The 55,715-nt window shown below is 70.4% G+C and carries 53 protein-coding genes and 1 tRNA gene (2 of these 54 cut by a window edge); 21 read left to right on the top strand and 33 right to left on the bottom strand.

Annotated elements, in window-relative coordinates:
• From ACFQ6X_RS13605 to ACFQ6X_RS13590, 4 genes are all read left to right on the top strand, one after another.
• On the top strand, nucleotides 1–912 hold the 3' portion of the coding sequence (locus ACFQ6X_RS13605) for a dolichyl-phosphate-mannose--protein mannosyltransferase (RefSeq protein ID WP_383180626.1). Its footprint begins 855 nt before the window's first position; the window shows 912 of its 1,767 coding nt (coding positions 856–1,767); its start codon lies off the left edge, out of view; it ends in the stop codon at nucleotides 910–912.
• A gap of 135 nt (nucleotides 913–1,047) precedes the next feature.
• On the top strand, nucleotides 1,048–2,682 hold the full coding sequence (locus ACFQ6X_RS13600) for a penicillin-binding transpeptidase domain-containing protein (protein ID WP_383180623.1): 1,635 nt from the start codon (nucleotides 1,048–1,050) through the stop codon (nucleotides 2,680–2,682).
• A gap of 91 nt (nucleotides 2,683–2,773) precedes the next feature.
• Nucleotides 2,774–3,283, top strand: coding sequence for a YbaK/EbsC family protein (locus tag ACFQ6X_RS13595; protein ID WP_383180620.1), 510 nt, complete (start codon nucleotides 2,774–2,776; stop codon nucleotides 3,281–3,283).
• The gene (locus ACFQ6X_RS13590; protein WP_383180617.1) at nucleotides 3,280–4,131 is read left to right on the top strand and encodes an EamA family transporter; all 852 of its coding nucleotides are present in this window, start codon (nucleotides 3,280–3,282) and stop codon (nucleotides 4,129–4,131) included. Before ACFQ6X_RS13595 ends, ACFQ6X_RS13590 begins: the two co-directional genes overlap by 4 nt.
• 36 nt (nucleotides 4,132–4,167) lie before the next feature.
• Here the strand turns inward: ACFQ6X_RS13590 and ACFQ6X_RS13585 are convergent, their stop codons facing one another.
• From ACFQ6X_RS13585 to ACFQ6X_RS13555, 7 genes are all read right to left on the bottom strand, one after another.
• Nucleotides 4,168–4,764 carry a hypothetical protein gene (locus ACFQ6X_RS13585; RefSeq protein WP_383180614.1) on the bottom strand — a complete coding sequence of 199 codons (597 nt, stop codon included), beginning with the start codon at nucleotides 4,762–4,764 and terminating at the stop codon, nucleotides 4,168–4,170.
• A 51-nt stretch (nucleotides 4,765–4,815) separates the two neighbouring features.
• Nucleotides 4,816–5,310, bottom strand: a complete 495-nt coding sequence (locus ACFQ6X_RS13580; protein ID WP_383180611.1) for a GNAT family N-acetyltransferase — start codon at nucleotides 5,308–5,310, stop codon at nucleotides 4,816–4,818.
• A 33-nt stretch (nucleotides 5,311–5,343) separates the two neighbouring features.
• Nucleotides 5,344–6,177, bottom strand: coding sequence for an SDR family NAD(P)-dependent oxidoreductase (locus tag ACFQ6X_RS13575; RefSeq protein ID WP_383180608.1), 834 nt, complete (start codon nucleotides 6,175–6,177; stop codon nucleotides 5,344–5,346).
• Nucleotides 6,174–7,337: a serine hydrolase domain-containing protein gene (locus tag ACFQ6X_RS13570; protein ID WP_383180836.1), complete on the bottom strand. Its 1,164-nt coding sequence runs from the start codon at nucleotides 7,335–7,337 to the stop codon at nucleotides 6,174–6,176. Before ACFQ6X_RS13570 ends, ACFQ6X_RS13575 begins: the two co-directional genes overlap by 4 nt.
• Nucleotides 7,338–7,414: 77 nt before the next feature.
• Nucleotides 7,415–8,182: an energy-coupling factor ABC transporter ATP-binding protein gene (locus ACFQ6X_RS13565; protein ID WP_383180605.1), complete on the bottom strand. Its 768-nt coding sequence runs from the start codon at nucleotides 8,180–8,182 to the stop codon at nucleotides 7,415–7,417.
• Nucleotides 8,179–8,940 (bottom strand): cobalt ECF transporter T component CbiQ, encoded by a 762-nt coding sequence (gene cbiQ, locus ACFQ6X_RS13560; RefSeq protein ID WP_383180602.1) that lies wholly within the window; start codon nucleotides 8,938–8,940, stop codon nucleotides 8,179–8,181. Before cbiQ ends, ACFQ6X_RS13565 begins: the two co-directional genes overlap by 4 nt.
• Before the next feature lies 1 nt (nucleotide 8,941).
• The gene (locus ACFQ6X_RS13555) at nucleotides 8,942–10,033 is read right to left on the bottom strand and encodes an energy-coupling factor ABC transporter permease (RefSeq protein WP_383180599.1); all 1,092 of its coding nucleotides are present in this window, start codon (nucleotides 10,031–10,033) and stop codon (nucleotides 8,942–8,944) included.
• A gap of 181 nt (nucleotides 10,034–10,214) precedes the next feature.
• On the opposite strand from ACFQ6X_RS13555, the gene ACFQ6X_RS13550 reads away from it, so the two are divergent.
• A complete protein-coding gene (locus ACFQ6X_RS13550) occupies nucleotides 10,215–10,619 on the top strand; it encodes an SsgA family sporulation/cell division regulator (protein ID WP_383180596.1) in 405 nt (134 codons plus the stop codon).
• 161 nt (nucleotides 10,620–10,780) lie between these two features.
• Here the strand turns inward: ACFQ6X_RS13550 and ACFQ6X_RS13545 are convergent, their stop codons facing one another.
• Entirely contained in the window at nucleotides 10,781–12,991 is a 2,211-nt protein-coding gene (locus tag ACFQ6X_RS13545; RefSeq protein ID WP_383180593.1) for an MMPL family transporter, read from the bottom strand.
• Nucleotides 12,992–13,119: 128 nt separating this feature from the next.
• Entirely contained in the window at nucleotides 13,120–13,692 is a 573-nt protein-coding gene (locus ACFQ6X_RS13540; RefSeq protein WP_383180590.1) for a TetR/AcrR family transcriptional regulator, read from the bottom strand.
• A 191-nt stretch (nucleotides 13,693–13,883) separates the two neighbouring features.
• On the opposite strand from ACFQ6X_RS13540, the gene ACFQ6X_RS13535 reads away from it, so the two are divergent.
• Complete coding sequence (locus ACFQ6X_RS13535; protein WP_383180587.1) at nucleotides 13,884–17,231, top strand: S41 family peptidase; 3,348 nt, start codon at nucleotides 13,884–13,886, stop codon at nucleotides 17,229–17,231.
• 509 nt (nucleotides 17,232–17,740) lie between these two features.
• Here the strand turns inward: ACFQ6X_RS13535 and ACFQ6X_RS13530 are convergent.
• The 4 genes from ACFQ6X_RS13530 to ACFQ6X_RS13515 form a co-directional block, all read right to left on the bottom strand.
• Nucleotides 17,741–17,962, bottom strand: coding sequence for a hypothetical protein (locus ACFQ6X_RS13530; protein WP_383180584.1), 222 nt, complete (start codon nucleotides 17,960–17,962; stop codon nucleotides 17,741–17,743).
• An 86-nt stretch (nucleotides 17,963–18,048) separates the two neighbouring features.
• On the bottom strand, nucleotides 18,049–18,933 hold the full coding sequence (locus ACFQ6X_RS13525; protein WP_383180581.1) for an SDR family oxidoreductase: 885 nt from the start codon (nucleotides 18,931–18,933) through the stop codon (nucleotides 18,049–18,051).
• On the bottom strand, nucleotides 18,930–19,871 hold the full coding sequence (locus ACFQ6X_RS13520) for an alpha/beta fold hydrolase (RefSeq protein WP_383180579.1): 942 nt from the start codon (nucleotides 19,869–19,871) through the stop codon (nucleotides 18,930–18,932). Before ACFQ6X_RS13520 ends, ACFQ6X_RS13525 begins: the two co-directional genes overlap by 4 nt.
• A complete protein-coding gene (locus ACFQ6X_RS13515) occupies nucleotides 19,868–21,388 on the bottom strand; it encodes a flavin-containing monooxygenase (protein ID WP_383180576.1) in 1,521 nt (506 codons plus the stop codon). Before ACFQ6X_RS13515 ends, ACFQ6X_RS13520 begins: the two co-directional genes overlap by 4 nt.
• 169 nt (nucleotides 21,389–21,557) lie before the next feature.
• Here ACFQ6X_RS13515 and ACFQ6X_RS13510 point away from each other — a divergent pair, with 169 nt between their 5' ends.
• The gene (locus ACFQ6X_RS13510; RefSeq protein ID WP_383180833.1) at nucleotides 21,558–22,199 is read left to right on the top strand and encodes a MerR family transcriptional regulator; all 642 of its coding nucleotides are present in this window, start codon (nucleotides 21,558–21,560) and stop codon (nucleotides 22,197–22,199) included.
• 4 nt (nucleotides 22,200–22,203) lie between these two features.
• Here the strand turns inward: ACFQ6X_RS13510 and ACFQ6X_RS13505 are convergent, their stop codons facing one another.
• Nucleotides 22,204–23,019 (bottom strand): exodeoxyribonuclease III, encoded by an 816-nt coding sequence (locus ACFQ6X_RS13505; RefSeq protein ID WP_383180573.1) that lies wholly within the window; start codon nucleotides 23,017–23,019, stop codon nucleotides 22,204–22,206.
• Nucleotides 23,020–23,068: 49 nt separating this feature from the next.
• Between ACFQ6X_RS13505 and ACFQ6X_RS13500 the strand changes: the two genes are divergently transcribed.
• On the top strand, nucleotides 23,069–23,557 hold the full coding sequence (locus ACFQ6X_RS13500; RefSeq protein ID WP_383180569.1) for a GNAT family N-acetyltransferase: 489 nt from the start codon (nucleotides 23,069–23,071) through the stop codon (nucleotides 23,555–23,557).
• Here the strand turns inward: ACFQ6X_RS13500 and ACFQ6X_RS13495 are convergent.
• On the bottom strand, nucleotides 23,554–24,339 hold the full coding sequence (locus tag ACFQ6X_RS13495) for an SAM-dependent methyltransferase (RefSeq protein WP_383180566.1): 786 nt from the start codon (nucleotides 24,337–24,339) through the stop codon (nucleotides 23,554–23,556). The two genes, ACFQ6X_RS13500 and ACFQ6X_RS13495, sit on opposite strands and share 4 nt — an antisense overlap.
• Before the next feature lie 576 nt (nucleotides 24,340–24,915).
• Here ACFQ6X_RS13495 and ACFQ6X_RS13490 point away from each other — a divergent pair.
• The gene (locus tag ACFQ6X_RS13490; protein WP_383180563.1) at nucleotides 24,916–26,148 is read left to right on the top strand and encodes a hypothetical protein; all 1,233 of its coding nucleotides are present in this window, start codon (nucleotides 24,916–24,918) and stop codon (nucleotides 26,146–26,148) included.
• A gap of 85 nt (nucleotides 26,149–26,233) precedes the next feature.
• Here ACFQ6X_RS13490 and ACFQ6X_RS13485 read toward each other — a convergent pair.
• The 7 genes from ACFQ6X_RS13485 to galU form a co-directional block, all read right to left on the bottom strand.
• Nucleotides 26,234–26,307 (bottom strand) — tRNA-Ala (locus tag ACFQ6X_RS13485).
• Between the two features lie 87 nt (nucleotides 26,308–26,394).
• Nucleotides 26,395–27,555, bottom strand: coding sequence for a gephyrin-like molybdotransferase receptor GlpR (glpR, locus tag ACFQ6X_RS13480; RefSeq protein WP_383180560.1), 1,161 nt, complete (start codon nucleotides 27,553–27,555; stop codon nucleotides 26,395–26,397).
• A 124-nt stretch (nucleotides 27,556–27,679) separates the two neighbouring features.
• Nucleotides 27,680–28,300, bottom strand: coding sequence for a GNAT family N-acetyltransferase (locus tag ACFQ6X_RS13475; RefSeq protein WP_383180558.1), 621 nt, complete (start codon nucleotides 28,298–28,300; stop codon nucleotides 27,680–27,682).
• A gap of 17 nt (nucleotides 28,301–28,317) precedes the next feature.
• Entirely contained in the window at nucleotides 28,318–28,872 is a 555-nt protein-coding gene (locus ACFQ6X_RS13470) for a molybdenum cofactor biosynthesis protein B (protein ID WP_383180554.1), read from the bottom strand.
• Entirely contained in the window at nucleotides 28,869–29,369 is a 501-nt protein-coding gene (gene moaC, locus ACFQ6X_RS13465) for a cyclic pyranopterin monophosphate synthase MoaC (protein WP_383180551.1), read from the bottom strand. The genes ACFQ6X_RS13470 and moaC overlap by 4 nt, the downstream gene beginning before the upstream one ends.
• A 131-nt stretch (nucleotides 29,370–29,500) precedes the next feature.
• Nucleotides 29,501–30,811: a gephyrin-like molybdotransferase Glp gene (gene glp, locus ACFQ6X_RS13460; RefSeq protein ID WP_383180548.1), complete on the bottom strand. Its 1,311-nt coding sequence runs from the start codon at nucleotides 30,809–30,811 to the stop codon at nucleotides 29,501–29,503.
• Between the two features lie 5 nt (nucleotides 30,812–30,816).
• Entirely contained in the window at nucleotides 30,817–31,719 is a 903-nt protein-coding gene (galU, locus tag ACFQ6X_RS13455) for a UTP--glucose-1-phosphate uridylyltransferase GalU (RefSeq protein WP_383180545.1), read from the bottom strand.
• A 92-nt stretch (nucleotides 31,720–31,811) separates the two neighbouring features.
• On the opposite strand from galU, the gene ACFQ6X_RS13450 reads away from it, so the two are divergent.
• On the top strand, nucleotides 31,812–32,405 hold the full coding sequence (locus tag ACFQ6X_RS13450; protein WP_383180542.1) for a 5-formyltetrahydrofolate cyclo-ligase: 594 nt from the start codon (nucleotides 31,812–31,814) through the stop codon (nucleotides 32,403–32,405).
• Between the two features lie 38 nt (nucleotides 32,406–32,443).
• Here the strand turns inward: ACFQ6X_RS13450 and ACFQ6X_RS13445 are convergent, their stop codons facing one another.
• The gene (locus ACFQ6X_RS13445) at nucleotides 32,444–35,188 is read right to left on the bottom strand and encodes a penicillin acylase family protein (RefSeq protein ID WP_383180539.1); all 2,745 of its coding nucleotides are present in this window, start codon (nucleotides 35,186–35,188) and stop codon (nucleotides 32,444–32,446) included.
• Nucleotides 35,189–35,403: 215 nt separating this feature from the next.
• Here ACFQ6X_RS13445 and ACFQ6X_RS13440 point away from each other — a divergent pair, with 215 nt between their 5' ends.
• From ACFQ6X_RS13440 to ACFQ6X_RS13415, 6 genes are all read left to right on the top strand, one after another.
• The gene (locus ACFQ6X_RS13440; RefSeq protein ID WP_383180830.1) at nucleotides 35,404–36,999 is read left to right on the top strand and encodes a potassium/proton antiporter; all 1,596 of its coding nucleotides are present in this window, start codon (nucleotides 35,404–35,406) and stop codon (nucleotides 36,997–36,999) included.
• Between the two features lie 340 nt (nucleotides 37,000–37,339).
• On the top strand, nucleotides 37,340–38,620 hold the full coding sequence (locus tag ACFQ6X_RS13435; protein ID WP_383180536.1) for an MFS transporter: 1,281 nt from the start codon (nucleotides 37,340–37,342) through the stop codon (nucleotides 38,618–38,620).
• Nucleotides 38,621–38,686: 66 nt separating this feature from the next.
• Nucleotides 38,687–39,031 (top strand): FmdB family zinc ribbon protein, encoded by a 345-nt coding sequence (locus ACFQ6X_RS13430; RefSeq protein ID WP_383180534.1) that lies wholly within the window; start codon nucleotides 38,687–38,689, stop codon nucleotides 39,029–39,031.
• A gap of 89 nt (nucleotides 39,032–39,120) precedes the next feature.
• Nucleotides 39,121–39,969 carry an S-methyl-5'-thioadenosine phosphorylase gene (locus tag ACFQ6X_RS13425; RefSeq protein ID WP_383180531.1) on the top strand — a complete coding sequence of 283 codons (849 nt, stop codon included), beginning with the start codon at nucleotides 39,121–39,123 and terminating at the stop codon, nucleotides 39,967–39,969.
• 226 nt (nucleotides 39,970–40,195) lie between these two features.
• Nucleotides 40,196–40,798 carry a hypothetical protein gene (locus ACFQ6X_RS13420; protein ID WP_383180528.1) on the top strand — a complete coding sequence of 201 codons (603 nt, stop codon included), beginning with the start codon at nucleotides 40,196–40,198 and terminating at the stop codon, nucleotides 40,796–40,798.
• A 113-nt stretch (nucleotides 40,799–40,911) separates the two neighbouring features.
• A complete protein-coding gene (locus ACFQ6X_RS13415; RefSeq protein WP_383180525.1) occupies nucleotides 40,912–41,373 on the top strand; it encodes an MscL family protein in 462 nt (153 codons plus the stop codon).
• Between the two features lie 88 nt (nucleotides 41,374–41,461).
• Here the strand turns inward: ACFQ6X_RS13415 and ACFQ6X_RS13410 are convergent, their stop codons facing one another.
• From ACFQ6X_RS13410 to ACFQ6X_RS13385, 6 genes are all read right to left on the bottom strand, one after another.
• Nucleotides 41,462–41,665: a hypothetical protein gene (locus ACFQ6X_RS13410; protein WP_329210099.1), complete on the bottom strand. Its 204-nt coding sequence runs from the start codon at nucleotides 41,663–41,665 to the stop codon at nucleotides 41,462–41,464.
• 67 nt (nucleotides 41,666–41,732) lie between these two features.
• On the bottom strand, nucleotides 41,733–42,146 hold the full coding sequence (locus ACFQ6X_RS13405; RefSeq protein ID WP_383180522.1) for a hypothetical protein: 414 nt from the start codon (nucleotides 42,144–42,146) through the stop codon (nucleotides 41,733–41,735).
• The gene (locus ACFQ6X_RS13400) at nucleotides 42,143–42,880 is read right to left on the bottom strand and encodes a ubiquinol-cytochrome c reductase iron-sulfur subunit (protein WP_383180519.1); all 738 of its coding nucleotides are present in this window, start codon (nucleotides 42,878–42,880) and stop codon (nucleotides 42,143–42,145) included. The genes ACFQ6X_RS13405 and ACFQ6X_RS13400 overlap by 4 nt, the downstream gene beginning before the upstream one ends.
• Nucleotides 42,877–43,479 carry a 4Fe-4S dicluster domain-containing protein gene (locus tag ACFQ6X_RS13395; protein ID WP_329210093.1) on the bottom strand — a complete coding sequence of 201 codons (603 nt, stop codon included), beginning with the start codon at nucleotides 43,477–43,479 and terminating at the stop codon, nucleotides 42,877–42,879. The genes ACFQ6X_RS13400 and ACFQ6X_RS13395 overlap by 4 nt, the downstream gene beginning before the upstream one ends.
• 6 nt (nucleotides 43,480–43,485) lie before the next feature.
• Nucleotides 43,486–45,810 carry a molybdopterin oxidoreductase family protein gene (locus ACFQ6X_RS13390; protein WP_383180516.1) on the bottom strand — a complete coding sequence of 775 codons (2,325 nt, stop codon included), beginning with the start codon at nucleotides 45,808–45,810 and terminating at the stop codon, nucleotides 43,486–43,488.
• Nucleotides 45,807–46,967 (bottom strand): MFS transporter, encoded by a 1,161-nt coding sequence (locus tag ACFQ6X_RS13385; protein WP_383180513.1) that lies wholly within the window; start codon nucleotides 46,965–46,967, stop codon nucleotides 45,807–45,809. Before ACFQ6X_RS13385 ends, ACFQ6X_RS13390 begins: the two co-directional genes overlap by 4 nt.
• 177 nt (nucleotides 46,968–47,144) lie before the next feature.
• On the opposite strand from ACFQ6X_RS13385, the gene ACFQ6X_RS13380 reads away from it, so the two are divergent.
• On the top strand, nucleotides 47,145–48,200 hold the full coding sequence (locus tag ACFQ6X_RS13380; protein WP_383180510.1) for a P1 family peptidase: 1,056 nt from the start codon (nucleotides 47,145–47,147) through the stop codon (nucleotides 48,198–48,200).
• Between the two features lie 122 nt (nucleotides 48,201–48,322).
• The gene (locus ACFQ6X_RS13375; protein WP_383180507.1) at nucleotides 48,323–49,069 is read left to right on the top strand and encodes a DUF6227 family protein; all 747 of its coding nucleotides are present in this window, start codon (nucleotides 48,323–48,325) and stop codon (nucleotides 49,067–49,069) included.
• A 124-nt stretch (nucleotides 49,070–49,193) separates the two neighbouring features.
• Here the strand turns inward: ACFQ6X_RS13375 and ACFQ6X_RS13370 are convergent, their stop codons facing one another.
• Nucleotides 49,194–50,750, bottom strand: a complete 1,557-nt coding sequence (locus ACFQ6X_RS13370; RefSeq protein ID WP_383180504.1) for an MFS transporter — start codon at nucleotides 50,748–50,750, stop codon at nucleotides 49,194–49,196.
• 61 nt (nucleotides 50,751–50,811) lie between these two features.
• On the opposite strand from ACFQ6X_RS13370, the gene ACFQ6X_RS13365 reads away from it, so the two are divergent.
• Nucleotides 50,812–51,804, top strand: coding sequence for a helix-turn-helix transcriptional regulator (locus ACFQ6X_RS13365; protein WP_383180501.1), 993 nt, complete (start codon nucleotides 50,812–50,814; stop codon nucleotides 51,802–51,804).
• Between the two features lie 114 nt (nucleotides 51,805–51,918).
• On the opposite strand, the gene ACFQ6X_RS13360 is transcribed toward ACFQ6X_RS13365, so the two are convergent.
• Nucleotides 51,919–52,920 (bottom strand): RNA polymerase sigma factor RpoD/SigA, encoded by a 1,002-nt coding sequence (locus ACFQ6X_RS13360; protein ID WP_383180498.1) that lies wholly within the window; start codon nucleotides 52,918–52,920, stop codon nucleotides 51,919–51,921.
• A 147-nt stretch (nucleotides 52,921–53,067) separates the two neighbouring features.
• Here ACFQ6X_RS13360 and ACFQ6X_RS13355 point away from each other — a divergent pair, with 147 nt between their 5' ends.
• On the top strand, nucleotides 53,068–53,649 hold the full coding sequence (locus ACFQ6X_RS13355) for a GNAT family N-acetyltransferase (RefSeq protein WP_383180495.1): 582 nt from the start codon (nucleotides 53,068–53,070) through the stop codon (nucleotides 53,647–53,649).
• Here ACFQ6X_RS13355 and ACFQ6X_RS13350 read toward each other — a convergent pair.
• A complete protein-coding gene (locus ACFQ6X_RS13350) occupies nucleotides 53,597–54,379 on the bottom strand; it encodes a dioxygenase (RefSeq protein ID WP_383180492.1) in 783 nt (260 codons plus the stop codon). The two genes, ACFQ6X_RS13355 and ACFQ6X_RS13350, sit on opposite strands and share 53 nt — an antisense overlap.
• A gap of 168 nt (nucleotides 54,380–54,547) precedes the next feature.
• Between ACFQ6X_RS13350 and ACFQ6X_RS13345 the strand changes: the two genes are divergently transcribed.
• Complete coding sequence (locus ACFQ6X_RS13345) at nucleotides 54,548–55,060, top strand: MarR family winged helix-turn-helix transcriptional regulator (RefSeq protein ID WP_383180489.1); 513 nt, start codon at nucleotides 54,548–54,550, stop codon at nucleotides 55,058–55,060.
• Nucleotides 55,061–55,133: 73 nt separating this feature from the next.
• Here ACFQ6X_RS13345 and ACFQ6X_RS13340 read toward each other — a convergent pair whose 3' ends face one another.
• A protein-coding gene (locus ACFQ6X_RS13340) for an MFS transporter (protein WP_383180487.1) crosses the window boundary here: on the bottom strand, nucleotides 55,134–55,715 show its 3' portion. Its footprint extends 948 nt past the window's final position; 582 of the gene's 1,530 nt are visible here — the last part of the coding sequence; the start codon falls outside the window, past its right edge; the stop codon is at nucleotides 55,134–55,136.

Raw genomic sequence — 55,715 nt, 5'->3', positions numbered from 1 at the left:
CTCGGCCTGGCCTTCGCGACCAAGTGGAACGGGCTGTACATCCTCGCCGCGTTCGGTGTGATGGCGGTGCTGTGGGACGTGGGCGCGCGGCGCACGGCGGGTGCGGCGCAGCCGTACCGGGCCGTGGTCCTGCGGGACCTGCTGCCCGCGTTCGTCTCGACGGTGCCGGTCGCGATCGGCACGTACCTCGTCTCGTGGACCGGCTGGATCGTCACGGACAAGGGCTACTACCGCAACTGGGCGGCCACCGAGGGCAAGGGCGGCAGCTGGACCTGGCTGCCCGACTGGCTGCGCAGCCTGTGGCACTACGAGAACCAGGTGTACGAGTTCCATGTCGGCCTGACCTCGGGCCACACGTACCAGTCCAACCCGTGGAGCTGGATCGTGCTGGGCCGCCCCGTCTCGTACTTCTACGAGGAGAAGACGGGCTGTGCCGCGTCGGAGACCGGCAAGTGCGCCCGCGAGGTGCTGGCGATCGGCACCCCGCTGCTGTGGTGGGCGGGGTGCGTGGCGCTGCTGTACGTGCTGTGGCGCTGGTTCTTCCGCCGCGACTGGCGCGCGGGCGCGATCGCGTGCGGTGTGGCGGCGGGCTGGGTGCCCTGGTTCTTCTACCAGGAGCGGACGATCTTCCTCTTCTACGCGGTCGTGTTCGTGCCGTTCCTGTGTCTCGCGGTGACGATGTTGATCGGCGCCCTGCTGGGCCCGGCGGCCGGCACCGGGGCCAAGCGCGAACTGGGCCTGAGCACCGGTGATCCGACCGGTGAGCGCAGACGGACCTTGGGGGCGATCGCGGCGGGCGTGCTGGTGCTGCTGATCGTCTGGAACTTCGTCTATTTCTGGCCGCTCTACACGGGGACATCGCTTCCGGAGAACTCCTGGCGAGACCGGATGTGGCTGGACAGCTGGGTGTGAGAAGACGAGAGAGCGCTCTCGCCCAGATCGTCGCGGTCCGATAACAACCTCCTCAGCCGTCACACGGGTCCCGTACAGTGCCGAGGACCCCCCTGAACACGTTCAAGGGGGACTCCTGGGGAGGGGACTGCACAGATGCGCAGTGGAGCGAAAGTCGCCGTTGTGGGCGGGGTGTTCGTGCTGGTGGCCGGAGGACTCGGCTACGGCGTGTACAACGTGGTGCTGGGCGGCGGCGAGGCCGGCGGAACGGAGTCCGCGTCCGCGTCCTCCGAAGTGCACACGGGGCCGCCCAGCAAGTCCGAGATCGAGGAGACCGCGAAGGGGTTCCTCAAGGCGTGGGCGTCCGGCGACGCGACGGCCGCCGCCCAGCTCACCAACAACAAGGACATCGCCGAGCCGCTGCTGACCGGCTACAGCGAGGCGGCACACGTCACCGGAGCGGTGATCACTCCGGGCCCGGCCGTCGGCACGAAGGTCCCGTACACGGTGAAGGCCACGGTGTCGTACGACGGGAAGACCAAGCCCTGGTCGTACACCTCCGAGCTGACCGTCGTACGCGGCCTGACCACGGGCAAGGCCCTCGTCGACTGGCTGCCCACGGTGATCCACCCTCAGCTGACCGAGGGCGCCTCGCTGAAGACCGGCGAGTCCTCGACGGCGGCGATCGAGGCCGTCGACCACAACGGCAAGGTGCTCGACAAGGAGAAGTACCCGTCGCTCGGGCCGATCCTGGACAGCCTGCGCGAGAAGTACGGCGACAGCACCGGCGGCTCTCCGGGCATAGAGACCTGGATCGAGCCCGCGGACGCGCAGCTTCCCGACACGACGCTGCTGACCCTCGCCAAGGGGAAGCCCGGCCGGCTGCAGACGACGCTCGACGCCGGCGCGCAGGCGGCGGCCGAGAAGGCGGTCAAGCAGTTCAGCGGGGCGTCGGTGGTCGCCGTGAAGCCGTCCACCGGGTCGATCCGCGCAGTGGCCAACAACCCGGCGACCGGCTTCAACGCGGCGATGCAGGGCGAGCAGGCTCCTGGTTCCACGATGAAGATCGTGACGGCCGCGATGCTGATCGAGAAGGGCCTCGTCTCGGCGAACAGCCCGGTCGAGTGTCCGAAGGAGGCGACCTGGCAGAGCCGGACGTTCCACAACCTGGACAACTTCGCACTCCCGCCCACCGACACGTTCACCACCAGCTTCGCCCGTTCGTGCAACACGGCATTCATCAAACTGATCGACGACACCAAGGACGACGCCGCACTCGCCAAGGAAGCCCGGGACGTCTTCGGGATCGGCCTCGACTGGAAGACCGGCATCACGTCCGTCGACGGAAGCGTCCCCGAGGAGACCGGCGGTGCGGCGGCCGAGCAGTACATCGGCCAGGGCACCGTCCAGATGAACGCGCTCAACATGGCGTCCATCACCGCCACCGCCCACACCGGAACGTTCCGCCAGCCCGTCATCGTGCCGCGCGACCTGGACGACCGTCAGCTCGCCGTGGCCTCCCGCTCGCTGTCGCAGAACGTCACCCGGCAGCTGAACGACATGATGCGGGCCACCGCCTCCTGGGGCACCGGCAAGGGGGCCATGTCCTCGGTCCGCGGCGACAAGGGCGCCAAGACCGGCTCGGCCGAGGTCGACGGGCAGGGCACGTCCAACAGCTGGTTCACCGGCTTCAGCAACGACCTCGCGGCCGCCGCCGTCGTCCAGTCCGGCGGCCACGGCGGCGACGCGGCCGGCCCGGTGGTGGCGGCGGTCCTGCGGGCCGGTTCCTGACCGGGCCCCGGTCAGGTTCCGTCCCCGCCGCGGCGGGGACGGACCGGAACTGCCTGGTGCGGGAGCCGGGCCGTTCAGTAGCGTGCCGGGCATGAGCACATCCGACATGACCCCCACCGCGACCTCGTCCGACGCCCACCCCCGGTTCGCCGAAGCCCTGCGTGAGCTGGGTCTCGACGTCGAGGTACGCCGCTTCCCCGACGCCACCCGCACCGCGGTCGAGGCCGCCGCGGCGATCGGCTGCGAGCTCAGCCAGATCGTCAAGTCGCTGATCTTCGAGGCGGACGGCGCCCCGGTCCTCGTCCTGATGGACGGTTCGTCCCGGGTGGACGTCGAGCGCGTACGGAGCGAGCTCGGCGCCGGAAAGGTCAAGCGGGCCGGGGCCGACCTGGTCCGGGAGACCACGGGGTACGCGATCGGCGGCGTACCGCCCTTCGGCCACGGGACGAGGACCCGGGTCCTGGCCGACCGGGCCCTGCTCGACCACGCGGTGGTGTGGGCCGCGGCGGGCACCCCGCACACCGTCTTCCCGCTCGACCCGAAGCGCGTGATCGAGTACGCGGGCGGCACGCTGGTGGACGTGCGCGAGCGGACCGCGTGACCCCGCTGGTGGCGGCGGCCGTCCTGGCCGCCGCGATCACGCACGCCAGCTGGAACGCGATCGCGCACGCGATACGCGATCAGCTCCTGTCCTTCACCCTGATCTCCGGCGGCGGGGCGCTGATCGGGGCTCTCGTGGCCTGCTTCGTACCGCTCCCGGCGGCCGGGGCATGGCCGTACCTGTTCCTGTCCGCGGGCCTGCACGTGGCGTACATGGTGCTGCTGATGCGGTCGTTCACGCTGGGCGACTTCGGCCAGATGTATCCGATCGCCCGGGGCACGGCCCCCCTCGTGGTGACGGTCCTGGCCGCCCTCTTCCTCGGTGAGCGCCCGGACGCCTGGGCGACCGCGGGCGTCGCGGTGGCCTCGGCGGGGCTCGTCGGGCTGGCCCTGTGGGGAATCCGCGGTTCCGGGAAACGGCCGCACGGGCCCGCGATCCTGGCGGCCCTCGCCACGGGTCTGGCGATCGCCGGGTACACGACGGTCGACGGGGTCGGGGTGCGCGCCTCGGGGACACCGCTCGGCTACATCGCCTGGCTGATGATCGTGCAGGGTGTGGCGATCCCGATGTACACGTACGCGCGCCGGCGCGCCGAACTGGCCGCGCAGCTCTCCCCGTTCATGGTGCGCGGACTGGTGGGCGCGAGCCTGTCCTTCGCCGCGTACGCGCTCGTCCTGTGGGCGCAGACGAAGGCCCCGCTGGCCCCGATCGCCGCGCTGCGGGAGTCCTCGATCATCGTGGGAGCCGCGATCGGGACGCTGTTCTTCAAGGAACGCTTCGGCGCTCCACGGATCGCGGCCGCCGGGCTGATGGTCGTGGGCATCGGACTGATGCTGCACACGAGTTGAGATGGGGAGGCGCCGCGGGGCCGGGGCGGGGCGGCCTCAGAACTTCCCCGACTGCTCCTCCGTGCGGTGGCCCAGCTCCCTCCGGAACTCCGCGAGGAAGCGCACGCTGAGCGGCGGCCACCCCCAGAAGTCGAACGCGAGCGCGCCGAGGTCGAATCCGGACCCGAAGTCCCACTCGGTGACCGGCGAGGAGACTCCGCAGGCGGAGCAGGGCGCCGTGCCCTCCCCGGTCTCCTTCCAGGCCTCGATGCCGTCCCGGAACGGCTGCCAGACCTCCTCGTCCGGCTCGAACTCCTCCGGATAGTCGATGACCACGGTCCTCGTCCCGCACCGGGGGCAGGTCGCCGAGTCCGCGGTGTCCTCGCCCTGTCCGCCGACGTGGTAGTCCCGGCCGACGACGACCGCCACCGGGGCGGGGATCCACGTCGGGTCGGAGGCGTCGGCCACGGCCCGCGCCCAGTGGGGGCCGGGCACATGACCCAGGTCCACGTTCAGGCTGTACATCGCGTCGCCGGACAGCTCACGGGTGATCAGCCCCTGGCCGACCATCCAGTCGACCATCCGCGCGGCGAGCGGCCCGGCCTCCTCGCCGGTCGCCTCCAGATCGACGATCCGCTCGAAGAAGTCACCCATCGACGTCACCCCGTGTCTTCAGCACCGCTTCCTCCAGGGCCGGTCACTTTGTCACACGGGTCCGACACCCGCGTCCCGTGCGGGCAGTTCGACGACCACCTCGTCGTCCTCGACGGCGTCCGTGGGCCGGAAACCGAGCGAGGTGTAGAGCGTGGCGGCGGCGGTGTTGCCGGGGGCGTACGACAGCCGGACGACCTCGCAGCCGTCCTGTTCCGCGAGCCAGGCCGTGAGCGTGCGCATGACCGCGCGCCCGATGCCCTTGCCCTGCTCGGGGCCGTCGATCAGCATCCCGCCGATCCAGTACGAGCCGTCGTCGTCCCGGGCCCACATCACGTGCCCGAGCGCCGGGTCGCCGGCGTGGACGGCCAGCGAGTGCCAGGTGTCCTCGCGCATCGACAGCAGGAGGTACCGGGCAGCCAGCGCGGGGACATGGTCGCGCTGGCTGTCCAGGGGGGCGACATCGGCCACCGCACGCCAGTTGCCGCTGTCCACCTCGCGCAGGGTGACGCGCCGGCCGGTCCGGTCCGAGAATCCGTGATCAATCATCGAGGGAGGGTAGGACGCGGTACACCGCCCCGGCTAGCGGGTTTCCCCGACCTGCGACAACGCGTTGCGGAAGCCCGTGTTGACGCCGAGCAGTCCGCCGTCCACCCGCAGCGTCGTCCCCGTGATCCACGACGCGTCGCGGGAGGCGAGGAAGGCGACGGCGGACGCGATGTCGTCCGGGGCACCGAGCCGGCCGAGCGGGTAGAGGGCGCTCGCCCGCTCCAGTTCGGCGTCCCGGCCGGCCCAGGCCTCCGTGCGGATCGTGCCGGGGGCGATGAGGTTGACGCGTACCCCGCGCGGGCCCGCGTGACCGGCCAGCGTCCGGGTCAGGCTCGACAGGCCCGCCTTGGCGGCGCTGTAGGCGTGGCCGCCGAAGTCCTGTTCCCCGTTGACCGAGCCGATGTTGACGATCGCGCCCCGCCCGGACGCCACCAGGTGCGGCAGCGCGGCGCGGGAGCAGCGGTAGGGGCCGGTCAGGGTGATGTCGAGGGTGTGGTCCCAGGATTCGTCCGCCTCGTCCTCGAAGAGGGGAGCGTCCTCATGGTTGGCGTAGGCGTTGTTGACCAGGACATCGAGCCGGCCGAAGGCCGTGACCGCGTGGGCGACAGCCGCCTCGACGGCGGCCCGGTCGCCCACGTCGCAGGCCAGGGACTCGGCGGTGCCGCCCCGTTCCCGTATCTCCTTCGCGGTGTGAGCGGCCCGGCCGGCATCCAGGTCGGTGACGAGTACGGCCGCGCCCTCGGCGGCCAGCCGGTGGGCCGTGGCCGCGCCGATGCCCCGGCCGGCGCCCGTGAGGAGTACGGCGTACCCGTCGAAGCGCGCGGCGGAAGGAGCGGCAGGAGAAGAAGCGGCGGGAGAAGGAGTCATAGAGCCGAACGTACTGCCCTGACCAGGGCCTGGGCACGGGGGTCGGCGGTGACTCCCTTCTGCAGGCCGTTCGTCACATAGCCGAGCGCGATGCCCGATTCCGGGTCGGCGAAGCCCAGCGAGCCGCCCCGGCCGGGGTGGCCGAAGGAGCCGGGGGCCAGGAGCGGGGCGGCCGTGCCGTGGAGCATGTACCCGAGGCCGAAACGGGTGTTGACGACCAGGACCCGGTCCGGGCCCTCGGACTCCTCGGTGCGGGCGAGGGTGAGCGTGGCCGGGGCGAACAGCCGGTGGCCGTCCACCTCGCCGATCATCGCGGCGTAGCAGCGGGCGAGTCCGCGCGCGGTGGCGACACCGTTGGACGCGGGCAGTTCGGCCGCACGGTAGGCGGGGTCGTTCTCGTCGGGGAAGGGGTCGATGGCCCCGAAGGCACGGCGGGTGAGCGAGGCGGGGTCGCGGTAGGCCTCGACCACGGAACGCTTGGGGCGCATGCGCAGGGCGCCTCCGTTGTGCTCGGTCACGGGCGGCTCGACGGGGCCGATCCGTCCGATCCGGTGCGCCTCGTCCGCCGGGAGCCCGAACCAGAAGTCCAGGCCGAGCGGGCGGGCGATCTCCTCGGCGATCCAGCGGCCGATGGTGCGTCCGGTGGTCCTGCGCACCAGTTCACCGATGAGCCAGCTGTAGGTCTGGGCGTGGTACCCGTGGTCGGTGCCGGGCTCCCACAGGGGCCGCTGGGCGGCGACCGCCCGCGGCCCGGAGGTCCCGTCGGCGGCCTCCTCGGGCGTCAGCGTCCCGTCGAGCGCGGCGAGTCCGGCGCGGTGGGCGAGGAGATGGCGTACGAGGACGCGTTCCTTGCCGTTCGCCTTGAACTCGGGCCAGTACGTCCCGACCGGGGCGTCCAGGTCCACCTGGCCCCGCTGGTGCAGCAGCAGCGGCACGGCCGCGGCGACACCTTTCCCGGCCGAGCGGACGACCTGGACGGTGTCGACCGCCCACGGTTCGGCCCCGTCGACATCTCTCGTACCGGCCCACAGATCCACGACCTTGCGCCCGTGACGGTAGACGGCCACGGCCGCTCCCCGTTCCCCGCGCTGTTCGAAGTTACGGACGAAAGCATCCCGTACCGCCTCGAACCCGGGCGTCACCGTGCCCCGTACATCCACGCCTGCTCCCGCGCTCCCGCTCATCCCCCCATGGTGCATCCCGTCGCAGGTCGGACGGTTGGCGGGTCACCCCATGTTCACGTATGCGGAACGGCCACGGAACGCGGGTCGAAGCCGAACGGCAGCTCCAGCCGGTGGCTGCGCATCAGTTCCTCGTCGCAGAGGAGGTCCTGGGTGCGGTTGTCGGCGGCGATCACTCCGTCGCTGAGGATGACGGCCCGCGGGCAGAGTTCGAGGGCGTACGGCAGGTCGTGGGTGACCATCAGCACCGTGACGTCCAGGGAGCGCAGGATGTCCGCGAGTTCACGGCGGGAGGCCGGGTCGAGGTTGGAGGAGGGCTCGTCCAGGACGAGGATCTCGGGCTCCATCGCGAGGACGGTGGCGACGGCGACCCGGCGGCGCTGGCCGAAGGAGAGGTGGTGCGGGGGACGTGTAGCGAACTCCTCCATGCCGACCTGCTTGAGCGCGGCCGTGACCCGCTCCTCCAGCTCGGGGCCGCGCAGTCCGGCCGCGGCGGGTCCGAAGGCGACGTCCTCGCGGACGGTCGGCATGAAGAGCTGGTCGTCGGGGTCCTGGAAGACGATGCCGACCCGGCGGCGGATCTCGGCGAGGTGGCGCTTCTGCACGGGCAGCCCGGCGACCCGGACGCTTCCGGCGCCCGCGTCGAGGATGCCGTTGAGGTGCAGGACGAGGGTGGTCTTGCCGGCACCGTTCGGGCCGAGGAGGGCGACCCGTTCACCGCGGGCCACGGTCAGGTCGACGCCGAAGAGGGCCTGGTGACCGTCGGGGTAGGCGTAGGCGAGGCCACTGACCTCGAGGGACGGGGCGGCGGGGTGCGGGCTCATACGGTCCATCCCAGCAGACACACGGCGAGGGCGATCAGGGGGAGTGCCGAGGCGTACGCCCACTGGGTGCGGGAGGCGGTCACCTCGTCGATGACGGGCATGGTGCCGGTGTAGCCGCGGCTGACCATCGCGAGGTGGACCCGCTCGCCGCGCTCGTAGGACCGGATGAACAGGGCACCGGCCGTCTTGGCCAGGACACCCCAGTGCCGTATGCCGCTCGCCTCGAATCCGCGGGAGCGGCGGGCGATCGACATCCGCCGCAGCTCGTCGGTGATCACATCGCCGTACCGGATCATGAAGGAGGCGATCTGGACGAGCATCGGCGGCAGCCTGAGCCGCTGGAGCCCGAGCAGCAGGGAGCGCAGCTCGGTGGTGGAGGCCAGGATCACCGAGGCGGCCACGCCGAGGGTGCCCTTGGCGAGGACGTTCCAGGCGCCCCAGAGGCCGGGAACGCTGACGGAGATGCCGAGGAGCTCGGTCTGCTCGCCGGGCACCACGAACGGCATCAGCAGCGCGAACGCCACGAACGGCACCTCGATGGCCAGCCGCTTCAGCAGGAACCCGGCGGAGATCCGGGCCAGGCCCGCGACGACGCCGAGCAGGACCGCGTACAGGGCGAAGGCCCACACGGCCTCGCGCGGGGTGGAGACGACGACCACGACGAAGCACAGGACGGCGGCGAGCTTGCAGTGCGGGGGAAGGCCGTGGACCGGTGAGTGCCCGTGCCGGTAGAGCTTGTGTGCGTGGCCGGCGCCCATGTCAGACGGCTCCGGTGACGGGGGTGGCCGGCGCTTCGGAGGTACGGCGTCGGCGCACCGCCCAGAAGACTCCGGTGCCGACGGCGACGGTGGAACCGACACCGATCACTCCGGCGAGACCGCCGGAGAGCCGGGCGTCGCCGATGTCCTTGACGCCGTAGTCGGCCAGGGGGGAGCCGGCCGCGCCGTGCTCCTGGACCTTCTCGTCGATGCCCTTGTCCGCGGCGACCTTCTCCAGGCCGTCCGGGTTCGCGGAGGCGTAGAAGGACACGAAACCGGCGAGGACGAGGGCGGCCGCCAGGCCGGTGGCCCAGACCCTGCGCGTGGAGCGGGCCGCGACGGCGACGGGGGCGGGAGCGGCGGCCGGGGCGTCGATGAGCTCGCCGCCGACGCGGAGCTTGAGCGGGGCCGCGAGTCCGCGGGCGCCGTACACGAGGTCCGGGCGCACCGCGATGACGGCGCCGACGGTCAGCGCGGTGATCGCGGCCTCACCGATGCCGATCAGGACGTGTACGCCGACCATCGCGGTCAGCACCTTGTCGAGGGGGACGTCGGTGGTCCCGCCGATCGCGTAGATCAGGGTGAAGGCGGCGGCAGCGGCCGGTACGGAGACCAGAGCGGCCACGAAGGACGCGACGGTCGTCGAGCGGCGTCCGCGGGGCAGCACGTGTGTCAGCCCGCGGAAGAGGCCGTAGGCGACGACCGTGGTGACGACGCCCATCACCGTGATGTTCACGCCGAGCGCGGTGAGCCCGCCGTCGGCGAAGAGGATTCCCTGCATCAGCAGGACGACCGCTATGCAGAGCACTCCCGTGTACGGCCCGACCAGGATCGCGGCCAGTGCCCCGCCCAGTAGATGGCCGCTGGTGCCGGCGGCGACCGGGAAGTTCAGCATCTGCACGGCGAAGATGAAGGCGGCGACCAGACCGGCCAGCGGGGCGGTGCGCTCTCCTCCGCCCCCGGATCCGTCCGAGAGGGAGGCGCCACCCAGTTCTCGCCGGGCGCCCCGGAGGCTGACGGCGACCGCGCCTGCGGCGACGACGCCGGCGACGGCGGAGACGGGTGCATTGATGAATCCGTCGGGTACATGCATGGAGTGGCTCCGCTTTCGGGCGTTTTCGCGGGCGGGGTCGGGAACCGCTCAATGATAGTGCCCTGTTGCAAACGGTTCGCAAGAGCGTACGCAACACAACTGCTCACGCCTCCCAAGGTGCCCAATATGAGACATATGGCACATTGGAGGGGAGAGATGCATACACAGGAGGAGCCGGCCCATGTCCCTCGTGATCCAAGAACATGCCAGAGCCCGGCTCATCACCGACGGACCCGACCCGCGGCGGGTCCCCGTAGAGCTCACCTGCGACACCGACGCCCCGCAGACCGTCCACGTCCGGCTTCCCGGCGGCGTCGACTGGGCGTTCGGCCGCGACCTCCTGGAGGGTGGGCTCCGCGCCCCCGTCACCCGCGACGACATACGGGTCTGGCCGTGCGGCCGTGCCCAGCTGGTCCTGGAACTGCACTCCCCGGACGGCGTCGCCGTGTTCCAGTTCGACGTCGTGCCGCTCATCCGGTTCCTGCACCGTACCCGCGAGGCCGTCGAGCGCCTGGCCCCCGCCCCCGCGCCTCCCCCCGCTGCCGCCCCGGCCCCAGCTCCGGCCGCCTCCGTCACCCGCGCATGACGCCGGGCGGCCGCCGGACGGCGCCGCATGACGAAAGCCCCCGTGCCGCGTGCACGGGGGCTTTCGTCGCCCCGGTCCCCCGTCCCCACAGGTAACCGGTGCACCGGGGCCGCGCTCCGCTCAGACGCGGACCCCGGGGTACGTGCGGCTCGGACCGCGGGTCAGACGCGGGCCAGTTCCCGCTCCTCGCCGTCCGCCGGGCCGTCGGCCAGGTCCTTGCGCAGGCCCTCGCCCTCCACGTCCACGTTCGGCAGTGCGCGGTCCAGCCAGCGCGGCAGCCACCAGGCACGCCGGCCGAGCAGGGCGAGCACCGCCGGCACGATGGCCATGCGGACCACGAAGGCGTCGAAGAAGACGGCGATGGCCAGCGAGAAGCCGATCATCTTGATCATCGACTCGGGGGAGCCGATGAAGCCCGCGAAGACCGCCATCATGATCACCGCGGCGGCCGTGACCACCCGCGCACCGTGCCGGAAACCGGTGACGATCGCCTGGCCGGGCGTCTCCCCGTGGACGTACGCCTCACGCATCCGGGTGACCAGGAAGACCTCGTAGTCCATCGCGAGGCCGAAGACCACACCGACCATGAAGATCGGCATCATGCTCATGATCGGTCCGGTCTGCTCGACCCCGAAGAGCGAGCCGAGCCAGCCCCACTGGAAGACCGCGACGACCGCACCCAGGGCCGCTACGACCGAGAGCAGGAAGCCGAGGGCCGCCTTCAGCGGCACCAGCAGCGAGCGGAAGACCACCATCAGGAGCAGGAAGGCCAGGCCCACGACGAGCGCCAGGTAGGGCAGCAGCGCGTCGTTCATCTTCTGCGAGAAGTCGATGTTCATCGCCGTAGCACCGGTGACGAGCACCTCGGCGCCGGTGTCGCTCTTGATGTCCGCACCCGCGTCACGGATCGCGTGGACGACCTGTTCCGTCTCGGTGGAGCTCGGACGGTCCTTCGGGATGACGGTGATGGTCGCGGCGTCGCCGGCCTTGTTGAAGGTGGCCGGGGTGACGGCCGCGACACGGCCGATGCCCTCGATCTCCTGGGAGACCTGGTCGACCGCGGTCTTGCCGTCCGAGCTGCCCTTCGTGTCGACGACGACCAGCAGCGGACCGTTGAACCCGGGACCGAACCCGTCGGACAGCAGGTCGTAGGCCTGGCGCTGCGTCGTGCTCTTCGGCTGGGAGCCGTCGTCGGGCAGGCCCATCTCCAGGGAGGCAGCGGGTACGGCGATGACGCCGAGGCCGATGACCCCGGTGAGCAGGACCCACACCGGCTTGCGCAGCACGAACCGCGCCCAGCGGGTGCCCATGTTCGGCTTGGCCTCGGGCTTGTTCTCCGCCTCGGCTGCCTTGCGCGCCTTGCGCCCCATGACCCGCTTGCCCGCGAAGCCCAGCATCGCCGGGACGAGGGTGAGCGCGATGAGGACGGCGATCGCGACCGTGCCCGCGGCGGCGAAGCCCATCTTCGACAGCATCGGGATGTTGACCACGGCGAGGCCGACCAGGGCGATGACGACGGTCAGACCCGCGAAGACGACCGCGGACCCGGCGGTGCCGACGGCCCGGCCGGCGGCTTCCTCCCGCTCCCGGCCCTCGGCCAGTTCGGCGCGGTAGCGGGAGACGATGAAGAGCGCGTAGTCGATGCCGACCGCGAGGCCGATCATCATCGCGAGCGTGGAGGTGGTGGAGCCCAGGTCGAACACGTTCGCGAGGGCCGTGATCAGCGAAACGCCGATCCCGACGCCGATGAGCGCGGTGAGCAGCGGGAGCCCCGCCGCGATCAGCGAACCGAAGGTGATCACGAGGACCACCGCGGCGATGGCGACACCGATGATCTCGGTGGCCCCGGTCTCCGGCATCACCTGGAGCGCGTCACCGCCGATCTCCACGGTCATCCCGCTGCTCTGCGCGGCCTCGCCCGCTTCCTCGAGCGCCTCGCGCGTCCCGTCGGTGAGCTCCATCGAGCTGACGTCGTAGGAGACGGAGATGTACGCGGTCGAGCCGTCCTTGCTGACGGCGTTCGCCGCGAACGGGTCGGCGACGGAGGCGATCTGGTCCGAGCCGGACTTCAGCTCGGCGACGATCTCCTTGACCTCGGCCTTGTTGGCGGCGTCGGTCACCTTCTGAGCGCCGGGTGCCTTGAAGACGACCCGGGCGGTCGCGCCGTCGGCGCTGCCCCCGGGGAAGCGCTGTTCCAGCAGGTCGAAGGCCTTCTGGGCCTCCGTACCGGGGATGGAGAACGAACTGGAGGTGGCGGTGGACGCGGAGGCGGCACCGAATCCGGCGAGCGCCAGCAGTGCCACCCAGACGAGGGCGACATAGCGGCGGCGCCGGAAGGCAAGCCGGCCGAGCTTGTAAAGGAATGTGGCCACGGAGGGGTACTCCCGGTCAGGTCGTTGAGTGGAAAAGGGCGTGAGGAACCGGCCCGACGACGAGAGCGGCGTGTCAGGTGGAGCTTCGGGGAGGGGTCCTCGGCAAAGAAGGAAAAAGAAAGGGGACGTCAGACGCCGAGGGCGGGGAACACCACGGCTTCGACATAGTCGATGAGGAACGCCTGGTCGACCGAGCGGTCGTCGACCATCTCACGGGCGGCGAAAGCGCCGATCATCATGTGCGGTACATACGGGAGCGCCGGATTGTCCGGACGCACCTCACCCCGGTCCACGGCCCGCTGGAGCAGCACCCCGAGACCGGTCATCTCCGGCTCGATCAGCAGCTCGCGCAGTGCCTGGAACAGATCGGGATTCTCATGAATGGCATGGGTCAGGCCCCGCATCAGCGCGGAGTTCTTCTCCATCTGACAGTCGTCGGTGCGCAGCAGCACGGCGTTGAAGTCGCCGCGCAGCGAACCGGTGTCGATCTCGGCAAGGTGCACCGGCTTGTCGTTCCGGAGTGCCTTGACGACCAGCTCGGCCTTGCTCCCCCACTGGCGGTAGAGGGTGGCCTTGCTGGAACGGGTGCGGGCGGCAACGGCGTCCATGGTCAAGGCCTCGTATCCGACCTCGCCGAGCAGGTCGAGCACGGAGGTGTACAGCTCGCTCTCGCGTTCCGGCGTGAGCCGACTGCGTGCCATGTCCCGACCTCCTTGTCCGTTGCGCCTGCTGGATCGTACGTCGGCGGCCGGTCATCGGGATGATCGACCAAACGAACGAAACTGTTTCGTACACCTCGAAGGTACTCCCCCCACCTAGCGAAACGAGACAGTTTCGCTTGTGTCCTGCACCACAAGTTGCCGGAGCCCCTTCGCACGGAAAGCATTGGGGGGTGAGTGACGACGTGGCGTATCTCCGTTTCCCGCACCTCCACAAGGACTTGCTCTGCTTCGCGGCCGAGGACGACCTCTGGGTCTCCCCCCTCGTCCCGGAGGGGCAGCGGCCCGGCCGGGCGTGGCGGCTGACTGTCGACCGGACCAGGGTCAGTCATCCGCGCTTCTCGCCCGACGGGAGCCGTATCGCCTACACGACCTGGCGCACGCTCGACCCTGAGATCCATCTGGCCCCCGTGGACGGCGGGCCCGCCCGCAGACTCACGTACTGGGGCTCGACCGACGCCCGGGTCTGCGGCTGGAGCCCCGATCCCGGCGACTCGTCCCAGATCCTCGCCGTGTCCTCGCACAATCAGCCGTTCTCGTACTTCTCGTGGGCCTACAGCGTTCCCACCGACGGCAGCCCCGGCGGCAAGCTCCCCTGGGGCCCGGTCTCCGACATCGCGGTCGCCGACATCGACGGCGAGCGGCGCACCCTCCTGCTCACCGGCAAGCCCCCGCACGAGCCCGCCGCGTGGAAGCGGTACCGGGGCGGGGCGACCGGGCGGCTGTGGCTGCACGGTGAGCGCCTGCTGCCGGACATCGGCGGCCATCTGGACTCACCGATGTTCGTCGGGCGCCGGATCGCGTTCCTGTCCGACCACGAAGGGGTCGGCAACCTGTACTCCTGCCTGATGGACGGCAGCGACCTGCGCCGCCATACGGACCACGACGCGTTCTACGCCCGACACGCCTCCAGCGACGGCCACCGGGTCGTCTATCAGTGCGCGGGCGATGTGTGGCTCGTCGACGACCTGGAGTCGCCGGACGCCGTACCGCGGAAGCTGGAGGTGCGGCTCGGCGGGCCCCGGGCGGGGAGGCGCACGTACCAGGTGCCGGCCGCCAGCAACGTGGACTCCCTCTCCGTGGACGAGACGGGCCGTGCGAGCGCCGTCTCCGTACGCGGCAGCCTCTACTGGCTCACGCACCGCGACGGGCCCGCCCGCACGATCACCGACACCCCGGGGGTGCGGGTCCGGCTGCCGGAGATGCTCGGCAGCAGCGGCAAGGTCGCGTACGTGACGGACGCGGACGGCGACGACGCGATCGAGATCGCCCACCTCCCCCGGGCCAGCGGCGACCGCGAGCCGGTCCGGCTGGCCTCCGGGCAGCTGGGCCGGGTCCAGGAGCTCACCTCGGACCCGGAGGGCGAGCGGCTGGCCATCGCGTCGAACGACGGCCGTCTGCTCCTGCTGGACACGGCCGTGGAGGCGGAGACGGCGGCGGAGGGCGAGGACGGGGCCGAGGACGCCCCGCAGGTCCCCCATGTCCCCGCGGAGGACGTGGTCACCGAACTCATCCGCTCCGTCAACGGTCCGGTCCGCGATCTGGCGTTCTCGCCGGACGGGGCGTGGCTGGCCTGGTCCCACCCGGGCGTGGGCCGGTCGCTGCGCCAGATCAAGCTGGCCCGTATCTCGGGTCCCGACGCCCCGGTGATAGTGGATGTCACCAACGGCCGCTTCGAGGACGAGAACCCCGTCTTCACGGGTGACGGCCGCTATCTCGCGTTCCTCTCCTGGCGCGGTTTCGACCCCGTGTACGACGTCCATACCGGCGACCTCTCCTTCCCGCTGGGCTGCCGCCCCTATCTGGTCCCGCTGTCCTCGGCCACCCCGTCCCCGTTCGCCCTGCTGCCGGACGGGCGGCCGGCGGCGGGCGGGCTGGACCCGGTGGACATCCCCGAAGGCACGGTCGAGGGGACGACGGTCACCGTGGAGTTCGAGGGGCTGGAGAGCCGGGTGACGCCGTTCCCGGTCTCCGCGTCGAAGTACTCGGGGCTGCAGCCGGTCAGCGGCGGCGGCCTGGTCTGGCTGCGCTGGCCGATCTCCGGCGCCCTGGGCGAGACGTTCGCGAACCCCTCGGACATGTCGGGCCGGCCCACGCTGGAGCACTTCAACATCGCGAAGGCGCGCAAGACCGAACTCGTCGACCACCTGGACTGGTTCGCGGTCAGCGGGGACGCGAGCCGGCTGGTCGTGATGGACGACGGCGAGCTGCGCGCCGTCCCGTCCAACGAGCCCGGCGACAACGACTCGACGGTCTTCCTCGACCTGCGCCGGATCCTGCACGATGTCGACCCGGCGGCGGAATGGCGTCAGGCCTACGGGGAAGCGGGGCGCATCATCCGGGCCTACTTCTGGGAACCGGACATGTGCGGCATCGACTGGGACGGCGTGCTCGACCAGTACCGGCCGCTCGTCGAACGGGTCGCCTCGCCCGACGAGTTCGCGGACCTGCTGCGGGAGGTCCTGGGCGAACTGGGCACCTCCCACGCGTACGTCTCGCCCGCCCGCCGCAACGAGGGCCCGCCGCACTACCAGCGCGCGATCGGGCTGCTGGGCGCGAACCTCGTGTGCCGCGACGGCGACTGGACGGTCCAGCGGATCCTGCCCGGCGAGTCCTCGGACTCCAAGGCCCGTTCACCGCTTGCCGGTACGGGCATCCGGGAGGGAGCGGTCCTCACCCATGTCGACGGCCGGCCCGTCGACCCGGTGGCCGGACCGTACCCGCTGCTGACGGCGGCCGGCGGCACCACGGTGGAGCTGACGTTCCGGCCGTCCGGGGGCGAGTGCGGCGGCCGGTCCCGGCGCATCGCGATCGTCCCGCTGGTCGACGAACGGCCGCTGCGCTACCAGGACTGGGTGGCCAAGCGCCGCGAGGTCGTACGGGAGCTGAGCGGCGGCAAGTGCGGGTACCTGCACATCCCGGACATGGGCGGCTCGGGCTGGGCGCAGTTCAACCGCGACCTGCGCCTGGAGGTCTCCCGCCCGGCCCTGATCGTCGACGTACGCGGCAACGCGGGCGGTCACATCAGCGAACTGGTCGTCGAGAAGCTCACCCGAACGATCCTCGGCTGGGACCTGACCCGCAACGCGCAGGCGGTCAGTTACGCGTCCAACGCTCCGCGGGGTCCCGTGGTGGCGCTGGCGGACGAGGCGACCTCCTCCGACGGCGACATGATCACGGCCGCGTTCAAGCTGCTGAAGCTGGGGCCGGTGGTGGGTCAGCGCACCTGGGGCGGGGTGGTCGGCATGACCGGGCGCCACCGGCTCGGCGACGGCACGGTGATCACGGTGCCGATGAACGCGGCCTGGTTCGACACGTACGGCTGGTCCGTCGAGAACCACGGCGTCGGCCCGGACCTGGAAGCCCTGCGCACCCCCCTGGACTGGGCCGAGGGCCGCCACGCGGTCCTGGACGACGCGGTACGGGTGGCCCTGGACCTCCTGGCGGTCCACCCGGCGGCCACACCCCCCACCTACGCAACAGCCCCGATCCTGCGCCGCCCCCCACTACCACCACGCTGACCGGCCACCCCGTCCACGTTCGGACCCCACCCCCGGCAACCCCCAGCCCACCCTGCGCTCGAGGGCACCCACAAACCCAGCACCCCAGCCCACCCGGCACTTAAGGGCATCCCTGAGCCCAGCAACCCCCAGCCCACCCGGCGCTTGAGGGCATCCTTGAGCCCAGCAACCCCCAGCCCACCCGGCACTTAAGGGCACCCTCAAACCCAGCAACCCCCAGCCCACCCGGCACTTAAGGGCACCCTCAAGCCCGGCAACCCCCAGCCCACCCGGCGCTTGAGGGCATCCTTGAGCCCAGCAACCCCCAGCCCACCCTGCGCTTGAGGGCATCTTTGGAGCCCGTCCGGCGATTGAGGACCGGGGCCCGGGGCGGAGCCCACGGTTTCGGGAAGGGGCGGGTAGGGGACAAGCCCCGCGCACGCAAGAGGGGCGCACCCGGTACTCCGGATGCGCCCCACAGCAACGCAGCAACGCAGACGCGTCAGACGCCCCGCGCCGCCGAGCTCACGTCAACGGTCGAAACGCTCGCGCGCCTGGTCCGACGCGCCCTGCGCCCGCTCCCGCGCGCCGGCCTGGCCGGCGGGACGAGCGGAACGGTCCGCGCGCTGCTCGTCGGCGTCGGACGGGCGGTCGTGCCGCTCGTCCCGCCGGCCGCCGGCCTTCTTCTGCTGCTGCTTGGCCTGGTCGGCAAGCTCCTGCGCCTTGTCCTTGAACTGGTCTGCGATGCCCATGCTGTTCACTCCTATGTGGGTGCGTGGGGTTGGCCCCGGTGGGGCCTCGCTCAGACTTACACACCCGGACATTCATCGCATTTCGATCATTGACGCTCGGCCCGCGCCGCCCTGTCAGCCTCGCCGCCTGCCCCCACGAGCCCCTTGGTGACACCCTCGAGCCGCGGCCCGAACCGCTTCATCTCCCGCTGCCCGACCGCCCCGATCAGCATGGGCAGGTACCCGCGCACCGACTGCATCCCGCGCAGCCACCACTGGGCGTACACATGCGCGGACCGCCGCTCGATACCGGCGACGATCCGGTCCACGGCCGGACCCAGCGGATACGTACGGTTCGTCGGCCACGGCAGCCGCTGCCGCAACTCCCGCATGACGTCGTCCTCGTCGGCACCACGCACCATGTCCGTGTCGGTCCAGGACAGATAGCCGACCCCGACCCTCACCCCCCGGTAGCCGACCTCCGCACGCAGGCTGTGCGCGAACGCCTCCACGCCCGACTTGGACGCGCAGTACGCGCTCATCATCGGCGCCGGGGTGATCGCGGCCAGCGAGGCTATCTGGAGGAAGTAGCCGCGGCTCTCCATGAGTACCGGCAGGAACGCCCGCCCCGTGACCGCGCCGCCGATCAGGTTCACCTCGATGACCCGCCGCCAGGCGACGGGGTCGGAGTCCACGAACGGACCGCCCGAGGCGACCCCGGCGTTGGCGACGACGATGTCGACCTTGCCGAACCGTTCCTTGACCTCGCGGGCGACCTGGGCCATGGCCTCGTGGTCGGTGACATCCGCGAACCAGTGGTCGCTCTCCCCGTGCAGCCGCTCCGAGACCTTCTTCAGCTCGTCCGGCTCCAGCCCGACCAGTGCCAGCGTGGCACCGCGCGCCGAGAGCTTGCGGGCCAGCAGTTCGCCCACACCGCGGGCCGCGCCGGTGACGACCACGACCTGCCCTTCGAGACTCCGCCTGCCGCTCATGCGACCTCCTCCTCACGCACGGCCTGCGCCGCACTGTCCGCAGTGACGTACCCGGCCACCAGTTCCCGGAGTTTCGCGGTGACCACCTCGGGTGCCTCGACCGGCGTCATATGGCCCATACCCGTCAGCTCCGTGAGCCCGAGGCTCTGGGGCAGCGCCGCCTCGATGGCCCGCGCGTGCACCGGCGGTGTCAGCCGGTCGTCCGCGCCCGCGATCACCGCGGTCGGCAGCCGCAACTCCCGTACACCCGACTCGAGATCGAGCTCCGCGAGCACGTGCCCCCACGCGACCCGCGCCTTGCGCGGACACGCGTGCACGATCCTGGCACAGGCGTCGACCCGCTCGGGGGACGAACCACGGCCCATCGTGGCGTACTTGAGAATCGCCTTCGAGACCGCATTGACCGGCCCGAGCGGGGCCCGCGCCCCGAGGACCTTCCCGGTCAGCCGCGTACGCAGGGCACCGGCCCGCATCGGCAGCACCAGAGACTCGGCGGTCAGCCGCGAACTTCCGGTACTGCACAGCAGAACAGCGGCCCCGTGCTCGCGTACCGCGGCCCGCCCGGCTGCGGCCATCAGCGTCATCCCGCCCATGGAGTGCCCGGCGAGCACCGCCTTCTGCCCCGGCGCGAGCGTGGCCCTCAGTACCGCCTCCAGATCGTCGGCCAGCTTCTGCGTGCCGTATCCGTCCGCGCCGGCCTCCGGCGTACGGCCGTGGCCCCGCTGGTCGTAGACGACGACCCGGTGGTCCGCCGACAGGTCACGCACCTGCGCGTCCCAGAAGTGCGTGTTGCAGGTCCAGCCGTGCGCCAGGACCACGGCGGGGGCGCCGTCGGGTCCGTGCAGTTCGACGTGGATGCGCGCGCCGTCGGCGGACACGGCGGTCAGTTCGCGTACGGGTACGGGCGGGACGTCCGCCCGGTGCAGCAGCCGGCTCATCGGGCGACCTCCTCGGTGACGGACTTCTTCGCGGTGCTGACGGCGGGCGGCCGGATGACCTCGTACTCCCCGAGGTCGACCGAGCGCGTGGCCCGCCGGAATTCGGCCGTCGTCCCCGGCCAGACCGTGGTGTTGCGCCCGGTGGAGTCCAGGTACCAGCTGGTGCAGCCGCCGGTGTTCCACACGGTCCGCTTCATCCGGTCCTGGACCCGCCTGTTCCACGCGCCCACGGCGGAGGTCCGTGCGCCGAGTGCGGCGCGTCCTCCCAGGACGTCCAGCTGGCGCAGGTAGTCGGCCATGTAGTTCAGCTGGGACTCGATCATGAGGATCATGGAGGAGTTCCCGAGCCCGGTGTTGGGGCCGATGACCGTCATCCAGTTGGGGAAGCCCGCCGCGGAGGCGCCGCGCAGCGCCTGCATGCCGTCCTTCCAGGACTCGGCGAGCGTGATGCCGTCGGCGCCGACGACCCGGTCGGCGATCGGCATGTCCGTCACATGGAAGCCGGTGCCGAGGATGATCACGTCGGCCTCGGTCTCCGTGCCGTCGGAGGCGACGACGGTGGAGCCCCGCACCTCGGCCAGGCCGGAGGCGACCACGTCCACATTCGGCTGGGCGAGCGCCGGGTAGTAGGCGTTGGAGAGCAGGATGCGCTTGCATCCGATGCGGTACGAGGGGGTCAGCTTGGCCCGCAGCTCCGGGTCCTTGATCGCCCGCGCCATGTTGGCCTTGGCTATCCGCTCCACCAGGCCCAGCTGGTCGGGATGCTTGGTGAACGCGCCGACCTGCAGCTCCCGGATGCCCCACAGCAGTCCGCGGCGCGCGGTGCCGGTGAACGGGAGCGTGCGGTGCAGCCACTTCTCGGCCCCGCTGATGGCGCGGTCCATGCGCGGCATGACCCAGGGCGGGGTCCGCTGGAACAGCGTGAGCCTGCTCGCCCTGGGCTGGATCTCCGGCACGATCTGGATGGCGGACGCCCCGGTGCCGATCACCGCGACGCGCTTGCCGGTGAGGTCGTAGTCGTGGTCCCACCGGGCCGAGTGGAAGACCTTGCCGGGGAACTCGGCGAGCCCCGGGATGTCCGGCAGCTTCGGGTCGGAGAGCGGACCGGTCGCGGAGACGACGACATCGGCGGTGACGGTGACTCCGTTGGCCGCCTCGATCACCCAGTGCAGCTGGTCGCCGTCCCAGCGCATGACCGTGACCTCGTGGTTGAACCTGAGGTGCGGGCGCAGCCCGAACGTGTCGGCCACGTGCTCCAGGTAGGCACGTATGTGCTCCTGCCCGGAGAAGGTGCGTGGCCAGTCGGGGTTGGGCGCGAACGAGAAGGAGTAGAGGTGGGACGGTACGTCGCAGGCGCAGCCCGGATAGCTGTTGTCGCGCCAGGTGCCACCGACGGAGCCGGCCCGCTCCAGGACCAGGAAGTCGGTGATGCCTTCACGGCGCAGCCGGACAGCGGCCCCGAGGCCCCCGAATCCGGATCCGATCACCGCCACTCGTACGTGTTCGTGCTGGGCCATGCTGCCGCCTCCCCGCGGTACGTCACACGACTCTGCCAGCAATCACTGGCATTGTTGGGAGAGTAGAGCAGGGCCGTACCGATGGGTAGGGGTCGCACCAAGGAAAGTTACCGACGGTACAACATAGGGTGCGGGTGTGGCTGAAGGACGCGAGCACCGCGAATACCGCATGGACGAGCTGGCCAAGGAGGCCGGTATCACCGTGCGCACCCTGCGTTTCTACCGTGAGCGGGGGCTGATCCAGCCGCCCCGCCGCGAGGGCCGTATCGCCTGGTACGACGACCATCACCTCGCCCGCCTGCGCACCATCACGGGCCTGCTGGAACGCGGCCACACCCTCAACGGCATCGCCGACCTCGCCACCACCTTCGACAGCGGCCGCGATGTCGCCGAGGTGCTGGGCCTGGGCGAGCCGACCGAGGAGACCCCGGTCCGGCTCTCTCCCGAGCAGCTCGCCGACTACTTCAGCGACGAGGCCACGGCGGAGAATCTCGCCGCGGCCCTGGACCTCGGCTACCTCGCCACGGACGGCGACGAGATCGTGCACATGAGCCGCCGCCTGCTGGAGGCCTCGTCGGAGCTCGTACGGGAGGGAGTGCCGCTCTCCGCGGTGCTCTCCTCCGGCCGCCTGGTCCGCGAGCATGCCGACGCGCTCGCCGACCTCTTCGTCCGGGTCATGAACACCCATGCCGCGGGCACCGAACCGGACCGGATGCGCAGCCTCGCCCACGCGGTCGTGGACGCCGAACTGTCCATGGCACTGGACCGGCGGCTGCGCAGCGAGGGCGGCTCCGGCACTCCGGAGAAGTGAACGGCTACCGCTCGTAGGTGACCGTCACCGGCGCATGGTCGCTCCACCGCTCGCCGTGCGTGGCCGCCCGCTCCACCCAGGCCTTCACCGCGCGGGCCGCGAGGCCGCCGGTCGCGACCTGGTAGTCGATGCGCCAGCCCGCGTCGTTGTCGAACGCCCGCCCACGGTAGGACCACCAGGAGTAGGGCCCCTCCTCGTCCGGGTGCATCGCCCGGACCACGTCCACGTACGCGGCCTCCTCGAACACCCGGGTCAGCCACTCCCGCTCCTCGGGGAGGAAGCCCGAGTTCTTCTTGTTCGACTTCCAGTTCTTGAGGTCGGCCTCACGGTGGGCGATGTTCCAGTCGCCGCACACGACCACCTCGCGCCCCTCGGCGGCCGCCCGCACCTTGAGGCCCTTCAGATAGGGCAGGAAGGCCGCCATGAAGCGCTCCTTCTCGTCCTGCTTCTCCGTACCGACGTCACCGGACGGCAGATACAGGCTCGCGACCGTCACACCCGGCAGGTCCACCTCGACGTAACGGCCGCTGCCGTCGAACTCCTCGCTCCCGGGGTCCCCGAAGCCGCCGAACCCGGTCTGGACGCGCTCCGGGGCGTGCCGCGTGTAGATGGACACACCGGCGCGCCCCTTGGCCGCGGCCGGGGCGTGCACGGTGTGCCAGCCCTCGGGGTCGCGTACCTCTTCGGGCAGTTGCTGCGGTTCGGCCCGGACCTCCTGGAGGCAGATCACGTCGGCCTCCGTCTGCGCCAGCCACTCGACGAAGCCCTTCTTCGCGGCAGCGCGGAGCCCATTCACATTCACACTGGTTACGGTGAGCATCCCGGCACAGTACCGATACCCGCTAGTGCATACCTGTACCATGACTCGCATGAATATCCAGCCTCGGCCTTTCGACCACCCCGACGCCGTCAAACTCAACGACCTGGTGCAGCTCGAATACGCCGAGCGCTACGGAGATGGGGGCGACATCACACCGCTCGACGCCACCATGTTCGATCCGCCGCGCGGACTGTACCTGCTCGCCTACGACGATCAGGACAGGCCTCTCGCCACCGGCGGCTGGCGCTCTCAGGAGCGGAACGCCGAGGGCTACTCCGACGGCGACGCCGAGATCAAGCGGATGTTCGTGATAGCCGAAGGCCGCGGCAACGGCCTGGCCCGACGGATCCTCGCCGCCCTGGAGGCCGACGCACAGGCCGCCGGCCGCACCCGCATGGTCCTGGAGACCGGCGACAAGCAGCAGGAGGCGATCGCCCTGTACATCTCCAGCGGCTACACACCCTGCTCGAAGTTCGGCCACTACCGGACGTACGAGAGCAGTATCTGCATGGCGAAACCGCTGCGGCAGCCTTCCTAGGGAACCCGCGCCACACCCACGTAGAAGCCGCTCCGCTCGTACACCGGCGCGGGCTGCTCCCGATACCACTCGGTCGCCGAGACCAGCCCTGGCTCCACGAGGTTCAGCCCCTCGAAGAAGGGCTCGACCTCGCCGCGCGTCCGCATCCGCAACGAGATCTCGCCCTTGCGGTACGCGGACTCGGTCTCCTGCCGGAGCTCCGGGTGCTGATCGGCCGTCCCGTGCGAGAGGACCAGGTAACTCCCTGACGGCAGCGCGCCCACCAGGGTCCTGGTGATGCCGTACGGGTCCTGGTCGTCGGGCAGGAAGTGCATCAGCGCGATGAGGGACAGCGCGACGGGGCGACCGAAGTCCAGCACCTCACCCGCGCGTTCGAGGATCGCCCCCGGCTGCCGCACATCCGCGTGGATGTACTCGGTCGCCCCCTCGGGCCTGCCGACCATGAGCGCTTCCGCGTGACGCAGCACGATGGGGTCGTTGTCGGCGTAGACGACCCGGGCCCGAGGAGTGACGGCCTGGACGATCTGGTGCAGATTCGGGGAGGTGGGTATCCCGGTGCCGATGTCCAGGAACTGGTCGATGCCCTGCTGGGCCAGCCAGCCGGAAGCACGGTGCATGAAGGCCCGGTTCCGCGCCGCATTGGCCCGCGCCTCCGCAGGCAGTTTCTCCCCGACCGCCTGGTCGACGGGATAGTTGTCCTTGCCGCCCAGGAGCCAGTCGTAGACGCGCGCCGGATGGGGCTTGCTGGTGTCGATCCGAGAGCTGGGCATACCGGCTGTCACAGGACGCTCCTCCGTACGGAATCGCGGATACGTGCGCTTGACCCGAACACCGGACAACCGTCAACTGCGGCCGCCGGACGGCCAGGTGAGCAGGAAACACCCTAGGCGACCCGGTCGTCCCGTGGCGGCCCTCTCCGGTCCGCGTCAGATCCATGGTCCGGTCGGTGCGCCAAGTGGTCCCGCCGTCGCAGGAGAACGCATGCTCCCACCGGGCGGTGCCAGGGGTGGAACGGGGCCACTCGCATCGCGCACCTTCACGGCATGGCCGCCCAGGACGGCCTCGCAGAAGAACTGCCCCGGCCGTGACAACTGGGGGCTCGACGGCTCCTCTGTTGCCCAGTGGTGACACCGTGACGATGGTTCAGCGACCGTGCGTGCCCGATGATGAGCGCACACCGCAGGGCCGCCGGGGGGATGCACAATCCGACGGGAAGCGGGAGTCCGGCACTTCATTCCGCGGGATCGGCGCTCTGCCGACTCCTTGCACTTCTGCGCACCACATCGCACCGCCATGCCATCAAGGGTCCGCTGTCCCGTGTCAGTGCGCCCTCGACGATTCCTGGGGGGAATCCACCCATGCTCGCTCTCGCCCGCTCCGCCGCCGTCGTCGCCACCGCCGCGATCGCCGGTACCGCCCTCGTCCCCTTCATCGCCCACGCCGAGAGCCGGCCGCTGCTGCGCGTCGAGCTGGGAACGCCCGCCTCCAGCGGGCCCCTCACCCGGGGCGGCGCCACCGAGACCTTCGAGCTGACCGTGGAGAACCCCGGTACCACGGCGCGCCAGTACCACCCGTGGCTGCTCCTCGACGAGGCCGGCCCGAGCCCGCTCCAGACCGCTGACATCACCTACCGCGTCGAGCCCGTGAACGCGCCCGCGACCGCCGTACTCGTCGGCCACCAGGACGGCGGCTGGCAGGGCATGTTCCACCCGGCCTCCGGAAACGCCGGCGACGGCTTCCAGGTCCCGGCCGGCTCCAAGCTGACGTGGAAGGTCACCATCGGCCTCACCACGTCGTACCCAACGATCAACGGCGGCTTCGAGCTGACGGCCGGCAGCGTCCAGCCCGAGCTGGAGCGGGCCGACACCCTGACCTTCGACGTGGCCCCGAACAACGAGCCCGGCACGTTCCGCACCTGGATGGACAGGACCGGCGGCTGCGCGGGTCTCCCCGAGACCCGATGCCAGGGCCTGGACCTGCACTACAAGGTGGGCGGCCACGGCACGTTCAACCACGCCGTCCGCAACCAGCTGATCGCCTCCTACGGCGACAGCAAGGTGCGGAACGCGGGCCTCGTCGTGGAGGCGAAGGTGGACGGCGGCTGGAAGGTCATGAAGGGTGACGACTTCTTCGCGACCCTTCCGACGATCCAGAAGGGCTTCGGCGTGGACTCGGGCGAGCGCGTGGTGCCGCTGCGGATCAAGCTGGCCGCCGACACCGCGGTCACCGGCCCCACGCCGATCACCCTGCGGACCGAGACCCTCCTGGACGCCGGGAACAACTACCCCTTCGCGGGTACCACCGACACGAAGATCACGCTCGGCCCGGTGAAGGCCACCCCCGCACCCACCACGACCCCGTCCACCACGCCGTCGACGACGCCTTCCGCCACTCCGTCGGTGACGCCCTCCACCAGCAGCTCCGCCGCCGCGCCGGTCCCGTCCGCGTCGACGCCGACGGCCGCCACCGGCTCCCTCGCCACCACCGGCTCCGACTCCACGACGTCGCTGTACGCCGCCCTGACGGCCGCCGCTCTCGTGGCCCTCGGCTCCCTGGCCTGGTTCATCACGCGCCGCAGCGCCCAGCGCTGACGGTCGGCAAGCCCCCGCCTGACCGCTGCTGCACGACGCCAAAGAGCCCCTACCGGGTTTCCCCGGTAGGGGCTCTGAGCTGCGGTGGACCTGTGGGGATTTGAACCCCAGACCCCCTCGATGCGAACGAGGTGCGCTACCAGACTGCGCCACAGGCCCTTGCAACGAGTGAAACTTTAGCACCCCCACCGGGGTGCTCGGAAATCCGTATGCCGCAGGTCAGCCGAGTCGGCGTCGCCACCGGTCTCACTCGTTGGCCGCACGGGGCCGGTCCCCGTCGTCGTACTGGTCGAAGAGAGGCGTCCGGCCCCGGTCGCGGGTGCGGCGGGGCTGGTTGGCGCGTCGGCGCGGCGCCGGGTCCGCCGCGGGCTCGGCGGGGTGCGCCGTGCCCGTCTGGGTGGGCTCCGCCGTGCTGGAGCGGGCCGCGCTCCACGTGTCCGGGTCGCCAACCTCCACACCGCCCGTGGCGCGCGGGGCCACCGGGGCGGTGACATAGGTCGGGAGAGGCACCGGGACCGGCTCCCAGCTGTCGCCCTGGGCCGGCCCGCGTTCGCGCTGCTGGTCCACCCACTCCGCGTGGTCCGTCTGCTCGACGAGGGCGCGGCGGCCCGCCTCCTGCGGGGAGACCGTGGGGGCGGGTACGGGGTGGGAGTCGCGCCCTTCGGGCTCCTCGTCGGGCTCGGCGGGAGCCGTTGTCGCGGGCTGGTGCCTGCGGGGACGGTTCTCGCGGAGCCGCTGCGCGGCCACCTCGGCCAGCCGACGGTCCATGGTGAAGGCGAACCGGCGCCGCTCCTGGGCACGCAGATGCACGATGTACGTGCTCAGCAGCACGGCCGGGACGGCGGGCGCCCACAGGAAGCGGAGTCCGCCGACCGCCGCGACGATCGCGCCGAGCGTGAACGCCAGGAACAGGACGATGGTCGTACGCCGGCGGCGCGCCAGCACCTTGGAGCGCCGGGCCCGCCGCTCGCGCTCGGCTTCCGCACTCGACGTACGCGCGCGCTGTACGGGCGCGGACCGCGCCGCCTGCGCGCGCGGGCGCTCCGGGGCAGGACGCTCGCGCACCGGGTCGTGCAACCGGGCTTCCGTGTGCGCCGGGGGCGCGGAAAAGGCCCGGACGTCCACGGAACCCAATCGGTCCGTGGCGGCATCCGGGTCGACGTCGCCGGGCGCCTCCTCGGCATCGCGCTCCCGCAGCTCCTTGGCGTACCGGCGCTCCATCGCCGCCCGTCCGGACAGCAGCCGGATGGCGGTGCTGAAGCGTTCCGTCGGACGGGCCTCATTGAGCTCGTCCTGCCTGCGGAGCCACATCGGCACCAAGTAGGCGGCCCAGGCCCCGACAATGACTGCGTAGATGAGGCCGCTGCTGCTCACGCTCACACCGTAGAGGGGTTTGCACGGCGGCATCCGCCAATTGGCCCGGTGTGTCGCCCGATCCGGCTGATATCACGGACTTTTTTTGCGATTGTTCAGATCAGCAGTCGACGCGAGTGGGTTCGTTAGCGCTCAGAGAGCGATCAATTTCGAACACTTATTTCATTTCCCCGGGAGTGTGTGGCGTCGTCGGCCGCACTCTGCGCCAACGCCGGAGCATCCCGTCAGGGACTTCTTCCGCGGTGAGGGCAAAGATCAGATGGTCCCGCCACGCACCGTCGATGTGGAGATAGCGGGGACGCAGCCCTTCCTCACGGAATCCGAGCTTTTCCACGACTCTCCGGCTGGGGCCGTTCTCGGGCCGAATGCAGACCTCGATCCGGTGCAGACCGACGTTGCGGAAACAGTGGTCGACGGCGAGCGCCACCGCGGTCGGCATGACACCGCGGCCCGCCACACCCCGGTCCACCCAGTAGCCGACATGGCCCGAGCACATCGATCCCCAGGTGATCCCGGCCACCGTCAACTGCCCGACGAGACGCCCTTCGTACTCGATGGCGAAGGGCAGCATCCGGCCCGCGTTCGCCTCGGAGCGCAGATGGCGGATCATCTGGCGGTAGGTGGGGCGCTGGGCCATCGGGGCGCCGGGCGCGGGCGGCGGGACGGTCGCCTCCCAGGGGCGCAGCCAGTCACGGTTGCGCCGGTTGACCTCACGCCACATGCGCTGGTCACGCAGCTTTATCGGGCGCAGGGTGATCTCGCCGTCGGTCAGGATCACCGGCCAGGTCGGGACGTTCAGCTCGAGCTCCCCGGTCGGGGGTGATCGCCGCCGCGCACCTGGTCGACGGCGTGCACCAGAAGCCTGTTCAGGACGGCGAGGCCGTCGCGCACCCCGCCCGTGGAGCCGGGGAGGTTCACGATGAGGGTGCCTCCCGCGATACCTGCGAGGCCGCGCGAGAGCGCGGCCGTGGGGACCATGTCCCGGCCTTCGGCACGGATCGCCTCGGCGATGCCCGGGATCTCGCGTTCGATGACGCGCCGGGTGGCCTCCGGCGTCCGGTCGGTGGGCGAGATGCCCGTACCACCGGTGGTGAGGATGACGTCGTAGCCGGCTGCCGCGCCGGCCCGCAGTGCCGCCTCGACGGGGTCGCCGTCCGGAACGACCTGGGGGCCGTCGACGGCGAATCCGAGACCGGTGAGCGCCTCGGCGATGACCGGGCCTCCCTTGTCGGCGTAGACCCCTGCCGATGCGCGGTTGGACGCGGTCACGACGAGCGCGGTGTAGGGGCCGCCGGACGGGTCCGATGCGGGCGGGACGGTGCCCGAGGGGTCGTTGTCGGGCGCGGTCATGCGTCCGCCCCCTCCGGCGCGGGGCGGCGGTAGTCGCCGGACTTGCCGCCCGACTTCGCCTCCACCCGGATGTCCGTGATCACCGCGCTCTTGTCGACCGCCTTGATCATGTCGATCACCGTGAGCGCGGCGACCGAGACGGCGGTAAGTGCCTCCATCTCGACCCCTGTGCGGTCGGTGGTCTTCACGGTGGCGAGGATCTCCACGGCGTCGTCCGTGACGCTCAGATCGACCTTCACACCGGAGACGGCGAGGGGATGACAGAGCGGGATCAGGTCCGGGGTGCGCTTGGCCCCCATGATTCCGGCGATCCGCGCGGTCGCGAGCGCGTCGCCCTTGGGGACGCCCTCACCCCGGAGGAGCTCGATCACACGCGGCGACACGAGGACCCGGCCGCTGGCCCGGGCGATGCGCGCCGTGACGTCCTTCTCCGACACATCGACCATGCGGGCCGCGCCCGCCTCGTCGATGTGCGTCAGCCTGTTCTGCGTACTCAACTCACTCCGCCTAGCGGTAGGGCGCCGGTTGCCCGCTCGGCCCGCACACACACGTGCGGGCGGGCCGGGGGTCCGGGGGGCTTCCCCCGGTAAGGCACAGCGCCAGATACCGTACCGCCACCGCGCGGAAGTCAGCGGAGGAGGATCACCTCGGTCTCCGCGCCGGGCTCCGCGGAGGTGACGTCCTCGGGCAGCACGATCAGCGCGTCCGCCTGGGCGAGCGCGGCGATCAGGTGCGATCCGGAACCGCCGACGGGGGTGACGGTGCCCGCCTCGGAGTCGTACGTACCCCGCAGGAACTGCCGCTTGCCGGACGGCGAGGCGAGCGCCTTGTCCGTGCTCAGCACGGCGCGGACCGTCGGGCGGCGGACATCCTTCAGCCCCATCAGGGTCCGGATCGCCGGCCGTACGAACAACTCGAAGGAGACGTACGAGGAGACGGGGTTGCCGGGCAGCGCCAGCAGCGGGGTGTGGTCGCGGCCGATCGAGCCGAAGCCCTGCGGCTTGCCCGGCTGCATGGCCAGCTTGCGGAAGTCGATGCCGCTGCCCGGGTCGTCCTCGTCCCCGACGGAGGACAGGGCTTCCTTGACCACGTCGTACGCGCCGACGCTCACGCCACCGGTGGTGACGACGATGTCCGCGCGGATCAGCTGGTCCTCGATCGTGGCGCGCAGCGTCTCCGCGTCGTCGGCGACCGCGGGCACCCGGTAGGCGATGGCCCCGGCGTCCCGTGCCGCTGCTGTCAGCGCGAAGCTGTTGGAGTCGTAGATCCGGCCGCCGGTCAGCTCCTCGCCTGGCTGCACCAGCTCGCTGCCGGTGGAGAGCACGACGACGCGCGGGCGGGGCCGCACCTTCACCGTCGAGCGGCCGATGGCGGCGAGCAGCCCGATCTGCGGCGGTCCGACGACCGATCCCGCGCGCAGGGCCAGATCTCCCGGCTGGACGTCGCTGCCCCGGGCCCGGACGTGGGCGCGGGCCTCGACGGGGCGGTGGACACGGACCTCACCGCTCGCCCCTTCCGGGGCGTCGCTGTGGGCGCGCATGGACTCGGCCGGTCCGCCGCCCGTACCCCCGTCGGTCCACTCGACCGGGACGACCGCGTCGGCGCCCGCGGGCAGCGGGGCGCCGGTCATGATGCGGGCCGCCTCGCCGGGAGCCACCGACCGGCCGTCGGCGAGTCCGCCGTCGCCCGCCGCGACATCGCCGATCACGGTCAGGACGGCGGGGAACTCCTCGCTGGCGCCCTCGACATCGGAGACCCGGACGGCATATCCGTCCATCGAGCTGTTGTCGAAGGGCGGCAGGGCAACCTCGACCATGACGTCCTCGACCAGGACACAGCCCTGCGCGTCGGCCAGCTGCAGCTCGATGGGCTCCAACGGCCTCACCGCGGCAAGGATGTCGTCCAGGTGCTCGTCCACCGACCAGATCGTGGTGCTCAAGCTGTCTACAACTCCTCGTTGACGTAACTGCGCAGCCAGGTCCGGAAGTCCGGGCCCAGGTCTTCACGTTCGCACGCGAGTCTGACAATGGCACGCAGGTAGTCGCCGCGGTCACCGGTGTCATAGCGGCGGCCCTTGAAGACGACGCCGTGCACCGGGCCGCCGGTCTTCTCGTCCTCGGCCAGCAGCTGCAGTGCGTCGGTGAGCTGGATCTCGCCCCCGCGTCCGGGCTCGGTGTGACGGAGTATGTCGAAGATCGCGGGGTCCAGGACATAGCGGCCGATGATGGCGAGGTTGCTGGGCGCGTCGGCCTGGTCGGGCTTCTCGACCAGGCCGGTGATCCGTACGACGTCGCCGTCGGCGGTGGCCTCGGTGGCCGCGCAGCCGTACATGTGGATCTGCGACGGGTCGACCTCCATCAGCGCGATGACGCTGCCGCCCTCGCGCTCCTGGATCTCGACCATCCGGGCGAGCAGCGGGTCGCGCGGGTCGATCAGGTCGTCGCCGAGGAGGACCGCGAACGGCTGGTCACCGACGTGCGGCGCGGCGCACAGGACCGCGTGGCCGAGGCCGCGCGGGTCGCCCTGGCGGACGTAGTGCATGGTGGCCAGGTCGCTGGACTCCTGGACCTTGGAGAGCCGTTCGGCGTCTCCCTTGCGGGTCAGCGCGGACTCCAGCTCGTAATTCCGGTCGAAGTGGTCCTCCAGAGGACGCTTGTTCCGACCGGTGATCATCAGGACGTCGGAGAGGCCTGCTCCGACCGCCTCTTCGACGACATACTGGATGGCGGGCTTGTCGACGACAGGCAGCATCTCTTTGGGAGTGGCCTTGGTGGCCGGCAGGAACCGGGTGCCGAGACCTGCAGCCGGAATGACAGCTTTGCTGATCCTGGGGCGCGACTGAGTCATATGCAGACTCTAACGGGTGCGTATGGGCGGAAGATGAGCGTCCGGTTAACTTCGTACTCATACAACCCCATACGAGAATTATGCGAGTACCCGTGAACCACGACATGTCCGGAAAGGCGCCCCTGCGGCGCGAACTGCTCGCCGCGCGAAGGCTCCTGACCTCTCAGGACGTCGAAAACGCTGCCGCGGTTCTGTCCTCGGCCGCACTCGTTCTACCGGAACTCGACGGAGCCCGTACCGTCGCCGCCTATGTGTCCGTGGGGCGTGAACCCGGAACCCGCCCGCTCCTGGACGCACTGCGTGCGCGGAACGTACGGGTGCTGCTGCCGGTGCTCATGGCCGACAACGACCTGGACTGGGCGGCGTACGAGGGCGCTGAACACCTCCTGCCCGCGGGCCGGGGGCTGCTGGAGCCCGACGGAGCGCGCCTGGGGCCGGCCGCGGTCCTCGACGCCGACGTGGTCCTGCTCCCCGGACTCGCGGTGGACCGGCGCGGGATGCGGCTGGGCCGGGGCGGCGGCAGCTACGACCGGGTACTGGCCCGGCTGGCCGCGGCCGGAGCCCACCCCGCCCTCGTCGTCCTGCTGTACGACGACGAGGTGGTCGCGCAGGTTCCGGAGGAACCGCACGACCACCCCGTGGATGCCGTGATCACGCCGGCCGGAGCGCGGCGCTTCACCGCCTAGGCCGTCCTGGGCGCTGCCCGGGCTTCCCCGGGCGCCGCCTAGGGTTTCTTGAGCGTCAGCGTGTCGACCGTGGACTGCCCGACCGCGTTGCTGCTGAAGGACCAGTCGAGCAGTTCTCCGTCGACCCACTTGTCGGTCTGATCGGTGTAGTGCGCGCTGAACGCGTGCCCGGAGGCGCCGGTCAGGTTGATCCAGCGGGACTTGTCCCAGTCCCCCACGTTGACGACCATCCGCATCGACGGGACCCAGATGACGTCGTAGCCGCCCGCCGCGTTCCAGCCGGTGGCGTTGACCGCGGCCTCGCCGCCGCCGAGGTGCCAGGGACCCCGGTTGAGGGCCCGCTGCAGAAGGCCGGGGCCCTCGGTGCCGAGCGTCTGGTTGCGCAGGGTCAGCTGGTGCAGCCGGCCCCAGCTCCAGGTGGTGATGTCCTTGCCGAGCTCGGCCGTCAGCTCCCAGCGGGCGTCTTCCATGGCCCGGGCGAAGAGCTGGTCACGGCCGTCGATCGCCTCTTCACGGCCCCTGACCGGAGCCTTCCACCACTCGTTGTCCTTGTCCTCGAGGATGGACTCGACGACCTCGTACCAGCGGTCGCCGCCGTCCGGCTGGGCGGCGTCCGGGGCGCGCTGACCGCATTCCCGTACGAGCCTGTCCTGCTCGTCCACCGGACCGGTGCCGGAGGCGGGCGGCACGTTGAGGCAGTCACCCTCGGCTCGGAGCTCCTTGGGGAGCTTGTTGCCGAAGGCCAGCTTGAGGATGTTGCGCCAGACGCCGTTGAAGTAGGCGGCGGCCGCCGAGTCGGGCTCCTGGGAGTAGTCCCAGTTCTCCAGCAGCTTCTGCGCCTCGCGGACGTTCTTGTCAGAGATGTTGATCTTCAGCAGTTCGGGCACCAGCTTCGCGGCGATCACGCTCTGGTTGTCCATCTGCATCTTCTGCATGTCGTCGGTCGAGATCTTCCCGCCGCCCTTGGTCTTCGACTCGATGAGGTCGTTGATCCGCTGGCTGCGGGCGCCGTAGCCCCAGTCCTTGGTGAGCAGGTGGGGGTACTTCTCGTCGATGACGGCCTGGTTGGCGGTGACGATGTAGCCGCGCTCCGGGTTGTACTCGTACGGCAGCTCGTCGAAGGGAACAGGCTCCTTCTTCCAGCCGTAGTCCGAGGTCCAGCCGGGGGTGGGCAGCCTGCCGTCGCCATTGATCCGCACCGGGATCGTCCCGGGGGCCTGGTAGCCGATGTTGCCCTTGGTGTCCGCATAGATGAGGTTCTGCGAGGGCACCTCGAAGTGCTTGGCCGCCGCCCGGAAGGACGTGAAGTCCTTGGCCCGGTTGAGCTCGAAGACCGCGTCCATGGACCTGCCGGCAGACAGCGCGGTCCACTTCAGGGCGACCACGTAGCCATCGGCGCGGTCGGGTGCGTCGTTGGTGACGGGCGCCTTCTTGCCGACCTTCTCCAGCTCACTGCTGCGGTCGGAGACCACGGGGCCGTTGTTCGTCTCGCGCACGGTGATCTGCCGGCTGCGGCCGCCGGCGACCTTGATGGTCTCCTCACGGGTGACGAAGGGCTCGGTCTTGCCGTCGTACTGGTAGCCCTCGCCCGAGACCTTCTCCAGGAAGAGGTCGGTGACGTCCGCGCCGAGGTTGGTGAAGCCCCAGGCGATGTCCGCGTTGTGGCCGATGATCACACCGGGCATCCCGGAGAACGTGTAACCGGCGGTGTCGTACTGGCAGGTCTCCGAAGGCACTCGGCAGTGCAGCCCCATCTGGTACCAGAGCGAGGGAAGTTGCGGCGCCAGGTGCGGATCGTTGGCCAGCAGCGGCTTGCCGGTCGTCGTGTACTCGCCGGAGACGACCCATGAGTTCGAGCCGATGCCGCTGCCGTTGGGGCCGAGCAGCGCCGGGATCTCGTCGAGGGTCTCGGAGAGCGCGGAGAGCTGGGTGTTCAGGCCCGCGGTGGCGCCCTCGGGGGTGTTCGAACCGATGTTGTCCGAGGGCTCGGCCTCCGGGTCGAACTTGCCGGTGACCGGGGAGACGGCGCCCTGCCGGACGATCGGCTTGTTCTTCGCGTACGGGTAGTCCGGGTAGAGATCCTCGATCTGCTTCTCGCTGAGCCTGCTGGTCATCAGCGAGCGGTCGATCTCGTCCTGCATGTTGCCGCGCAGGTCCCAGGCCATCGCCTTCAGCCAGGCGACCGAGTCGACCGGGGTCCACTCGGTGGGCTTGTAGTCGTTGGTCAGGCCGAGGGCGGCGTACTCGACGGAGATGTCCTCGCCGTCCTTGCCGTCCAGATACGCGTTCACCCCCTCCGCGTACGCCTGGAGGTTCTTCTTGGTGTCCTCGTCCAGCTTGGTGTCGTACTCCTCCTGCGCGACCTTGCGCCAGCCCAGCGTGCGCAGGAAGGAGTCGGTCTCGACCTGGCCGGAGCCGAACATCTCGGAGAGCCGCCCGGACGTCATATGACGGCGGACGTCCATCTCCCAGAAGCGGTCCTGGGCCTGGACGAAGCCCTGGGCACGGAAGAGGTCGCTGTCGGAGTCCGCGTAGATCTGCGGGATCCCGTAGCTGTCGCGTTTGACGTCGACGTTGCCGGTAAGACCCTTGAGCTCGATCGAACCGGTCGTCTGCGGGTACGAGGCCCGAACCGTGGAAACGGACCAGAACGCGCCGTAACCGACACCCGCGACAAGCGCCAGCACCAGGACGATCACGAACAGGCGGGCGCGTCGCCCCTTCTTCCTGCCGGGCTTCTTCGCATCGGAAGAACCGGAAGAGGCGGTTGTGTTGGCGGGCATCGCTGTCCTTCGAGGGGCAGGGTGGTCCTGGGAGTGCAGGAGCAACCATAGGCGCCCCGCCGAAGCCACTCGGACGCGGTATGGGGATGCATCCATTTGCGCACTGCTCGTACGAACACTCGAAGCGTCAAGAAAACGTTAAAGATTAGGTAAGGTAACGAAGTACTGGCCCCCGGAGGTCGATCCGGAGGGCGTACGCAGGGAAGGAACGGACCCTGACTGTCCACGATCTCAACGAACTTCTGCTCGTCTGCTCGCTCGTCCTGCTGGTCGCTGTCGCGGCCGTACGCATTTCGTCCCGCAGCGGGCTTCCCAGCCTGCTCCTGTACCTCGGCATCGGGATCGCCATGGGGCAGGACGGCATCTTCGACGTCAAGTTCGACAACGCCGAGCTGACCCAGGTGATCGGCTACGCCGCGCTGGTCGTCATCCTGGCCGAGGGCGGACTGGGCACGAAGTGGAAAGAAGTCAAACCCGCGTTGCCGGCAGCGGCCATGCTGTCGACCGTCGGGGTGGGCATCAGCGTGGGCGTCACCGCGAGCGCGGCACACTATCTCGTCGGCCTGGACTGGCGACAGGCACTGATCATCGGTGCGGTCGTCTCCTCCACCGACGCGGCGGCAGTCTTCTCCGTCCTGCGCAAGGTCCCGCTCCCGTCGCGGATAACAGGCGTACTGGAGGCCGAGTCCGGCTTCAACGACGCCCCCGTGGTCATCCTGGTGGTCGCGTTCTCCACGGTCGGCCCCGTGGAGCACTGGTACGTGCTGGTGGGCGAAATAGCCCTGGAGCTGACCATCGGCGCGGCCATCGGCCTGGCGGTGGGCTGGCTCGGCGCCTTCGGACTGCGTCACGTGGCGCTGCCCGCGTCCGGCCTCTACCCGATCGCCGTGATGGCCATCGCGGTGTCCGCGTACGCGGCGGGCGCCATGGCTCACGGCAGCGGATTCCTGGCCGTCTACCTCGCCGCCATGGTCCTCGGCAACTCCAAGCTGCCGCACTGGCCGGCCACCCGGGGCTTCGCCGACGGGCTCGGCTGGCTGGCGCAGATCGGCATGTTCGTCCTGCTCGGCCTGCTGGTCACCCCGCACGACCTGGGCGACGACTTCTGGCCTGCCGTGGTCGTGGGGCTGGTGCTCACCGTGATCGCGAGGCCCTTGTCCGTCTTCATCAGCCTGGCGCCCTTCCGGCTGCCACGGCGCGAGAAGGCCCTGATGTCCTGGGCCGGGCTGCGCGGTGCCGTGCCCATCATCCTGGCGACCATTCCCATGGTGTCCGGGATCGAGGGCAGCACCAAGGTCTTCAACATCGTCTTCGTCCTCGTCATCGTCTACACCCTGATCCAGGGCCCGACCCTGCCCTGGCTCGCGAAGGCCCTGAAGATCGGCGAGGATCCGTCCGAGGCCGCCGACCTGGGCATCGAGTCGGCGCCCCTGGAGCGACTGCGGGGACATCTGCTGTCCGTCGCGATCCCGGGGAAGTCGAAGATGCACGGCGTGGAGGTCGGCGAGCTGCGGCTGCCCGCCGGGGCGGCCGTCACCCTCGTCGTACGGGACAGGAAGAGCTTCGTGCCCGCGCCGTCCACGGTGCTGCGGCGCGGGGACGAGCTGCTCGTGGTGGCGACCGACCCGGTACGCGACGCGGCGGAAGCACGACTGCGGGCGGTCGGCGAAGGCGGCAAGCTGGCCGGCTGGCTGGGCGCGGGCGGCCCCCGGGACAACGGGTCCGCGGGGACGGAGGTGCCGCACGTGGTGAAGCTGGCGAAGAAGCTGGGCAGGGCCGGCAGGCACGGGGACACACGGACGCGCCACTGATCGGAGGTGGTGACGCATACCTCGTGTGCAATCGCAGGCATATTCGGACTACCGCCTGTAAGATGAAGGATTGCTACCGAAGATCCACCTGATTTAATCTAGATCGACCACATTGATCGACCAGTCTTGATCGACCACCTCTGTCTGATGCAGAGCTGGCGCGACCGTATGGCGGTCGTGGCGTCCTTTTCGCCTCCTTGTCATCCCTGGAGCGAGCGCCCGGCATCTACCGCAGTTCCGCGCGAAGAGGACAGCTCTCGGCAGCTCCCGCACGAGCCGCGCACCCTGGGTGCAGCGGCGCCCGGGAGCACGGCTACCAGGCGGCAGAAAGGCAAGGACCGTGGCATCCACGGTCTCCGACCGCCCCGGTTACGGGCAGTTGCTGCGCACCCCTGGTGCGTGGACCTTCCTCCTCCCGGGCTTCGCAGCCCGGCAGCCCTTCGCGATGCTGACCATCGGCATCGTGCTGCTGGTTCAGCACACCACCGGTTCGTACGGCAGCGCGGGCGCTGTCGCCGCCGTCTCCGGTGTCTCGATGGCCCTGTTCGCACCGCAGAGCGGCAGGCTCGCCGACCGCTTCGGCCAGCGCGCCGTGCTCCTGCCCGGCGTGCTGGTGCACTCGCTGTCCGTCGGCGTCCTCACCGGGCTCGCCCTGGCGCACGCACCCCTGTGGGTGCTGTTCCTGGCGGCCGTGCCCACCGGAGCCTCCATCCCGCAGATCGGGCCGATGGTCCGGGCCCGCTGGGCCGCCCGGCTCGGGGCCGCCCCGGGGCGGCCCGCGTCCCCCCTGATGTCGACCGCCGCCGCCTTCGAGTCCGTGACGGACGAGTTCACCTTCGTCGTCGGCCCCGTCCTCGCGACGGCGCTGTGCACCGGCGTGCACCCGGCGGCCGGGCTGATCGCCGAAGCCGCACTGACACTGATCGGCGGAGTTCTCTTCGCCGCCCAGCGCTCCACCCAGCCCGCCCCCCGCAGCGCCGCGACGGCTGCCGAGCCGCACCGCTCCGCACTGTCCGTACCTGGGGTCCGGGTCCTCGCCATCACCTTCCTGGGGATCGGCGCCGTCTTCGGCGGAATGCAGGTCTCGCTGACCGCGTTCTCCGAGGAGATCGGCAGGCCGGGAGTGAACGGACTGCTGTACGGCGTCTTCGCGGCCGGCAACATGCTGGCCGGGATCGCCTGCGGGGCCATCGCCTGGAAGAGCAGCCCGCGTCGCCGGCTGATCGTCGGCTACGTGGCGCTGACCCTGACCGCTTCCGGGCTCTGGGCGGTGCACTCCGTGCCGCTGCTGGCCGGTCTCGGGCTGCTGGTGGGCCTGTGCATCGCTCCGGCGCTGATCAGCGGGTACACGCTGGTCGAGGCGCTGGTGCCGGCATCGGCCAGGACCGAGGCCTTCACCTGGCTGACGGGCGCTGTGGCGCTCGGCCAGGCGGCCGCCGTCACGGTGGCCGGACAGCTTGCGGACTCCCACGGCGCGAGCACCGGTTTCGTGGTGCCGCTGCTGGGAACGGCGCTGGCGCTGGCAACCCTGCTGGCCCTGCGCTCACGGCTGACACCGCGGTACCGGGGACGGACGGTGGCACGTGGGATCGGTCACCGCGAGCCGGTCACGGTGGACTGATCGCTCGGAATACGTCAGTATGGAACGTCGTTAGCACTCACTGAGTGAGAGTGCCAGGAGGAGCAAGTGCCGACCTATCAGTACCAGTGCACCGAGTGCGGCGAGGGCCTCGAGGCGGTGCAGAAGTTCACCGATGATGCCCTGACCGTGTGCCCGAACTGCGAGGGACGCCTGAAGAAGGTGTTCTCGGCGGTCGGCATCGTCTTCAAGGGATCCGGTTTCTACCGGAACGACAGCCGCGGCTCCTCGTCGAGCAGCACGCCGGCGACGTCGCCCGCGAAGGCATCCGGTTCCGCGTCCGCCACGTCGACGTCCTCTTCGGGGTCGTCGGGTTCGGACTCGAAGCCCGCCGCGTCAAGTTCCTCGACGTCCGCGTCCTCGTCGTCGTCGAGCGGCACCTCGGCCGCCTGAGGCCGCACACGTACACCACACGCTTCACCAGGACCCCGCTGATCGACTCGGCGGGGTCCCGGTCGTGTTCGCCCGGTTAGTGTGACCGCATGGTGAACGCAGAAACGGGTACAGCGGATATCGGTGTCATCGGCGGATCGGGCTTCTACTCCTTCATCGAGGACGTGACCGAGGTCCAGGTGGACACCCCGTACGGGGCTCCGAGCGACTCCCTCTTCCTGGGCGAGATCGCGGGCCGCCGGGTGGCGTTCCTCCCGCGTCACGGACGCGGCCACCACCTCCCGCCGCACCGCATCAACTACCGCGCCAACCTCTGGGCCCTGCGTTCCGTCGGCGTACGCCAGGTGCTCGGCCCGTGCGCCGTCGGCGGGCTGCGCCCGGAGTACGGGCCGGGGACCCTGCTCGTACCGGACCAGCTGGTGGACCGTACGAAGGCCCGCACGCAGACGTACTACGACGGAGAGACCCGGGCGGACGGAGCCCAGCCGAACGTGGTGCATCTCGGCTTCGCCGACCCGTACTGCCCCCATGGACGCCAGGCAGCGCTCGCAGCCGCACGGGGGCGCGACTGGGAGCCGGTGGACGGCGGGACCCTCGTCGTCGTGGAGGGACCGCGCTTCTCGACCCGAGCGGAATCACGCTGGCATGCGGCGATGGGCTGGTCGGTGGTCGGGATGACCGGGCATCCGGAAGCGGTGCTCGCCCGTGAACTGGGTCTCTGCTACACGACGCTGACACTGGTGACGGACCTCGACGCGGGGGCCGAGGCCGGCGAGGGCGTCAGCCACGCGGAGGTGCTCAAGGTGTTCTCCTCCAACGTCGACCGGCTGCGGTCGGTGCTGTTCGACGCGGTGGCCGCGCTGCCCGCGAACAGGGAGCGCGACTGCGCGTGCGTGCACGCGCTGGACGGAATCGACACAGGAATCGACCTGCCTTAACCCGCGAGGCTCGCAAGCGGTGCCCGACCGAGCAGCAACAGCCTGTACGGACGGCCGACCGAGCAGGACCAACTCGTGCGGGTGCCCGAGTTATCCACAACGTGGGGGCTGTCCACAGGCCCCGGCGGGAATCCCGTGAAGGGTGGATCGTGAGGGGAGTCCGGCGGCGATGCCCGCCGGACTCCCCTCACGTCTTGGATCTCCTTCACGGCAGGTGGTGTCGGCCATGCTCCCGTCCGTTCCCGATACACGTCCGGCTCCCCCCGCACCGCGCGGGGTGCCACCGTTCGACCCCCTGCGCGTACGCGGCAGCCGTGCCGGACGGCTGCGGCGGGTGATACGCGGACAGCGCCGCGCGATGGCGGCGGGACTCGCCCTGGCCTCTGCCGCACTCGCCGCATCGGGCCTGGGTGCCTCGGGCGCCGCTGCACCGGCGGCGGACGGTACCGCGGGCGCGGCCGCTGTCGCGGGCGGTGTGCCGCCGGCCCCGGAGCGGCGTCCCGCGCGACGGGTGTCCGCGGCGGTACGGATCGCGGATGCGGCGACGGTGCGGCTGCTACGTGCGGGCGATCGCGTCGATGTGATCGCCGCGCAGGACGGAGATCCCGTGGCCCGGGTGGTGGCGAAGGACGTACGGGTGGAGGACGTGCCGCGCGCAACGGAAGACGTCGGGCACGGGTACCCGGGGACGGACGGCGACGGCGTGACAACCGCGGGAGGCGGCGCCCTGGTCGTCCTGTCCGTGGAGCGGGACACCGCGGCGGCCCTGGCGGGCGCAGGCGTATCGGGTCATCTCGCGGTGGTGGTGTCCCATGGCGACCAGACCTGACCTACCGTCAATCCGCCTGTCGGAATGGCCCGATTGGACAGTGCCGTCTTCCGGCGCCTTATGTGGAAGGGCAGTTCGCTCCCCATACGGCACCTACAGAGGAGGGCTCATCCGTGAGCGAGAAGAAGGTCAGTCTGCTGGACGGGTTCAAAGCCTTCCTGATGCGCGGCAATGTGATCGACCTCGCGGTCGCCGTCGTCATCGGTGCCGCGTTCATCAACATCGTGAACGCGGTCGTCAAGGGGATCATCAATCCGCTGGTGGGGGCGTTCGGCACCCAGGACCTGGAGAAGTACAGCTCCTGTCTCCAGGGGCCCTGTGTCGTGGATCCGGACACCGGCAGGACGGACGGCATCGAGATCCTGTGGGGCTCGGTGCTGAGCGCCGCACTCGGCTTCCTGATCACCGCCACGGTCGTCTACTTCCTGATGGTGATGCCCATGGCGAAGTACCTCGCCAGGCGGGCGGCCGCCCAGGCCGCCAAGGAAGGCGTTCAGGAAACGATGGAGGTGAGCGAACTGGAGGTGCTGAAGGAAATCCGCGACGCTCTGGTCTCCCGGCGCGACCAGGCGTAGCCGACCCCGATCACACCCGGTGGGTCGGACGGGCCGGGTCACACGTGGGCCGGGCAGGCCGGGTCACACGTGGGCCGGACGGGGCGTGTCACACGTGGTGGGGCGGCTTCTCGTCGAGGAAGCGGGCCAGATCGGCGGCGCTGCCACCGGCAGGAGCCCGCTCGCCCCATCCCTGGTCCGTATCGTCCGCGGACTGTGTGTCCAGGGGATCGTCGAAGATCAGGGGCTGCTTGGGCCTGGGCTCCTGCGACGGCTTCGAATCTCGCGGTCCGGGGGCGGGGGCGGTACTCATACGTCAAGGGTACGGCGACACCCACCGGTCCTTCGGACCCCGCCTCACCGGCCCTCCGGAGCCGGCCTCACCTGTCCTTCGGATCGAGCAGCCACAGGCCGAGGACGACGAGGAACGACAGGCCGAGGAAACCGGCACCCCACCAGGCTGTTCCCGTGTTGCCCTCCATCCATTCGTCGATCAGCACCGTCAGACCCCAGAGCTGCCCGACGACCACGGTCATGGCCAGGACCAGCCGGGCCGTCAGTTTCGAGGAACGCTCGGGCTCCTGGTCGCTACCCGCTCCGGGGCCGGGGCCGGTGTGCCGCACCCGCGGGTCGCCGTAACCGCTGGTGGCGCGGATCTGGGGGTAGCGCTCGCGTACGGGCCGGTTCAGTTCGGGGCTGGTGCTGCCCGGCCGGTACTCGGGGTACCGGTGCCCGGGGGCCTCCTGGCCGGCGCCGGGTTCCGGGCGCTCCGAGGGCTGTCGGGGGTTCGTCATGACCGCCCGCCCGTGGTTCCGGTCCCGCCGAGGGTGCTGCCGGACGGCTCGGCGCCCGGCACACCGGCACTCGACGAGGCCGCCGGGGGTGGTGCTTCCACGCCGCCGCCGACTCCGGGGCAGCCGATCCGGGCAGCCAGGTCCGGGCGGTCCTCGCCGATCTGACGGCACAGCCCGTGCTCGATGCTCTCACCGGAACGGGTGGTGCCCACGGCCCAGATGCTGCCGTCGGGCTGCTCGGTGAGCACCACCTTGGGCAGTCCGCGGGGCGGCGGTCCCGCGGTGACTTCGCCGGTCCGGGCGTCGAAGACGCCTTCGTGGCAAGGGCAGTAGAGCTCCCCCTCCGTGCCCCGGTCGTTGCGCCAGAGGACGGCGCAGGCGAGGTGGGTGCAGATCGCGGAGTAGCCGACGAGGGTGCCGTCGTCCATCCGTACGGCGACTGCCCGGTCCTCGTTTCCGGGGTAGCGGAAGGCGAGGGACTGGCCGGGCAGCAGCTGCGTGGCGATCTGCTTCGGCTCGGGGGCCTTGCCGTCCTCCTCGTCACCGTGACGGTGGAGGATCCCGGCCGCCACCCCCAGTCCGCCGAGTGCGAGGCCGCCGGAGACGGTGGTCACGATCCGGAGGTAGTCGCGCCGGGTGGTGAGCGAGTCGGCGGCGATACGGTCGTGAAGTGCCTCGCGAGGATCGCCGCCGGAGTTCCGGTCGCTGCCGGGCTGCTGTTCGGTGACGCTCATCGGCGGACGTCCTTACCGTTGATCTCGACGACGGGAAGGCCACCGGGCACGGGCCACTGGACCCGGTCCGCGGGGACGACCATGGCCACACCGGTGCGGACCTCGCTCTCGCCGAAGACGAAGGTGTCGGCGACCTGGACACCGGGGCGCTCGGCCTGGAGCTCCTCGAGGGTTCCGTAGAAGAGCGCTCCGGTCGGGCAGACGGTGGCGCACATGGGGGCGAGTCCGTAGGCGGTGCGGTCGTAGCAGAGGTTGCACTTCATCTGCAGCTTCGCCTGGAGGTCGATCTTCGGGACACCGAAGGGGCAGGCGTTGACGCAGTTCGCGCAGCCGATGCAGCGGGTGGTGTCGGCCTGCTGCACCACACCGTCGGCGGTGACCAGGATCGCGTCGGCGGGGCAGACCTCCGCGCAGGGGGCCACGGGGTCCTCGCAGTGCATGCAGACCGTGGGAAGGGAGGCGACCGAGCTGCCCTCGTCGGTGTAGTCGAGGTGGATCATCGACTTGCCGCGGTGCGAGTCGCATTCCCGGCAGGCGGAGACACAGGCCTGGCAGCCGATGCAGCGCCCCGGGTCGATGAAGATCGTTCTGCCCATCATGCGGCTTCAGCTCCTGTCCGAGGTGCCACGGCCCTGCGGAGACGTGGGCGGCAGCGGGTCGGTCCGGGACACCTGGGTCTCGGGGTAGGCGACATGACCGGGGGCGACGGGGGGCGAAGGCACCTCGTCGATCTTTTCGGCGTGCTCGATCCGGCAGGCGCACACCTTGTACTCGGGGATCTTGGAACGGGGGTCGAGGGCATCGATGGTGAGCGCGTTGGCCGAGGTGGGAACCGGCCAGTGGTACGGGATGAAGACGGTGTCGGGGCGGATCGCCTCGGTGACCAGCGCGGGGAAGACTTCGCTGCCGCGCCGGGTGACGACGCGGACGGGTTCGCCGTTGCGGAAGCCGTGGGAGGGGTGGACCTCCGCCCAGGGCCGTGGGGTCTGCTCGACGAGGGCGCCCAGCCGTCGCGTCTGGTTGCCGGAGAGGAAGTGGGCGACGGTGCGTCCGGTGGTGAGGGACATGGGGTGCTCGTCGTCGTACGGGTCCATCGGCGGGTGCCATTCGACGACCTGCATATGGATCCTGCCGTCGGGGTGGTACGTCTTGCCGTCCTCGAAGAGGCGCGGGGTGCCCGGGTGGTCGGTCGTGGGGCACGGCCAGGCGATGCCGCCGGTCTCCTCCAGGCGTTCGTAGGTGATGCCGTAGTAGTCGATGACGGTCCCTGCGGACGCGGTCCGCAGCTCGTCGAAGACCGCCCGGGAGTCGGCGAACGCGAACTTGTCGCCGGCTCCGAGGCGCCGGGCGAGTTCGCACATCACCCAGGTGTCGGTCCGTACGCCGGGGGGCGGGTCCTGTGCCTTGTTGTGCTTGACCACGCGGGCTTCGGCGTTGGCCATGACGCCCTCGTCCTCGGCCCAGGTGGTGACGGGGAAGACGACATGCGCGTTGGCGGCGGTCTCGGAGAGGAAGAAGTCGAACTGGGCGTGGAACTCCGTGGCGTCGTAGCCCTCCTTGACCACCCGGTAGTTGGGGAGGGAGACGAAGGGGTTGTTGCAGATGCCGATCAGTCCGCGGATCTCGCGGCGCTGCATCTGCCAGACCATTTCCATCATCGATGTCCCGGCGGCCGGGAGTTCGGACTCCTCGATGCCCCAGATCTCGCAGATCTGGCGTCGGTGTTCCTCGTTGAGGATCGAACGGCCTCCGGGCAGGAGGTCGGACTTCTGGCCGTGCTCGCGGCCGCCCTGTCCGTTGCCCTGCCCGGTGAGAGTGCCGTAGCCGGCGCCGGGTTTGCCGATGTGGCCGGTGGCGGTGCAGAGGTTGATCACGGTGAGGCAGTTCTCGACGCCCTGCGAGTGGTGCTCGATGCCCCGGGCGTGCCAGGCCATGGCCTTGGGTGCCCGCGCGAAGGCACGGGCCACCTGGACGATCTGCTCCGCGGGCACGCCGCAGATGTCGGCGGCGCGGGACGGCGGGTACTCGGCGGCCTTGGCCCGGACCTCGTCCCAGCCGGTGGCGTGGGCGGCGAGGTAGGCCTCGTCGGTGAGGCCTTCGGCGATGATCACGCTGAGCACGGAGTTGAAGAAGGCGGAGTCGGTGCCCGGTTTCAGTGCGACATGAATGTCGGCGGTGCGGGCGATCGCCGTCTCGCGCGGGTCGATCACGATCAGGGTGGCGCCGCGGTCCCGGGCGCCCCAGACGTACTGGGTCAGCACGGGGAAGCACTCGCCGACGTTGGAGCCGGCGATCAGGAGGCAGTCCGTCAGCAGGATGTCGGAGAAGGGATTGCCGGCCCGGTCGATGCCGAAGGCGAGCTTGTTGGCGCCTGCGGCGCTGACCATGCAGAGCCGTCCGTTGTAGTCGACGTGCCGGGTCCTGAGCGCGACCCGGGCGAACTTTCCGACGAGGTAGGTCTTCTCGGAGAAGAGGCTGGCGCCGCCGAGAAGCCCGAACGCGTCCTTTCCGTGGGTCTGCTGGATGCGCTTGATCTCGGAGACGGTGAAGTCGAGCGCCTCGTCCCAGGAGACCTCCTGGAAGTCCTCGTCGCGCGAGCGGCGCATGAGCGGGGCAGTGAGCCGGTCGGGGTGGTTGACCTGCTGGTAGGCGTTGATTCCCTTGGGGCAGAGCCGCATCCGGTTGATGTCGTGGTTGCGGGGCTCGACTCCGAAGACCTTGCCGCCCCGGTCCACGCGCAGATACATCCCGCACTGGACGCCGCAGAAGCAGCAGTGGGTGGGGACGAGCGTCTCGCCGTCCTGGTCGGCGTGCCACTGGTCGGCCGGAATGCCTCCCGCGTCCCGGAAGCCGCGGGTGCCGGGCGGTGCGAGGGAGGGGTCGAGGGGCAGGGCCGTGCGGCGGTCGGCTGCGCGTGGATCCGCGGTCACTTGAAGCCCTTCTTCACCTGGGAGAGGTAGGCGCTGCCCCGCAGCACCCTTTTGCAGCGCGGGCAGTACTCGGTCCATGCGTCGAAGCCGAGGTCGAGGTCGCGCATGGTTCCGCGCAGGTTCTCGACGTACGGCCCGGTGTCGATGGGTTCCTCGCAGCGGCGGCAGGCGAAGACCTGGTCGTCCTGGCGGCCGGTGTACTTGAACAGCTGCATCCCGACCGCCGCCGGGCGCTGCACGATGTGGAAGAACTTCCCGAACGGGATGTAGATGAGGGTGAAGACCACCGACACCATGTGGAGGATCGCCAGGAACTGGTAGCCGCCGCCGTGCAGGAAGAGCGAGGAGAAGGTGAGCAGCAGGCCTGTCACGGAGATGACGATGAGGGCGAGCAGCGGCACCATGTCGTACGCGAAGCGCTGACCGGTGATGGCACCGCGGTCCTTCATCCGGCGCCAGAGGAAGTAGGCGGCCCCGGGGATGACCATGACGGCGGCGATGTCGAGGCCGTGGAACATCAGCCAGCCGAGGATGTTGAGCGAGTCGAAGCCGATGATCTTGAAGCCCCAGATACGCATCTCGTAGCCGGGGCCCGACCCGCTGCCCGAGGTGAAGGTGAACCAGCCCCAGGTCAGCGGAAAGGTGATCAGCGAGGCGAGGATGCAGCCCCAGAAGATCAGCTGATGGGCGGCCCAGCGGGCGTGCGACCGGGCGCCGAGGAACTTCTGGAAGCCCAGGTAGGTCGCGATCATCTTCGGCAGGGCGGTGGGGGCCTTGCGGAAGTTCTCGGCCGAGAACAGGCTGCCCCAGCCGCGGGTGAAGAGCCGGCGTGCGCCGGGGGCGGAGATCCAGACCGTGTAGCGGTAGGCCACGCCGAAGGCGAGGAAGACCGTGGCGACGGCGTACGGGAGGAGCGCCGAGTCGAAGTTGTGGAGCAGACGGCTGCCGAGCACGATCGCGAGGATCAGCAGGACGGAGACGACGACACCCGCCAGGGCCGCCCGTGCGTTGACGGACCGCGGGACGATTCCAGCGGCCTTCGCGGCGACGGCGGAGGCGGGACCCGGGTTCCGGCCGTCCGTCCCGCCGGGGGCGCCGGTGCGGGCACCGGGGTCGGACTGCTCGGGTGCGGCGGGCTCTTCTGGTGGCTCGGTCACCCGGCCACCGTAGGGCTGTATGGCGCGTTTGGTCCTGTTATGGGCATCCGCAGGATGAGCGAGTCGCCCGTGTGGCCCCGGCCCTCGGACCGGCTGCGGCCGCGCGTTCCCCCTCTCCCGCGATCACCGGTACGTTCGCCGGGACACGGCACCGCCGCACATCACGAGGAGCCCGGAATGACCGAGGAACCACGCCTCTTGGGACCGCTGGACGCGCTGACGGACGTGGAGGGGATCCGTGTCGGCCATGCCCGGGTACCCGGTGAGGGCGCGCTGAGCGGGACCACCGTCGTCCTGGCTCCCGAGGGTGGCGCCGTCGCCGCCGTCGACGTACGGGGCGGCGGCCCGGGCACACGGGAGACGGACGCTCTCGATCCGCGCAATCTGGTGCAGCGGATCGACGCGGTGGTCCTCACCGGCGGCAGCGCGTACGGGCTGGATGCCGCATCCGGGGTGATGGCCTGGCTGGAGGAGCAGGGGCGCGGGGTCCGGGTCGGCCCCGACCCCGCCCACGTGGTTCCGGTCGTGCCCGCCGCCTGCCTGTTCGACCTGGGCCGGGGCGGTGACTGGCGGGCCCGGCCCGACGCCGCGACCGGCCGCGCCGCGGTAGAGGCGGCCGCGGCATCGGAACCGGGCGCGGCGGTCCCCGAGGGCACGGTGGGCGCGGGCACGGGCGCGGTGGCCGGACAGCTCAAGGGGGGTGTCGGCACGGCGAGCCTGCGGCTGGCCTCGGGGGCCACGGTCGCCGCCCTGGCCGTGGTGAACGCGGCCGGCTCCGTGGTCGATCCGCGGACCGGGGTGCTGTACGGGGAGTACGGCGCGGGCGAGCCTCCGGCGCACCCCGCACCCGAAGTCCACGAGGCCGCCCGGCTGCGACTGGCGGAGCTCCGGGAGTTGAAGGGTGGACGCCCCTTCAACACCACGATCGCCGTCGTCGCGACCGATTCCGCTCTTACTCGCGCCCAGGCGCAGAAGCTCGCGGGGACGGCGCACGACGGCATGGCGCGCGCCGTGCGGCCGGTCCATCTGCTCAGCGACGGGGACGCCGTCTTCGCCCTGTCGACGGGCCGGTTTCCGCTGCCGCCGGAGCCCGTGGCCGAGCTGAACGACATCCTGGCAGCGGGCGCTGACGTGCTGGCCCGCGCCATTGTGAAGGCCGTACGGGCGGCCCGGGGCGTCGATGGTCCGGGGGGTGCGTTCCCCTCGTACGGCGACCTCTACGGCACCGCCTGAGCACGCCGGGAACTTTCTGCGTGCGCGGTACGTTTTTTGCGAACCCCGGTCACGATGTCAGACCCAGGGACTACGTTATGCACGCATCAAGTAACGCGCGGCGACGGCCTGGAGACAGCACCTTGAGCGATCCGTACGAGACAACCGAGCAGCACCTCGAGCGACTCCTGCGATGCGCCCTCAACTCCTTCGACCTGTCCGACAGTACGATCGACCGGCTCGGGACGGCGCTCGCGCACAGCAGCGCGCTGCACTCGTCCCACCACAGTGCGGCCCTCCACCGCGAGACCCACAGACACACCTACCTGCTCTCCGACGGCACCGCACTGACCCTGTGGGAGCTGGTGCACGGCAGCGGCCGGGACGCCGGATCCCCCCGCAGACACGAGCTGTACGACGACGAGGGCGATGCCCGGATCGCCGCCGCACGGCTGGCCGGAGGCTTCTGGGACACCCCGGCCTTCGGTGACGAGAGCCTCCAGTCGGACCTGGAGGTCCTGACGCTGCTGATGGCGGCGCCCCCGCTCCCGCTGCCCCGTATGTACGCTCCGGACAATTCGGCGGACCATGCCCGCCGTGTCCTGCGCCGCGCGGAGAACAGCGACCACCCGGGCGCCGAGACGGCCGGGCTGCTCCGGGCCGCCTTCGCCCACCACATCACGCAGATCTTCGGGCGCCAGTGCCGCGTCGAGGGACGGGACGCGGGATTCACGCTCTACGAGCACGCGTTCCTGCTCCTGGACGGAAGCGAGACGAGCCTGTGGGAGGTCGAGCACACGGCCACGCCTGACGGCCGCCACATGTGCGAGGTCTACGAGGACGAGGAATCCGCGCGCCGGGCCATGGAGAGCCGCACCCGCATCTGCTGACCGGCGCCCCTGCACAGCCCGAGCAGGCAGCGCGGCCGAGCCGCACGGATCAACCACGACGGCGGCCCGCATTTCCCTGGCCGGGGAAGTGCGGGCCGCCGTCGGCGTGGGTGGATCGACGGGATCAGTTCGTGAGCGCGGGCTCCTTGGAGATGTCGTCGTCCGGTGCCGGGGCCGCCGCCTCGGCACCGCCCTCCAGGTGCACCTGCGGTTTGGCCGGCAGGGCGAACATCACCACGAAGATCACCGTGAGCACTCCGGCCACCCACCACAGCGAGTCCTGGAACGCGTCCACGAATGCCGGGCCCACCGCTTCCGGGGCCAGCCGGTCACTGATCGATCCGAAGAAGACGACCGAGACGAGCCCGAGTCCCAGGGCCGTGCCCATCTGCTGCACCGTGTTGATGAGTCCGGAAGCCGATCCGGAGTGCTCCTTCGGCACCCCGGAGAGCACCGCGTCCGTCAGCGGAGCAACGATCAGCCCCATCCCCACACCCATGATCACCAGGGGTGCGGCCATCTGCCAGGCCGTGATGCCCATGCCGTACCGCGCCGCCTCCCCGATGTAGAGCAGCAGCCCGGCGATCATCAGCAGCGCGCCCGCCTGGAGGACCTTGCGGCCGAAGCGGGGCACCAGCTTCTGGACGGAGATACCGGCGGCCACCGACACGGCAATCGAGAACGGGATCCCGGTCGCACCGGCCCGCAGCGCACTCCAGCCGAGGCCCATCTGCATGTAGAGCGTCCAGACCAGGAAGAAGATGCCGAGGGCGATACCGAAGGTCAGCTGCACGGCGACACCCGCGGCGAAGCTCTTGACCTTGAACAACGACAGTTCGATGAGCGGCGATCCGTCCTTGCGCGCCTTCTGGCGTTCGTACGCGACGAGCCCCGCGAACACCAGGAGACTGGCGGCCATCGACACGTAGCCCCACACCGGCCAGCCGAGGTCGCGACCGCGGGTCAGCGGGTAGAGCAGCATGAGCAGACCCAGCGTCACCAGGACCACACCGACCAGGTCGAGACGGAGTGCCTTCGGCGCCTTCGACTCGGTGATGAACCTGCGCCCCAGGATCAGCCCGGCGATGCCGACCGGAAGGTTGATCAGGAAGATCGGCCGCCACTGCAGACCGAAGAGGTTCCACTCGGTGAGCAGCGCACCCAGCAGCGGCCCGGAGACCGCGCCGAGCCCGACGATCGCGCCGAAGAGGCCGAAGACCTTGCCGCGCTCGTGTGCCGGGAAGGTGGCGTGCACGATCGACAGCACCTGCGGCACCATCAGCGCGGCCATGCCGCCCTGCAGGATGCGGGAGGCGACAAGCATCTCCGGGTTCGCCGCGAAGCCGCAGAGGGCCGAGGCGATCGTGAAGCCGCCGATGCCGATGAGGAAGAGCCGCTTGCGGCCGTAGATGTCGCCGAGACGGCCGCCGGTGATCAGGCCTGCCGCGAAGGCCAGGGCGTATCCGGCGGTGATCCACTGGATCGAGGAGAAGGAGGCGCCGGTGTCCCGCGTGATGCTCGGGATGGCGATGTTGACGATCGTGACATCGACCAGGTCCATGAAGGCGGCGGTCATGACGATGGCGAGCGCGAGCCAGCGGCGCCGGTCCGCCGGCGCCACCGGCTCCGTGGACGGTGCGTGGCCGACCGCCGCGGACGGCAGGGATTCGGAAGAAGTCATAGGAAGAAACTACTGACCCATTAGGTCAGGTCGTGTCCTGATGGACCGGCATCCTGAATGCATGACAGATACCCCGGCACGACTGCTGAATCTGCTGTCGCTCCTCCAGACACCGCGCGAGTGGCCGGGCAGCGAGCTGGCCGAGCGTCTCGATGTCAGCCCGCGCACCATCCGCCGCGACATCGACCGGCTCCGCGACCTCGGATATCCGGTCGAGGCATCGCGCGGCTCGATCGGCGGCTACCGCCTGGTCGCGGGCACGGCCATGCCCCCGCTCCTGCTGGACGACGAGGAGGCGGTGGCCATCGCGGTGGGGCTGCGGGCCGGGGCCGGTCATGCCATCGAGGGCGTCGACGAGGCGTCCGTACGGGCGCTGGCCAAGCTGGAGCAGGTCCTTCCCTCACGGCTGCGCCACCGGGTCTCCTCACTGCAGAAGGCGACCGTCCCCCTCACCCGCGGCGACGGATCCACCATCGACCCGCAGACGCTGACGGTGATCGCGTCGACGGTCACCGGGCGGGAGCAGCTGCGCTTCGCCTACCGGTCCGGGGACGGCACCGCGTCGAAACGGCAGGTCGAACCGTACCGGCTGGTCAGCACGGGCAGCCGGTGGTATCTCGTCGCCTACGACCTGGACCGGGAGGACTGGCGCACCTTCCGGGTGGACCGGGTGAGCAACCCGTTCGCCACCGGGGCCCGTTTCACCCCGCGCGAGCTGCCCACCGAGAGCGGGGACGCGGCGGAGTTCTTCGCCCGGTCGATGTCCCGGATGCAGCCGGATCTGCGCATCGACGTGACGTTCAGGGCCCCGGCGGACTTCGTGACGGCGCGGCTGCCCGCGTCGCTAGGCGTTCCGGAGCCGACCGGTGAGCACACGTGCCGGCTGCGCTCGGTCTCCTCGGACTCGCTGGAGTGGGTGGCACTGCGGCTTGCCCTGGTGGACTGCGAGTTCACCGCGCACGGACCGTCGTCGCTGGTGACGTACCTGAGCGATCTGGGTGCCCGCCTGACCCGCGCGTCGTCGGCGGCCGGGCCCGGGGCTGATCAGAAATGAATGAGCCCCGGCGCCGGGGGGGGTGGGCGCCGGGACTCAGCTCATGGGACCGGTACAGGACCGGTCGTCGGGCCGGTGCGAACCGGCTTGATTGGGAGGTTACGGGTTATCGGCTCACGCCGCAGCGTCAAAGCCCGTGTCGTGAGCCATTCGCTTCAATTCGAGTAGTGCGTGCTTCTCGATCTGGCGGATCCGCTCCCGCGTCAGACCGTGCTGCTTGCCCACTTCGGTGAGGGTCCGCTCACGGCCGTCCTCGATTCCGTACCGCATCCGGATGATGGAGGCGGTGCGGTTGTCGAGCTTGCCGATCAGGTCCTCGAGCTCCTCGCTGCGCAGCAGCGTCATCACGGACTGCTCGGGCGACACCGCGGAGGTGTCCTCCAGCAGGTCACCGAACTGCGTGTCACCGTCGTCGTCCACGGACATGTTGAGACTGACCGGGTCACGGGCCCAGTCCAGGACGTTGCCGACGCGCTCGGCGTTGGAGTCCAGCTCGGCGGCGATCTCGGAGTGCTCCGGGTCGCGGCCGTGCTCGCGGTTGAACTCACGCTGCACCCTGCGGATCCGGCCCAGCTCCTCCACGAGGTGGACGGGGAGCCGGATCGTGCGGGACTGGTCGGCTATCGAACGGGTGATGGCCTGCCGGATCCACCACGTCGCATACGTGGAGAACTTGAAGCCCTTGGCGTAGTCGAACTTCTCGACCGCGCGCACCAGGCCCGCGTTGCCCTCCTGGATCAGGTCGAGCAGGGGCAGGCCCGCTCGCGGGTAACGCCGGGCCACGGCAACGACGAGCCGGAGGTTGGAACGGATGAATATGTCCTTGGCGCGCTCGCCCTCGGCGACCAGCGCCACGAGCTCCTTGCGCTTCGCTCCGCCGGCCTTGCTCTCCACCTCGCCGTCGAGGATCTGCTGGGCATAGACGCCCGCCTCGATCGTCTGCGAGAGCTCGACCTCCTTGGCGGCGTCGAGCAGCGGTGTACGAGCGATCTCGTCCAGGTACATGCCGACCAGGTCGCGATCGGCGATCTCCCCGCCCACGGCGCGAACACTGCTTGCCCGGGTGGTCCCGCCGCTGGTGGCGGACGAACGTCGGGCGACGGCACGGGTTGCCATGCGTGCTCCCTTACTCAGTAGGTCGCGACACCCTTTCGGGTGCCCTGCATCCGATGGAAACAACGACTGGAATCCGGACAGAATTCCCACCGCGACCGTTCGCTTTCGAGATCATGCAGTACCCTGTCGGCCCCAGCAGGAGGACCGATGCCACACATATCGACTGGAGTGCAGGTCAGGCCCGGTACGGAGGCCGATCTGGACGTTCTTACGGACATCTACAACCACTACGTCCGTGAGACGGCGCTCACATTCGACACAGCCGCGTTCACTCCGGCCGAGAGGCTGCCGTGGCTGCGCTCCCATCCTGAAGACGGCCCGTACCGCCTCCTGGTTGCTCAGGAGGCCCCTACGGCTGACAACGCGACCGGGGTCCTGGGTTATGCCACCAGCAGCCCGTACCGCCCCAAGGCGGCGTACAGCACCTCGGTGGAGGTGAGCGTCTACTGCGCGCCCGGCACCACGGGCCGCGGTATCGGCACCCTCCTGTACACGGCCCTGTTCGACGCCCTGGCCGGCGAGGACATCCACCGCGCCTACGCGGGCATCGCCCAGCCGAACGAACCGTCCGAACGGCTGCACGACGCCTTCGGCTTCCGCCATATCGGCACGTACACCGAGGTGGGCCGCAAGTTCGGCCGCTACTGGGACGTGTCCTGGTACGAGAAGCCATTGCTCAGCCGAACTGCACCGAGCGCTTCGCCAGACCCATCCAGAAGCCCTCGATGACGCTGCGCCCCTGATCGAGCTCACCCTCCGCCGCACCGAGCGTCACGAACAGCGGCGCGAAGTGCTCGGTGCGCGGATGGGCCAGCCTGCCGGCCGGCGACTTGCTCTCGAAGTCCAGCAGCGAGTCGATGTCCTGCGCCTGGAGCGCCCTGTGCCCCCAGTCGTCGAACTCCGCCGACCATCCGGGGATCCCGCCGCCCTGGTGGCGCAGCGCCGCCAGGTTGTGGGTGAAGAAGCCGCTTCCGACGATCAGTACCCCCTGGTCGCGCAGCGGAGCGAGCTTGCGCCCGATGTCCATCAGCTTCTGCGGGTCCAGGGTCGGCATGGAGATCTGGAGTACGGGGATGTCCGCACCCGGGAACATCTCCACCAGCGGCACGTACGCCCCGTGGTCGAGGCCGCGGTCCGCGATGTCCTGGACCGGCGTGCCCGCACCGCGCAGGAGTTTGCGGACGTCGTCCGCGAGTGCCGGGGCCCCGGGGGCGGCGTAGCTCACCCGGTAGTAGTGCTCCGGGAAACCCCAGAAGTCGTAGACGAGCGGCACGGTCTCGGTGGCGCCGAGGGCGAGCGGGGCCTCTTCCCAGTGCGCGGAGACCATCAGGATCGCCTTGGGGCGCGGCAGCCCGGCCGACCAGGCGGCCAGTTCGCCGGGCCAGACAGGGTCGTCGGCGAGGGGCGGTGCGCCGTGAGAGAGGTAGAGGGCGGGCATGCGCTCCGCGGTGTCAGTCATGGCACTCCCATTCCTCGGCCGATCAAGGTATGTGTTCTCTACAGGCACCGGAGGCGGTCACCTGCCACAGGCGCCGGGAACTCGACGGCTCATTTCTTTGAATCTTCAAGTTCCAACTCCGGGAGACCTTAGCTCTATTTAGTTCAACTTTCAAGAAAAGGTCGTACAGTGACGTACATGACCACGGCATCCACCGGCGGGCCTCGCTGGCTCACCACCGAGGAACAGGGCGTCTGGCGCTCGTACCTCCACGCCACCACGCTCCTCGAGGATCACCTCGACCGCCAGCTGCAACGCGATGCCGGAATGCCGCACATCTACTACGGACTGCTCGTCCAGCTCTCCCAGGCTCCCCGGCGCCGGAAGCGGATGACCGAGCTGGCCAAGGACGCCAAGATCACCCGCTCCCGGCTCTCGCACGCCGTCGCCCGGCTGGAGAAGAACGGGTGGGTCCGCCGGGAGGAGCACCCCCTGGACAAGCGCGGCCAGAACGCGGTCCTCACCGACGACGGCTACGAGATGCTCGCGCGGTCCGCACCCGGCCATGTCGACGCCGTGCGCCAGGCGATGTTCGCCCGGCTCACCCCCGAACAGGTACGGAACCTGGGCGAGATCATGCAGGTCATCGCCACCGGGCTGCAGCCGGAGGACACGGACGCGGATCTGCCCTGGCTCCGCTGAGCGGAACCAGGGCAGATCATCAGGACCGGATATCAGGCGGCTTCAGGCATCACACCGCCGCGCCCGCGCCGGCTCAGTGAGCGACGACCGGGATCTTGAGCTCGTCCTCGAAGCCGTCCGCACCTTCGGCCGACCCGCCGGAGCCGGTGGCTCCGGTGCCCGGGCGCCCGGTGTTGATCAGCGTCAGAGCGATCGCCGAGGCCGCGGCGAGGATGCCGACCGCCCACCAGATCGCGCTGGCGTAGCCGCTCACCATGGCCTGGAGCTGCAGCAGCTTCGGGTCGGAGGCACCTGCGGCGTGGTCGGCGATGTACGCGGTCGTGGCACCTGCCGCGATCGTGTTGAGCAGCGCCGTACCGATGGCGCCGCCGACCTGCTGCGAGGTGTTCACCATCGCGGAGGCCACACCGGCGTCACGCGGCTCGATGCCGTGCGTGGCCAGCGACATGGCCGGCATGAACGCCGTACCCATACCGAGGCCGAGCAGCAGCTGTCCCGGCAGAATGACGCCCGCGTACGAGGAGTCGATCTCCAGCTGGGTCAGGAGCAGCATGCCGATCGCCGCCACCAGGAAGCCGGGGCCCATCAGCAGCCGCGGCGGAACGCGGGTCATGAGCCTGGCGCCGATCTGCGTGGAACCGGCGATCATGCCCGC

Source organism: Streptomyces sp. NPDC056452 (assembly GCF_042796085.1).
Taxonomy (GTDB): Bacteria; Actinomycetota; Actinomycetes; order Streptomycetales; family Streptomycetaceae; genus Streptomyces.
The sequence above is the reverse complement of the archived record's forward strand: the minus strand, read 5'-3'. Positions and strand labels throughout refer to the sequence as shown.

Excerpts from the sequence above, each read along its gene's own strand:
- ACFQ6X_RS13600 (WP_383180623.1), top strand. The coding sequence starts at position 1,048 with ATGCGCAGTGGAGCGAAAGTCGCCGTTGTGGGCGGGGTGTTCGTGCTG.
- ACFQ6X_RS13595 (WP_383180620.1), top strand. The coding sequence starts at position 2,774 with ATGAGCACATCCGACATGACCCCCACCGCGACCTCGTCCGACGCCCAC.
- ACFQ6X_RS13585 (WP_383180614.1), bottom strand. The coding sequence starts at position 4,764 with ATGGGTGACTTCTTCGAGCGGATCGTCGATCTGGAGGCGACCGGCGAG.
- ACFQ6X_RS13580 (WP_383180611.1), bottom strand. The coding sequence starts at position 5,310 with ATGATTGATCACGGATTCTCGGACCGGACCGGCCGGCGCGTCACCCTG.
- ACFQ6X_RS13575 (WP_383180608.1), bottom strand. The coding sequence starts at position 6,177 with ATGACTCCTTCTCCCGCCGCTTCTTCTCCTGCCGCTCCTTCCGCCGCG.
- ACFQ6X_RS13565 (WP_383180605.1), bottom strand. The coding sequence starts at position 8,182 with ATGAGCCCGCACCCCGCCGCCCCGTCCCTCGAGGTCAGTGGCCTCGCC.
- cbiQ (WP_383180602.1), bottom strand. The coding sequence starts at position 8,940 with ATGGGCGCCGGCCACGCACACAAGCTCTACCGGCACGGGCACTCACCG.
- ACFQ6X_RS13555 (WP_383180599.1), bottom strand. The coding sequence starts at position 10,033 with ATGCATGTACCCGACGGATTCATCAATGCACCCGTCTCCGCCGTCGCC.
- ACFQ6X_RS13550 (WP_383180596.1), top strand. The coding sequence starts at position 10,215 with ATGTCCCTCGTGATCCAAGAACATGCCAGAGCCCGGCTCATCACCGAC.
- ACFQ6X_RS13540 (WP_383180590.1), bottom strand. The coding sequence starts at position 13,692 with ATGGCACGCAGTCGGCTCACGCCGGAACGCGAGAGCGAGCTGTACACC.
- ACFQ6X_RS13530 (WP_383180584.1), bottom strand. The coding sequence starts at position 17,962 with ATGGGCATCGCAGACCAGTTCAAGGACAAGGCGCAGGAGCTTGCCGAC.
- ACFQ6X_RS13525 (WP_383180581.1), bottom strand. The coding sequence starts at position 18,933 with ATGAGCGGCAGGCGGAGTCTCGAAGGGCAGGTCGTGGTCGTCACCGGC.
- ACFQ6X_RS13520 (WP_383180579.1), bottom strand. The coding sequence starts at position 19,871 with ATGAGCCGGCTGCTGCACCGGGCGGACGTCCCGCCCGTACCCGTACGC.
- ACFQ6X_RS13515 (WP_383180576.1), bottom strand. The coding sequence starts at position 21,388 with ATGGCCCAGCACGAACACGTACGAGTGGCGGTGATCGGATCCGGATTC.
- ACFQ6X_RS13510 (WP_383180833.1), top strand. The coding sequence starts at position 21,558 with ATGGACGAGCTGGCCAAGGAGGCCGGTATCACCGTGCGCACCCTGCGT.
- ACFQ6X_RS13505 (WP_383180573.1), bottom strand. The coding sequence starts at position 23,019 with ATGCTCACCGTAACCAGTGTGAATGTGAATGGGCTCCGCGCTGCCGCG.
- ACFQ6X_RS13500 (WP_383180569.1), top strand. The coding sequence starts at position 23,069 with ATGAATATCCAGCCTCGGCCTTTCGACCACCCCGACGCCGTCAAACTC.
- ACFQ6X_RS13490 (WP_383180563.1), top strand. The coding sequence starts at position 24,916 with ATGCTCGCTCTCGCCCGCTCCGCCGCCGTCGTCGCCACCGCCGCGATC.
- glpR (WP_383180560.1), bottom strand. The coding sequence starts at position 27,555 with ATGCCGCCGTGCAAACCCCTCTACGGTGTGAGCGTGAGCAGCAGCGGC.
- ACFQ6X_RS13470 (WP_383180554.1), bottom strand. The coding sequence starts at position 28,872 with ATGACCGCGCCCGACAACGACCCCTCGGGCACCGTCCCGCCCGCATCG.
- galU (WP_383180545.1), bottom strand. The coding sequence starts at position 31,719 with ATGACTCAGTCGCGCCCCAGGATCAGCAAAGCTGTCATTCCGGCTGCA.
- ACFQ6X_RS13445 (WP_383180539.1), bottom strand. The coding sequence starts at position 35,188 with ATGCCCGCCAACACAACCGCCTCTTCCGGTTCTTCCGATGCGAAGAAG.
- ACFQ6X_RS13425 (WP_383180531.1), top strand. The coding sequence starts at position 39,121 with ATGGTGAACGCAGAAACGGGTACAGCGGATATCGGTGTCATCGGCGGA.
- ACFQ6X_RS13420 (WP_383180528.1), top strand. The coding sequence starts at position 40,196 with ATGCTCCCGTCCGTTCCCGATACACGTCCGGCTCCCCCCGCACCGCGC.
- ACFQ6X_RS13410 (WP_329210099.1), bottom strand. The coding sequence starts at position 41,665 with ATGAGTACCGCCCCCGCCCCCGGACCGCGAGATTCGAAGCCGTCGCAG.
- ACFQ6X_RS13405 (WP_383180522.1), bottom strand. The coding sequence starts at position 42,146 with ATGACGAACCCCCGACAGCCCTCGGAGCGCCCGGAACCCGGCGCCGGC.
- ACFQ6X_RS13400 (WP_383180519.1), bottom strand. The coding sequence starts at position 42,880 with ATGAGCGTCACCGAACAGCAGCCCGGCAGCGACCGGAACTCCGGCGGC.
- ACFQ6X_RS13395 (WP_329210093.1), bottom strand. The coding sequence starts at position 43,479 with ATGATGGGCAGAACGATCTTCATCGACCCGGGGCGCTGCATCGGCTGC.
- ACFQ6X_RS13380 (WP_383180510.1), top strand. The coding sequence starts at position 47,145 with ATGACCGAGGAACCACGCCTCTTGGGACCGCTGGACGCGCTGACGGAC.
- ACFQ6X_RS13370 (WP_383180504.1), bottom strand. The coding sequence starts at position 50,750 with ATGACTTCTTCCGAATCCCTGCCGTCCGCGGCGGTCGGCCACGCACCG.
- ACFQ6X_RS13365 (WP_383180501.1), top strand. The coding sequence starts at position 50,812 with ATGACAGATACCCCGGCACGACTGCTGAATCTGCTGTCGCTCCTCCAG.
- ACFQ6X_RS13360 (WP_383180498.1), bottom strand. The coding sequence starts at position 52,920 with ATGGCAACCCGTGCCGTCGCCCGACGTTCGTCCGCCACCAGCGGCGGG.
- ACFQ6X_RS13355 (WP_383180495.1), top strand. The coding sequence starts at position 53,068 with ATGCCACACATATCGACTGGAGTGCAGGTCAGGCCCGGTACGGAGGCC.
- ACFQ6X_RS13350 (WP_383180492.1), bottom strand. The coding sequence starts at position 54,379 with ATGACTGACACCGCGGAGCGCATGCCCGCCCTCTACCTCTCTCACGGC.